The 57,671-nt window shown below is 73.0% G+C and carries 50 protein-coding genes, 1 tRNA gene and 1 riboswitch (1 of these 52 cut by a window edge); of the genes, 32 read left to right on the forward strand and 19 right to left on the reverse strand.

Annotated elements, in window-relative coordinates; all coding sequences use genetic code 11:
- Positions 1-177: 177 nt before the first annotated feature.
- The 5 genes from ACFVU7_RS28845 to ACFVU7_RS28865 all read right to left on the reverse strand — a co-directional run bounded on the left by ACFVU7_RS28845 (position 178) and on the right by ACFVU7_RS28865 (position 6,633).
- Positions 178-741 carry an EF-hand domain-containing protein gene (locus ACFVU7_RS28845; RefSeq protein WP_049649817.1) on the reverse strand — a complete coding sequence of 188 codons (564 nt, stop codon included), beginning with the start codon at positions 739-741 and terminating at the stop codon, positions 178-180.
- Between the two features lie 136 nt (positions 742-877).
- Positions 878-2,593, reverse strand: a complete 1,716-nt coding sequence (locus ACFVU7_RS28850) for a dipeptide ABC transporter ATP-binding protein (RefSeq protein ID WP_388047948.1) — start codon at positions 2,591-2,593, stop codon at positions 878-880.
- 14 nt (positions 2,594-2,607) lie between these two features.
- On the reverse strand, positions 2,608-3,600 hold the full coding sequence (locus ACFVU7_RS28855) for an ABC transporter permease (RefSeq protein WP_388047950.1): 993 nt from the start codon (positions 3,598-3,600) through the stop codon (positions 2,608-2,610).
- Between the two features lie 178 nt (positions 3,601-3,778).
- Complete coding sequence (locus ACFVU7_RS28860) at positions 3,779-5,536, reverse strand: ABC transporter substrate-binding protein (protein ID WP_388047952.1); 1,758 nt, start codon at positions 5,534-5,536, stop codon at positions 3,779-3,781.
- A 116-nt stretch (positions 5,537-5,652) separates the two neighbouring features.
- Positions 5,653-6,633 (reverse strand): ABC transporter permease, encoded by a 981-nt coding sequence (locus ACFVU7_RS28865; protein WP_049649813.1) that lies wholly within the window; start codon positions 6,631-6,633, stop codon positions 5,653-5,655.
- A 304-nt stretch (positions 6,634-6,937) separates the two neighbouring features.
- Positions 6,938-7,034: riboswitch (ZMP/ZTP riboswitch) on the forward strand.
- A gap of 19 nt (positions 7,035-7,053) precedes the next feature.
- On the opposite strand from ACFVU7_RS28865, the gene ACFVU7_RS28870 reads away from it, so the two are divergent.
- The gene (locus ACFVU7_RS28870) at positions 7,054-8,511 is read left to right on the forward strand and encodes a glycine hydroxymethyltransferase (RefSeq protein ID WP_380665050.1); all 1,458 of its coding nucleotides are present in this window, start codon (positions 7,054-7,056) and stop codon (positions 8,509-8,511) included.
- A gap of 127 nt (positions 8,512-8,638) precedes the next feature.
- Here ACFVU7_RS28870 and ACFVU7_RS28875 read toward each other — a convergent pair whose 3' ends face one another.
- The 4 genes from ACFVU7_RS28875 to ACFVU7_RS28890 all read right to left on the reverse strand — a co-directional run bounded on the left by ACFVU7_RS28875 (position 8,639) and on the right by ACFVU7_RS28890 (position 13,048).
- Entirely contained in the window at positions 8,639-10,066 is a 1,428-nt protein-coding gene (locus tag ACFVU7_RS28875) for an aldehyde dehydrogenase family protein (protein WP_388047954.1), read from the reverse strand.
- 107 nt (positions 10,067-10,173) lie between these two features.
- On the reverse strand, positions 10,174-10,638 hold the full coding sequence (locus ACFVU7_RS28880; RefSeq protein WP_375876313.1) for a DUF6624 domain-containing protein: 465 nt from the start codon (positions 10,636-10,638) through the stop codon (positions 10,174-10,176).
- Between the two features lie 371 nt (positions 10,639-11,009).
- Positions 11,010-12,647: an APC family permease gene (locus ACFVU7_RS28885; RefSeq protein ID WP_388047956.1), complete on the reverse strand. Its 1,638-nt coding sequence runs from the start codon at positions 12,645-12,647 to the stop codon at positions 11,010-11,012.
- Between the two features lie 316 nt (positions 12,648-12,963).
- Positions 12,964-13,048 (reverse strand) — tRNA-Leu (locus ACFVU7_RS28890).
- Between the two features lie 393 nt (positions 13,049-13,441).
- Between ACFVU7_RS28890 and ACFVU7_RS28895 the strand changes: the two genes are divergently transcribed.
- Positions 13,442-13,960 carry an ATP-binding protein gene (locus tag ACFVU7_RS28895; protein WP_369808266.1) on the forward strand — a complete coding sequence of 173 codons (519 nt, stop codon included), beginning with the start codon at positions 13,442-13,444 and terminating at the stop codon, positions 13,958-13,960.
- A gap of 84 nt (positions 13,961-14,044) precedes the next feature.
- On the opposite strand, the gene idi is transcribed toward ACFVU7_RS28895, so the two are convergent.
- Positions 14,045-14,698 carry an isopentenyl-diphosphate Delta-isomerase gene (gene idi, locus ACFVU7_RS28900; protein ID WP_079272473.1) on the reverse strand — a complete coding sequence of 218 codons (654 nt, stop codon included), beginning with the start codon at positions 14,696-14,698 and terminating at the stop codon, positions 14,045-14,047.
- 589 nt (positions 14,699-15,287) lie between these two features.
- Here idi and ACFVU7_RS28905 point away from each other — a divergent pair.
- The 15 genes from ACFVU7_RS28905 to ACFVU7_RS28975 all read left to right on the forward strand — a co-directional run bounded on the left by ACFVU7_RS28905 (position 15,288) and on the right by ACFVU7_RS28975 (position 32,948).
- The gene (locus ACFVU7_RS28905; RefSeq protein WP_049649809.1) at positions 15,288-16,043 is read left to right on the forward strand and encodes a sugar phosphate nucleotidyltransferase; all 756 of its coding nucleotides are present in this window, start codon (positions 15,288-15,290) and stop codon (positions 16,041-16,043) included.
- Positions 16,031-17,092, forward strand: coding sequence for an iron-containing alcohol dehydrogenase family protein (locus ACFVU7_RS28910; protein WP_049649808.1), 1,062 nt, complete (start codon positions 16,031-16,033; stop codon positions 17,090-17,092). Before ACFVU7_RS28905 ends, ACFVU7_RS28910 begins: the two co-directional genes overlap by 13 nt.
- 91 nt (positions 17,093-17,183) lie before the next feature.
- Entirely contained in the window at positions 17,184-17,921 is a 738-nt protein-coding gene (locus ACFVU7_RS28915; protein WP_388047989.1) for a CDP-alcohol phosphatidyltransferase family protein, read from the forward strand.
- Entirely contained in the window at positions 17,918-18,817 is a 900-nt protein-coding gene (locus ACFVU7_RS28920) for a glycosyltransferase family 2 protein (protein WP_049649807.1), read from the forward strand. The genes ACFVU7_RS28915 and ACFVU7_RS28920 overlap by 4 nt, the downstream gene beginning before the upstream one ends.
- Positions 18,818-18,972: 155 nt before the next feature.
- The gene (locus ACFVU7_RS28925; RefSeq protein ID WP_049649806.1) at positions 18,973-19,914 is read left to right on the forward strand and encodes an ABC transporter permease; all 942 of its coding nucleotides are present in this window, start codon (positions 18,973-18,975) and stop codon (positions 19,912-19,914) included.
- Entirely contained in the window at positions 19,907-20,716 is an 810-nt protein-coding gene (locus ACFVU7_RS28930; RefSeq protein ID WP_234348229.1) for an ABC transporter ATP-binding protein, read from the forward strand. The genes ACFVU7_RS28925 and ACFVU7_RS28930 overlap by 8 nt, the downstream gene beginning before the upstream one ends.
- Before the next feature lie 272 nt (positions 20,717-20,988).
- Positions 20,989-21,954, forward strand: a complete 966-nt coding sequence (gene hpnC / locus ACFVU7_RS28935; protein WP_117492544.1) for a squalene synthase HpnC — start codon at positions 20,989-20,991, stop codon at positions 21,952-21,954.
- 41 nt (positions 21,955-21,995) lie between these two features.
- Complete coding sequence (gene hpnD / locus ACFVU7_RS28940; protein ID WP_375876312.1) at positions 21,996-22,853, forward strand: presqualene diphosphate synthase HpnD; 858 nt, start codon at positions 21,996-21,998, stop codon at positions 22,851-22,853.
- A gap of 127 nt (positions 22,854-22,980) precedes the next feature.
- Positions 22,981-24,414: a hydroxysqualene dehydroxylase HpnE gene (gene hpnE / locus ACFVU7_RS28945; RefSeq protein ID WP_074004364.1), complete on the forward strand. Its 1,434-nt coding sequence runs from the start codon at positions 22,981-22,983 to the stop codon at positions 24,412-24,414.
- 209 nt (positions 24,415-24,623) lie between these two features.
- On the forward strand, positions 24,624-25,712 hold the full coding sequence (locus ACFVU7_RS28950) for a polyprenyl synthetase family protein (protein WP_388047990.1): 1,089 nt from the start codon (positions 24,624-24,626) through the stop codon (positions 25,710-25,712).
- 64 nt (positions 25,713-25,776) lie between these two features.
- Positions 25,777-27,801: a squalene--hopene cyclase gene (gene shc, locus ACFVU7_RS28955; protein WP_049659813.1), complete on the forward strand. Its 2,025-nt coding sequence runs from the start codon at positions 25,777-25,779 to the stop codon at positions 27,799-27,801.
- Positions 27,798-28,478 carry a hypothetical protein gene (locus tag ACFVU7_RS28960; RefSeq protein ID WP_074004365.1) on the forward strand — a complete coding sequence of 227 codons (681 nt, stop codon included), beginning with the start codon at positions 27,798-27,800 and terminating at the stop codon, positions 28,476-28,478. The genes shc and ACFVU7_RS28960 overlap by 4 nt, the downstream gene beginning before the upstream one ends.
- Positions 28,479-28,480: 2 nt before the next feature.
- Entirely contained in the window at positions 28,481-29,509 is a 1,029-nt protein-coding gene (hpnH, locus tag ACFVU7_RS28965; protein WP_049649487.1) for an adenosyl-hopene transferase HpnH, read from the forward strand.
- A gap of 138 nt (positions 29,510-29,647) precedes the next feature.
- The gene (dxs, locus tag ACFVU7_RS28970) at positions 29,648-31,558 is read left to right on the forward strand and encodes a 1-deoxy-D-xylulose-5-phosphate synthase (protein WP_049649488.1); all 1,911 of its coding nucleotides are present in this window, start codon (positions 29,648-29,650) and stop codon (positions 31,556-31,558) included.
- Positions 31,548-32,948, forward strand: coding sequence for an aspartate aminotransferase family protein (locus ACFVU7_RS28975; RefSeq protein ID WP_388047958.1), 1,401 nt, complete (start codon positions 31,548-31,550; stop codon positions 32,946-32,948). Before dxs ends, ACFVU7_RS28975 begins: the two co-directional genes overlap by 11 nt.
- 110 nt (positions 32,949-33,058) lie before the next feature.
- Here the strand turns inward: ACFVU7_RS28975 and ACFVU7_RS28980 are convergent, their stop codons facing one another.
- Positions 33,059-33,331 (reverse strand): DUF6343 family protein, encoded by a 273-nt coding sequence (locus tag ACFVU7_RS28980; RefSeq protein WP_388047960.1) that lies wholly within the window; start codon positions 33,329-33,331, stop codon positions 33,059-33,061.
- Positions 33,332-33,407: 76 nt separating this feature from the next.
- Between ACFVU7_RS28980 and ACFVU7_RS28985 the strand changes: the two genes are divergently transcribed.
- Positions 33,408-33,671 carry an I78 family peptidase inhibitor gene (locus ACFVU7_RS28985; protein WP_388047962.1) on the forward strand — a complete coding sequence of 88 codons (264 nt, stop codon included), beginning with the start codon at positions 33,408-33,410 and terminating at the stop codon, positions 33,669-33,671.
- A 42-nt stretch (positions 33,672-33,713) separates the two neighbouring features.
- On the opposite strand, the gene ACFVU7_RS28990 is transcribed toward ACFVU7_RS28985, so the two are convergent.
- Complete coding sequence (locus tag ACFVU7_RS28990; RefSeq protein ID WP_380777726.1) at positions 33,714-34,523, reverse strand: phosphatase PAP2 family protein; 810 nt, start codon at positions 34,521-34,523, stop codon at positions 33,714-33,716.
- 231 nt (positions 34,524-34,754) lie between these two features.
- Entirely contained in the window at positions 34,755-35,522 is a 768-nt protein-coding gene (gene fabG, locus ACFVU7_RS28995; protein WP_049649491.1) for a 3-oxoacyl-ACP reductase FabG, read from the reverse strand.
- Between the two features lie 445 nt (positions 35,523-35,967).
- Between fabG and ACFVU7_RS29000 the strand changes: the two genes are divergently transcribed.
- Positions 35,968-36,792, forward strand: a complete 825-nt coding sequence (locus ACFVU7_RS29000) for a MarR family winged helix-turn-helix transcriptional regulator (RefSeq protein WP_053111942.1) — start codon at positions 35,968-35,970, stop codon at positions 36,790-36,792.
- 193 nt (positions 36,793-36,985) lie between these two features.
- On the opposite strand, the gene ACFVU7_RS29005 is transcribed toward ACFVU7_RS29000, so the two are convergent.
- The gene (locus tag ACFVU7_RS29005; protein WP_387819941.1) at positions 36,986-37,852 is read right to left on the reverse strand and encodes an aldo/keto reductase; all 867 of its coding nucleotides are present in this window, start codon (positions 37,850-37,852) and stop codon (positions 36,986-36,988) included.
- Between the two features lie 602 nt (positions 37,853-38,454).
- On the opposite strand from ACFVU7_RS29005, the gene ACFVU7_RS29010 reads away from it, so the two are divergent.
- From ACFVU7_RS29010 to ACFVU7_RS29065, 12 genes are all read left to right on the forward strand, one after another.
- Positions 38,455-40,230, forward strand: coding sequence for an ABC transporter transmembrane domain-containing protein (locus ACFVU7_RS29010; protein ID WP_380777723.1), 1,776 nt, complete (start codon positions 38,455-38,457; stop codon positions 40,228-40,230).
- A 43-nt stretch (positions 40,231-40,273) separates the two neighbouring features.
- Complete coding sequence (locus tag ACFVU7_RS29015) at positions 40,274-42,046, forward strand: ABC transporter ATP-binding protein (protein ID WP_049649494.1); 1,773 nt, start codon at positions 40,274-40,276, stop codon at positions 42,044-42,046.
- Positions 42,047-42,202: 156 nt separating this feature from the next.
- Positions 42,203-42,448 (forward strand): lipopolysaccharide assembly protein LapA domain-containing protein, encoded by a 246-nt coding sequence (locus ACFVU7_RS29020; RefSeq protein WP_049649495.1) that lies wholly within the window; start codon positions 42,203-42,205, stop codon positions 42,446-42,448.
- Positions 42,449-42,495: 47 nt separating this feature from the next.
- Positions 42,496-43,224 (forward strand): amino acid ABC transporter ATP-binding protein, encoded by a 729-nt coding sequence (locus ACFVU7_RS29025; RefSeq protein ID WP_220450147.1) that lies wholly within the window; start codon positions 42,496-42,498, stop codon positions 43,222-43,224.
- Positions 43,225-43,290: 66 nt separating this feature from the next.
- The gene (locus tag ACFVU7_RS29030; RefSeq protein ID WP_387820559.1) at positions 43,291-44,193 is read left to right on the forward strand and encodes a glutamate ABC transporter substrate-binding protein; all 903 of its coding nucleotides are present in this window, start codon (positions 43,291-43,293) and stop codon (positions 44,191-44,193) included.
- A gap of 12 nt (positions 44,194-44,205) precedes the next feature.
- Positions 44,206-44,850, forward strand: a complete 645-nt coding sequence (locus tag ACFVU7_RS29035) for an amino acid ABC transporter permease (RefSeq protein ID WP_074004373.1) — start codon at positions 44,206-44,208, stop codon at positions 44,848-44,850.
- Positions 44,847-45,716, forward strand: a complete 870-nt coding sequence (locus tag ACFVU7_RS29040) for an amino acid ABC transporter permease (protein ID WP_117492528.1) — start codon at positions 44,847-44,849, stop codon at positions 45,714-45,716. The genes ACFVU7_RS29035 and ACFVU7_RS29040 overlap by 4 nt, the downstream gene beginning before the upstream one ends.
- Positions 45,717-45,883: 167 nt before the next feature.
- A complete protein-coding gene (locus tag ACFVU7_RS29045) occupies positions 45,884-46,789 on the forward strand; it encodes a LysR family transcriptional regulator (protein WP_049649505.1) in 906 nt (301 codons plus the stop codon).
- Positions 46,790-46,913: 124 nt separating this feature from the next.
- Positions 46,914-47,495, forward strand: a complete 582-nt coding sequence (locus tag ACFVU7_RS29050) for a cysteine dioxygenase family protein (RefSeq protein WP_074004375.1) — start codon at positions 46,914-46,916, stop codon at positions 47,493-47,495.
- 58 nt (positions 47,496-47,553) lie between these two features.
- The gene (locus ACFVU7_RS29055) at positions 47,554-48,690 is read left to right on the forward strand and encodes a YeiH family protein (protein ID WP_380777729.1); all 1,137 of its coding nucleotides are present in this window, start codon (positions 47,554-47,556) and stop codon (positions 48,688-48,690) included.
- Positions 48,691-48,792: 102 nt separating this feature from the next.
- Positions 48,793-49,503 carry a spermidine synthase gene (locus tag ACFVU7_RS29060; RefSeq protein WP_388047964.1) on the forward strand — a complete coding sequence of 237 codons (711 nt, stop codon included), beginning with the start codon at positions 48,793-48,795 and terminating at the stop codon, positions 49,501-49,503.
- A gap of 155 nt (positions 49,504-49,658) precedes the next feature.
- A complete protein-coding gene (locus ACFVU7_RS29065) occupies positions 49,659-50,684 on the forward strand; it encodes a TetR/AcrR family transcriptional regulator C-terminal domain-containing protein (protein ID WP_388047965.1) in 1,026 nt (341 codons plus the stop codon).
- A 154-nt stretch (positions 50,685-50,838) separates the two neighbouring features.
- Here the strand turns inward: ACFVU7_RS29065 and ACFVU7_RS29070 are convergent, their stop codons facing one another.
- From ACFVU7_RS29070 to ACFVU7_RS29080, 3 genes are all read right to left on the reverse strand, one after another.
- Positions 50,839-52,758 (reverse strand): hypothetical protein, encoded by a 1,920-nt coding sequence (locus ACFVU7_RS29070; RefSeq protein WP_388047967.1) that lies wholly within the window; start codon positions 52,756-52,758, stop codon positions 50,839-50,841.
- Positions 52,759-53,010: 252 nt separating this feature from the next.
- A complete protein-coding gene (locus ACFVU7_RS29075) occupies positions 53,011-53,853 on the reverse strand; it encodes a TetR/AcrR family transcriptional regulator (protein ID WP_387819931.1) in 843 nt (280 codons plus the stop codon).
- Between the two features lie 131 nt (positions 53,854-53,984).
- Positions 53,985-54,494: an NUDIX hydrolase gene (locus tag ACFVU7_RS29080; RefSeq protein ID WP_049649511.1), complete on the reverse strand. Its 510-nt coding sequence runs from the start codon at positions 54,492-54,494 to the stop codon at positions 53,985-53,987.
- Positions 54,495-54,616: 122 nt separating this feature from the next.
- On the opposite strand from ACFVU7_RS29080, the gene ACFVU7_RS29085 reads away from it, so the two are divergent.
- The gene (locus ACFVU7_RS29085) at positions 54,617-55,840 is read left to right on the forward strand and encodes a serine hydrolase domain-containing protein (protein WP_388047969.1); all 1,224 of its coding nucleotides are present in this window, start codon (positions 54,617-54,619) and stop codon (positions 55,838-55,840) included.
- A 79-nt stretch (positions 55,841-55,919) separates the two neighbouring features.
- Here the strand turns inward: ACFVU7_RS29085 and ACFVU7_RS29090 are convergent, their stop codons facing one another.
- Both ACFVU7_RS29090 and ACFVU7_RS29095 read right to left on the reverse strand, forming a co-directional pair.
- Positions 55,920-56,243 carry a hypothetical protein gene (locus ACFVU7_RS29090; RefSeq protein ID WP_049649513.1) on the reverse strand — a complete coding sequence of 108 codons (324 nt, stop codon included), beginning with the start codon at positions 56,241-56,243 and terminating at the stop codon, positions 55,920-55,922.
- Positions 56,244-56,474: 231 nt separating this feature from the next.
- A protein-coding gene (locus ACFVU7_RS29095; RefSeq protein ID WP_049649514.1) for an aldehyde dehydrogenase family protein crosses the window boundary here: on the reverse strand, positions 56,475-57,671 show its 3' portion. The gene runs 327 nt beyond the window's last position; the window shows 1,197 of its 1,524 coding nt (coding positions 328-1,524); its start codon lies off the right edge, out of view; its stop codon occupies positions 56,475-56,477.

Below are 57,671 nucleotides of genomic sequence, written 5' to 3' on the forward strand. Positions count from 1 at the left end.
AGCGGATTGTGGTTTCTGCTCCCCGGCTTGCACCCCTCCTCCGAACCTCCCGCCCCCCCCCCCGTGTCGGTCCCCCCCCGCCCCAATGGGGCCTGGCGCCCCCCCCCCCCACCCCGCCCCCGGTGCCCCCCCCCCGCGTTTCCGGCTCGCGGGGGCGGACCACCGAGGACGTACGGCTCAGAAGGCGTACGGCGGTTTGCCCGTCCACCAGTTGCCGGGCGCGTCCGGGTCGCGGCTGGTCCAGAACTCGACGATCGCGTTGGTGAACTCGGCCGCGGAGAGCACGCCGTCGCCGTCGGTGTCGAGGTGGCGGAAGGCCTCGTCGGCGTCGTCGCGGGACAGGCCGGCGAAGTGGCCGCGCTGGAAGACGAAGAACTCGCCGGCGTCCACCGTCCCGCTGCGGTCGGCGTCGGCGACGGAGAGGAAGGCCCCGGCGAGCGCGCCGAGGATCTCCTGGGCGGCCTCCGGGTCGTCGGCGAGCGAGCCGGTCGAGGCGACGAACTGCTGCCGGGTGATCGCCTCGGTGCCGGCGGGCAGCCGGGCGAGGTGCAGGTCGTGCCAGGTCGTCAGGTAGGCCCGGACTATCACGGCCTCCGCCTCGGAGCCCTCCTGGTGGCCGAGCGAGCGGGCCACGGAGAGGCCCATCAGGACGTGGTCCCGCTCGGTGAGCAGCCCGTCGCCGTCGGCGTCGAGGTGATCGAAGCCGTGATTGATCTTTGCGATGAGCAGGTCGTCCGACAAAAGTGCCCCCTCGATTGGTGATTCCTTGCCCGGGTCTCCTACGTCACATCGCCTGCACGCTAGCGCCTCGAACCGGACCGGCGCAGCCGAACGACCTGCCGCTTCACCCGCCGGGCCTCGATGATCATCGGTCACCTCAGTGCACCGCCGCCAGCAGTTCCCTCGTGTACTCGGTGTGCGGCGCCGCGAACAACTGGTCCCGGTCGGTGGACTCGACCAGCCGTCCCCGGTGCATCACCGCCACCCGATCGCAGAAGTGCCGGACCACCGCGAGGTCGTGGGAGACGAACAGGAAGGCGACACCGAGCCGTTCGCGCAGCTCCATCAGCAGGTTGAGCACCTGGGCCTGCACCGACACGTCGAGCGCGGAGACCGGCTCGTCGGCGATGATCAGGCGCGGCTGCGGGGCCAGCGCGCGGGCGATGCCGATCCGCTGGCGCTGCCCGCCGGAGAACTCGTGCGGGTAGCGGTCCAGGTGCCGGGCCTCCAGGCCGACCTGCTCCAGCAACTCGGCGGAACGCTCCCGCCGTTCGGCCCGGTCCAGCGGGGTGTGCAGGCGCAGCGGGGTGTCCAGGGTCTGGGCGACGGTCCGGCGCGGGTTGAGCGAGGCGTACGGGTCCTGGAAGACCAGCTGGATCTCCCGGCTGAGCCGCTTCCGCAGCTCCCGGTCCGGCCGGGTGACGTCCTGGCCGCCGTACAGCACCCTGCCGCCGGTGGGGCGTTGCAGCCCGGCCAGGACCCGTGAGGTGGTGGACTTGCCGGAGCCGGACTCGCCGACCAGCCCGAGCGTCTCGCCGGGCGCGATCCGCAGGCCGACACCCTCGACCGCCCGGACCGGTTCGGCCCGCAGGCCGGGGAAGCGCCGGCGTCCGGGGAAGCGCACGGACAGGTCGTCCACCTCGACCAGCCACCGCTCGGGGCGCTCGACGGTCCGCGGCCGGAACGTCCGCGACGGGGCCGGCTCGTCGACCGTCGGCAGGGCGGTGCCCGGCACCGAGTCCAGCCGGAGCGCCGCGCCCACCAGCGCCCGGGTGTACGGCTCGCGCGGTGCGGCCAGCAGTTCGGCGGTCGGCGCGGACTCGACCTCGACCCCGCCGCGCAGCACCAGCGTGCGGTCCGTCGTCCCGGCGACCACGCCCAGGTCGTGGCTGACCAGCAGCACCGCCGTCCCGTGCTCGCGCTGCAACTCGCCGAGCAGGTCGAGGACCTGCCGCTGGACGCGGGCGTCCAGGGCGGTGGTCGGCTCGTCCGCGATGAGCAGCCGGGGGTCGTTCATCAGCGCCATCGCGATCATCACGCGCTGGCGCATGCCGCCGGAGAACTGGTGCGGGTAGTCGCGCGTCCGGGCCGTCGGGATGCCGACCCGGTCGAGCATCTCGGCCGCCCGCCGGCCCGCCTCGGCCCGGCCCGTGCCCGGGTGGTGCAGCCGGTACATCTCGGCGAGCTGGGCGCCCACGCCGTGGAAGGGGCTGAGCGAGGTGAGCGCGTCCTGGAAGACCAGCGCCGCCTTTCCGCCCCGCACCCCGCGCAGCGCGGACTCCTCGGTGCCGACGACCTCCTGCCCGTCGAGCCGGATCGAGCCGGTGACGGTGGTGGTGCGCGGGTCGTGCAGGCCGAGGACGGCGAGCCCGACGGTCGACTTGCCGGAGCCCGACTCGCCGACCAGGCCCAGGACTTCACCCGGGGCGAGGTCGAAGGAGAGGCCCTGGACGGCGGTCACCGGCGCACCGCCGCGCGGGTCGGCGAAGGAGACGGTCAGATCGCGGACGCTCAGCACCGGCTCGACGGTCTCCGCCGCCGTGCTCTCCACCTCTGCGGTCCGCACGCCGGCCCCCGGAACAGTGGAATTCATCGAAGGGCTCCCCATCAGTTCAGCCGGACACGCGGGTCGAGCCAGGCGACCGCGAGGTCGGCCAGCGCGACGAACAGCACCATGAAGCAGGCGGCCAGCAGCACCGCGCCGACCACGGCGGGCAGGTCCTGCCCGGCGACGGCCTCGGCGGCGAACCGCCCGACCCCGTTCAGCCCGAACACCGTCTCGGTGATCACGGCTCCGCCGAGCAGCACCCCGGCCTCCAGCCCGATCAGCTGCACCAGCGGTCCGGCGGCGCCGCGCGAGGTGTACTTGAGGTGGGCGCGCAGCCGTCCCAGGCCCTTGCCGCGGGCCGTGCGGACGTACTCCTCGTTCATCGTCTCCAGCAGCTGCGAGCGCGAAAGCCGGGCGAACACCGCGGAGTTGACGAAGCCGAGGACGAACCAGGGGAGCAGCATCCCGCCCGCCCAGGCGGTCAGGTCGTCGGCCGGCGGGGTGTAGGAGGGCAGCGGCAGCAGCCCGGTGGAGTAGACCAGCAGCCACTGCGCGACGTACCCGAGGAAGTAGATCTGCAGGCTGGCGCCGACCAGGGTGAAGCCGGACAGCAGCCGGTCGGTCCGCCGCCCGTGCCGCAGCGCGGAGACGAAGCCGGTGCCGAGGCCGAACACCAGCAGGACGGCGAGCGCCCCGGCGGTCAGCGAGAGGGTGACCGGCAGGTGGTCGGCGAGGGCCTCGCTGACCGGCTGGTGCAGCCGGTAGGAGTAGCCGAGGCAGGGGGCGTCGCAGTGGATGGTCGAGCCGTCCACGTCGCCGATGTCCCGCCCGGCGACGACCCCGGCCAGGTAGTCGGTGTACTGGGTGAGCAGCGGCTGGTCCAGGCCCATGCTCTGGCGCACCGCCGCGACCTGCCCGCTGTCGCAGCGCGGGCCGCAGGCGGCGCGGGCCGGGTCGGCGGGCGCGGCGTAGAAGAGGGCGAAGGCGGCGGCGGAGACCGCGACCAGGACCGCGAGGGCCTGGGCGGTCCGCCGCAGGACGAAGGAGAGCATGGCCGATCCGGGGTCGACGTGACGGGGGAGGCGTGCGAAACGGACGTGTGCGGGACTGAGGCGGAACCGGGGGCCGGAGCCAAAGAGACAGGACCGGGGGCCGGAACCGGAACCGGAGGCGGAACCGGGGCCCGCCCCCGCCACCGCGCACGGGCGGCGGGAGCGGGCCCCGGTCGGCTCAGGACTTCAGGTACAGCCAGGCCAGCGAGACGGTCCCGTAGATCGGGTGGATGAACGCCCCGCCGACGTTGCTGCCGCGCAGCTGGTTGACCGTCGGGTAGGCGAACGGCAGCACCGGCACGTCCTTCATCACGGTCTGCTCCAGCGCGTACAGCTCCTTGGCCTTGGCGCGCGGCTCGCCGATCTGGTTGATCCGGTCGATCTCCTTGTCGACCTCCGGGTTGCGGTAGAGCGCGGAGTTGATGTCGCTGCCGGCCCGGCCGTCGAAGGAGAACGGGATCAGGGTGGACGGGGTCGGCCAGTCGACCGAGCTGGTCTCCTCGAACAGGTCGTACGGGGCGCCGTCGCGGTGCACCTCGTCGAGGAAGGCCTTGGGGTCGATCGGCTTGGGCACGACGGTGATGCCCGCCTTGCCGAAGCCCTCGACCAGCACCTGGGCGACGCGCTGCCCGGTCGGGGTGTTCCGGTACGCGTAGGTCAGGCTGCCGGGCGCCTGCTTGGCCTTGGCGAGCTGGGCCTTGGCGGCCTCCGGGTCGCCCTCGGGCTTGACCGGGTAGAGGTCGTACTTCTGCCAGTCGATCAGCGCGGGCGAGCTGAGCGTGGTGGCCAGTTCGCCGGTCCGGGCGCCGCCCTGGACCTGGCGGGCCTGCTGGCGCGGGTAGGCCAGGTGCAGCGCCTTGCGGACCTCGACGTCCGACACCCGCTGGTTGTTGATCATCAGCTGGGTGACGAAGGCGCCCTGCCGGCCGGAGACCACCAGCTCCTTGGCCTTCGGGTCGGTGTCGGTGGTCTGGTACAGCTCGGCGGAGAGGGTGTCGGCCGCGGTGGTGGCGTTGGCGCCGCCGTCCCGCCCGGAGAGGATCTCCTGGTTGAGGTTGAGCGCCTCCTTGCCGTACGTGAAGACGAACTTCTCCGGGTACTGGCTGCGGATCGGGTCCGTCTCGGGCTTCCAGGCCGGGTTGCGCTCCAGCACCATGCGGGTGTTCTGGACGTGCTCGACGATCTTGTACGGGCCGGTCGCGAACGGCAGGCGGTCGTAGTCCGTCCCGGTGTCCTTGTCCCGGCGCACCGGGGAGGAGGAGGACTGCGCGGCCATGTACGGGACGTCGGCCTGCGGCTGCGGGAAGTGGAAGACGAGGGTGCGCTCGTCCGGCGTCTCGATCGCGTCGAGGTCGCCGGCCTGCGGGCCCGCGTACTTGGCGCGCGCCGCCTCGTAGCTGGCCTCGCCGGTGAGCCACTGCGGCCAGTACGGCGGGCCGACCTCGTAGCCCTTGCCGAAGGTGCGCTCGATGCCGTACTTGACGTCCTGGGCGGTGATCGGCTGCCCGTCCTCCCAGGCGACGCCCTGCTTGAGCCTGTACGTCCAGGTGCGCCCGCCGTCGGCCGGGGTGCCGGTGTCGGTGGCCAGGTCGCCGACCAGCTTGGCCTTGCCGTCCACGACCTGGTACTGGGTCAGCTGGCGGCCCCAGAGCAGCGAGGCGTTGTAGGCGGCACCCGCGTAGACCTTCTGCGGGTCGAGGTGGCGGAACTCGACGCTGTTGTACACGTTCACGGTGCCGCCCGCACGGGCGCCCGGGGCGGCCGGGGCGGGGCCGGCGCTCTCCTGCTCGCTGCCGAGCACGGCGGTCAGCGGGGAGGTCTCCTTGGCGGAGGCCCCGGCGCCGCCGGAGCCGGTGGTGCTGCCCGCGCCGGCCGAGCAGGAGGTCGCCAGCAGGGCGGTGGCGATGACGGCGAGGGACGGTCTGGTCCAGCGCATGGCGAATCTCTCCTTGCCCCGGCGGTCGTGCCGGGGCGGGCTCGGGTGATGGTGGGGAGGGGGGAAGGGTCTTGGGAGCGGCGAGAAGAAGGGGCCTCGGGAGGGCCGGAGGGGCCTCAGCGGGCGGTGCCGGCGCGCGGGTCCAGCGCGTCCCGGACGGCGTCGCCGAGCAGGTTGAAGGCGATGACGAACAGCAGCAGCGCCACACCGGGGAACACCATGTAGGTGGGGTCGGCCTGGAAGACCTCGGAGCCGCGCGCGATCATCCGCCCCCAGTCCGGGACCGGCTCGGTGACGCCGACGCCGAGGAAGGACAGCGCGGCCTCGGAGGCGACGAAGGTCGGCACCGCCATGGTGGCGTGCACCAGCAGCTGCGAGCGCACATTCGGCAGGAGTTCGTGGACGACGACATGGAATCGGCTCGCGCCCTGGGCCCGTGCGGACTGCACGAAATCCCTTTCCCGGAGCGAGCGGACGGTGGCCCGCAGGGAAAGCGCGAGCGGAATCCAGCCGAACGCCGAGAAAACCAGGATCAGCACCAGGAACTGCATCCACTCCGGTTCCGCGGTGCCCGGGTCGACCAGCCGCGACTGGATCACCGGGCTGAGCGCGAGCAGCAGGAGCAGGGTGGGAAAGGCCAGCAGCACATTGGCGAGGAATCCGAACAACCGGTCGGTGATCCCGCCGAGGTAGCCGACCGCGACGCCGACCAGCACGCCCAGCGTGGTGGTCACCACGGCGGCCGCGAAGGCGATCAGCAGCGAGGTGCGGATGCCGTACAGCAGCTGGGTGAACACGTCCCGGCCGAGGCCGGGCTCCAGGCCGAACCAGAAGTCCCCGGAGATGCCGCCGTTCGGCAGCATCGGCAGGCCGCTGTCGCTGAGCAGGCCCGGAGCGTTCTGGCCGTAGTGGTCGACCGGGTTCTTCCCGTACAGCGCGGCGACCAGTGGGGCGCCGAGGGCGAGCAGCAGGAACAGCACCACCACCGCCAGGGCGGAGGCGCCGACCCGGTCCCGCAGGATCCGGCGGAGCGGGCCGGGGTCGGCGGCGGGCACGGGCCCGGCCGCGGTGCCTGGGACGGTGTCGACCACTGCCATGAGGCGTAACCCCCGAATTCTCCGCCGCCCCATGGGTGAGGGTGCGCTGGTGTGTATTTCCGGTACGGCCTCCGGGGGTTTCCCGGCGGCTGTTCGAGCGCCATTTGATCGGATGCGTCCGAGGTTCCGCAAATCACCTTTGGCGGACGTTCGGGTCATTCCTTTCGAACTGTTTCGGGAAATGTGGCGGCTTCATTTCGCTGAAACACTCGCGTTGCAAAAGAACGGACATACCATGCTGAAACGGACTGCCCGTTCCGCATTCTGAGACCTCCGCCACAGTCCCTCCGGTGTTGGTACGATCCCGGTGGGCCGCAACTGGCGCGTAGGGATGGAATCAACCATCGGGAAGCGGCCCCGTGAATCCTCACGTGAACTTGCCGAGCGCCTGGGCCCCCGCATCCCCACCAGGAGACCGCCATGGCCCAGCAGCCCCACACCGCCGCCTCCGCCGCGGCCGACACCGCCTTCCGCAGCGCCCTCGATGTGGTCGCCGGCGTCGAACCGCGGATCGCCGCCGCGATCGGACAGGAGCTGGCGGACCAGCGCGGCTCGCTCAAGCTCATCGCCAGCGAGAACTACGCCTCCCCGGCCGTCCTGCTCACCATGGGCAACTGGCTCAGCGACAAGTACGCCGAGGGCACCGTCGGCCGCCGCTTCTACGCGGGCTGCCGCAACGTCGACACCGTCGAGGGCATCGCCGCCGAGCACGCCCGCGAGCTGTTCGGCGCCGACCACGCCTACGTCCAGCCGCACTCCGGCATCGACGCCAACCTCACCGCGTTCTGGGCCGTCCTCTCCCAGCGGGTCGAGAGCCCGGCGCTGGAGCGCGCCGCGGTGCGCAACGTCAACGACCTCACCGAGGAGGACTGGGCGCGGCTGCGCCAGGAGCTCGGCAACCAGCGGATGCTCGGCATGTCCCTGGACACCGGCGGCCACCTCACCCACGGCTTCCGGCCCAACATCTCGGGCAAGATGTTCGAGCAGCGCAGCTACGGCACCGACCCGGCCACCGGCCTGATCGACTACGACGCGCTGCGCGAGACCGCCCGCGAGTTCCGCCCGCTGATCATCGTGGCCGGCTACTCCGCCTACCCGCGGCTGGTGGACTTCCGCCGGATGCGCGAGATCGCGGACGAGGTCGGCGCGACCCTCATGGTCGACATGGCGCACTTCGCCGGCCTGGTCGCGGGCAAGGTGCTGACCGGCGACCACGACCCGGTCCCGCACGCCCACATCGTCACCACCACCACCCACAAGTCCCTGCGCGGCCCGCGCGGCGGCATGGTGCTGTGCCAGTCCGAACTGGCCGAGCATGTCGACCGCGGCTGCCCGCTGGTGCTCGGCGGCCCGCTCTCCCACGTGATGGCCGCCAAGGCGGTCGCCCTCGCCGAGGCCCGCCGCCCCGAGTTCCAGGCCTACGCCCGCGCCGTCGTCGCCAATGCCCAGGCGCTCGCCGAGGGCCTGCTGCGCCGCGGCGGAAAGCTGGTCACCGGCGGCACCGACAACCACCTGGTCCTCGCCGACGTCTCCGGCTACGGCCTGACCGGCCGCCAGGCCGAGGCGGCGCTGCTCGACTCGGGCATCGTCACCAACCGCAACTCCGTCCCGCAGGACCCGAACGGCGCCTGGTACACCTCGGGCGTCCGCCTCGGCACCCCGGCCCTCACCACCCGCGGCCTCGGCACCGCCGAGATGGACGAGATCGCCGACCTGATCCACACCGTCCTGCGCGCCACCGCCCCCGCCACCACGGCCAAGGGCTCCCCGTCCAAGGCCGCGTACACCCTGGACGCAGCCCTCCGCGACGCCACCGCCAAGCGCGCCGCCGACCTGCTCGCCCCGTACCCGCTCTACCCGGGCGTCGACCTGGCCTGACGGCGAACGGCGAACAGATGACAGATTTCGAAATCTGTCATCTGTCATCTGTTCGCTGAAAGTTGTCAGCCGTCAGCCGTCAGCCGTTCGTCGGCCCCGCCCCGCGCCGCCCCGTGCACCGGGTCCGCTAGTACTGCAGGGACTTGTACTGCAGGAACTCCTCCAGCCCGTGCCGGCCCAGCTCCCGGCCGAGGCCGGAGCTCTTGTAGCCGCCGAAGGGCGCGAGCGGGTTGAAGCGGCCGCCGTTGAGGTCCACCTGGCCGGTGTCGAGGCGGCGGGCGAAGGCGGCGGCGGTGTCGGTGTCGCGGGCCCAGACGCCGCCGGCCAGACCGTACGGGGTGCCGTTGGCGAGTTCGGCGGCATGGTCCTCGTCGCGGTAGCGGAGGATCGCCAGGACCGGGCCGAAGACCTCCTCCTGGGCCACCGTCATCTCCGGGGTCACGTCGGCGAGCACGGTCGGGCGGACGTAGTAGCCGGTGGCGGGTTCGGTGACCGGCTCGGAGCCGCCGACGACCAGCCGGGCGCCCTCGGCCAGCGCGCCGTCGATGTAGCCGCGCACCTGGGCCAGCTGCCTGGCGTTGACCAGCGGGCCGATCCGGGTCTGCGGGTCGGTCGGGTCGCCCGGCCGGTACTGGGCGGCGACCTCCTCGGCCCGGGCGACCGCCTCCTCGTACTGGTCCTCGTGCACCAGCAGGCGGGTCAGCGCGTTGCAGGTCTGGCCCGAGTTGGCGAAGACGTTGGCGACGTTCGCCTTGACCGCCCGGGCCAGGTCGGCGCCGGGCAGCACCACGTTGGCCGACTTGCCGCCCAGCTCCAGGGAGACCCGCTTCAGCCCCCGGCCGGCCGTCTCGGCGACCTGCCGGCCGACGGCGGTGGAACCGGTGAACGAGACCAGGTCCACGTCCCGGTGCCCGACGAGCGCCGCGCCCGCCACCGCCCCGGTGCCGGTCACCAGGTTGAAGACGCCCGCCGGGAACCCGGCCGCGTGCACCAGCCGGGCGAACAGCCGGGCCACCAGCGGGGTGTCCTCGGCCGGCTTGAGGACCACCGGGCAGCCGGCCGCCAGGGCCGGGACGGTCTTGGCGACGATCTGGTGCAGCGGGTAGTTCCACGGCGTGATCGCCGCGACCACCCCGGCCGGCTCGGCGTGCACCACCGAGTTGCCGATCCGCTCCTCGAAGGGGTGCTCGGCGAGCAGGGTCAGGTAGGAGGTCGCCACGGCGAGCGGCAGCCCGGCGTGCACGGCGCCGGCGAAGCCGACCGGGGAGCCCAGCTCGGCGACGACCGTCTCGGTGATCTCGTTCTGTGCGGCGGCGATCCCGTCCCGCAGGCGGGTCAGCAGCGCCAGCCGCTCCTCGGGGGTGGTCGTGCCCCAGGCGCGGGCCGCCCGGCGGGCCGCCGTCACCGCCGTGTCGATGTCGGTCGTGCCGCCGGCCGGCACGGTGGCCAGCACCTGTTCGGTCGCCGGGTTCAGTACGGTGATCGACCCGGTGTCCCCGGAGGGCCGCCACTCGCCGTCGATGTACTGGTCGCTGTACTCCGCGTACTGCCGCACCGATCGTCCTCTCGTCCGCCCTTCAACTAGCAGCGCTAGCCGAAGGTCAGTCAATGCGGCCCGGGCGGCCGCGCGCAAGAGTCAATCCCGACCGGCGGACCTGACGGTTACTTCGGAGCGAACCGCGCGGTGTACTCGTCGAACGGCTCGATGCCCACCTCCGCGCGCCGCTCGTCCAGCCGCTCCGGCTCCTCGCACGGCCACGGCACCGGACGGCCGTCCGCCACCGCGCCGATCTGCGTCCCGTAGCGCTGCTCCCGGCCCTCGTTGACCGCCAGCCGGTCCTGGAGGAAGGCCAGGTCGCGGGCGCTCGCCTCACCCCGGGCGACGGCCTCGCCCATCAGTGCCGCCGCCCGCCGCTGGACGTCGAGCTGCCGGTCCGCGTGCTGCGCCACCAGCCACGCCGCCCGGGCGGCCTCGGGGCCGACGGCGCGCTCGGTCGGCCAGCCGTGCGCCGCCATGATCTCCGCGAGCCGGTCCCCGTGCCGGGCGGTCAGCCGCCGCCAGGCCGCCTGCTCGGCCAGGTCGGGGCTGTTCGCCAGCCGGGCGGCCGCGCCGTCCTCGGCCATCATCCCGACCAGCTCCCGCGCGAGGGCCGGATCCTGACCGTACCGCTGTGCTTCCGTCACGTCGACGACGCTCCCTGTAGCCGGGCCCTCCTGCCGAGGACCGCCCGCCACCACGCTAGGCGCGGAGAACGCGACGAAGATCATCCCCGAAGACGGTGACCCGGGGGTGCCGCCCACGGCAGAATGGATGCACACCGGGAACGAGGCGCACCGCGCACGCGGGAACGAAGCGCACCGCGCAGACGGGAACGAGGCGCACCGCGCACGCGCCAACGGAGCGCTCCACGCACACGGCGACGGAACGCACACTCCCGCGAGAGACGCCGAAGGGCCGGTCGGAGGAATCCGACCGGCCCTTCACCGTGTGACGAGGATCAGACCCGGGACGGCTCCGCCGCCTCGGTGCCCTCGGCCGCCAGCATCTCCTCGCGGACCGCGGCCAGCGAGGGGTTGGCCCAGGCGCTGGCGACGCCCCAGTAGTAGAACGCCAGCCCGATCGCGGCGACGATCAGCAGGTCCCAGCCCTCCGGCAGGTAGCCGTGCCCGCCGAAGTCGGCGCTGCCCGCCCAGGAGACGCCGGCCATCACGAACAGGTACGCGACCATCCAGGCGCCCGCCTTCAGGTGCGGCTTCAGCACGGCGAACGGCTTGCGCAGCTCGTACCAGGCCCAGATCGGCAGACCGGCGGCCATCAGCAGGATGACCTTGCCGGTGAGCGGCCAGCGGGCCCAGTAGAGCACCAGCGAGCCGAAGATCATCGCGATCGGGGCGATCACCGGCATGGCGCGCAGCCGGACCGGCCGCGGCAGTTCGGGGGCCAGGCGGCGCAGCGCCATCACGGCGACCGGGCCGGTGATGTACGAGATCACGGTGGCCACCGAGACGATCTCGGCCAGCGAGCCCCAGCCGCGGAAGACCGCGAGGAACATGAACGCGACCACCAGGTTCAGCACCAGCGCCGGGCGCGGGATGCCGGTCTTGGCGTCGACCCTGCCGAAGATCTTCGGCAGGTGGCCGTTCTCCTGCACGCCGTGGATCATGCGCGAGGTGGTGGCGGCGTAGATCATGCCGGTGCCGGAGGGGGAGATGAAGGCGTCCGCGTAGAGCGTGATCGCGAGCCAGTTGAGGCCCCAGGCGATGGCCAGGTCGGCCAGCGGCGAGGTGTAGGAGAGGTTGCTCCAGCCGTTCGCCAGGTCGCCGCCCGGGATGGCGCCGAGGAAGGCGATCTGGAGCGCGACGTAGATCACCAGGGCGATCAGGATCGAGCCGATGACGGCCTTCGGCAGCGACTTGCCGGGGTTCTTGGCCTCGCCGGCCAGGTTCAGCGGGGACTGGAAGCCGTTGAAGGCCCAGACGATGCCGGAGACCGCGACGGCGGTGAACACCGAGCTCCAGCCGTTCGGCGCGAAGCCGCCGTGGTCGGTGAAGTGCGCCGAGTCGAAGTGCGCGAAGAGCAGCGCACCGGCGGTCACCGTCGGGACGACGACCTTGAAGACGGTGATCGCGGTGTTGGTCTTGGCGAACAGCGTGATCGCGAACCAGTTGAGGGCGAAGTAGACGAGCAGCAGCACGCTGGCCAGCGCCACGCCGCTGAGGGTCAGCTCCTTGCCGTCGTACAACCCCTGCGCCCAGCCGAAGTGCCAGGAGCTCATGTACTGCACGGAGGCGGTGGCCTCACCCGGGATGACCGAGACGATGGCGATCCAGTTGGCCCAGGCCGCCAGGTAGCCGGCCAGCGAGCCGTGCGAATACTGGCCGTACCGGACCATGCCGCCGGCCTTGGGGAACATCGAGCCCAGCTCGCTGTAGGTGAGCGCGATGGTCAGCGCCACCGCGGCACCGATCACCCAGGCGAGGATCGAGGCGGGTCCGGCGAGCTTGGCGGCCCGCTCGGCACCGAACAGCCACCCGGAGCCGATGATCGACCCCAGCCCGACCGCGGTCAGGCTGATCGTTCCGAGCGATCGGCGGTAGTTCTGGTGTGATGCCGTCGACGATTCGGGCTCACTCAACGTATCGGTCCTCTCGCTCGTGGTTCATCGGGTGGTGTCGGTGTTTTTGCGATTTTGCGTCGGTATTTCGGACAAACGGAGAGCAGCCTAAGGTCCAAAAAGGGGCGAAAACCTCAGAGGAAGCTCAAACCATCCGATTGTTGCCATCTCGTGTCCGGCGTCCGGGCCGATGCGGACCGGCGAGGAGACGGACGCCACAGCGCCAGGGAGGGCGGTGGCCAGGGACGGCGACCGGGGCCGGCCCGGGGGAAAGGGGCGGCCCGAAAAACGAAATTCCCCGTGGAAGCCTTTCGGCCTCCACGGGGAATTTCGGCTGTGTCCGAGGGGGGACTTGAACCCCCACGCCCGATAAAGGGCACTAGCACCTCAAGCTAGCGCGTCTGCCATTCCGCCACCCGGACTGGGTGTGTGCTTCGGGGGCTTTTTCCTCGCCCCCTCGGCGACAGAGAGAACATTACCAGGGTTCTGGAGTGCTTCTCACCTGCGCTTCCTCGGGGCCGCGCCGACCGACATCCTGGTCGGGCCGCTCCGGGGTCGCGGGGCCGCGGCGCACCGCCCGCACAGGTTGGTACGGCCTGTGAACGCGCTCGAATCCGGCCCGAACCGGTGGGGTCCGCGAAGGAACCGGTCGACTCCCGCACCGCCCGCGGTCGGTTGCGGCCGGAAGCGGTCCGACACGGGCAACTTGTCGACGGTGCCGCACCCGCCGCGACGGCTCTCCTAGCCTCTGTGGACCGAGGGCGCCATGAAGCGGATCGCCTGATTCCCGGGTCGCGGACGAAGGGCGGCTGGACGTGGAGCAGATCAGCGGAGCGGCGAAGGCCGAACCGAGACGCGGCAGGCGGGGGGAGGGCCCGGTCGGGGCCACGGCCTCCGCGGGCCCCACCGAGGGCGTGTGGCGCTTCCCGGTGCCCGCCACCGAGGCCTCGGTGCCGCTCACCCGGCACGCGGTGCGCGACCGCCTGCTGGCCCAGGGCATGACCGGGGTGCGCTACCAGGAGCTGGTGGACGACCTGTTGCTGATCGTCTCGGAGCTGGTGAGCAACGCGGTGACGCACGCCGCCGAGCTGTCGCCCGAGGTGGTCACCGAGCTGTCGCTGCGCCGGGCCTGGGTGCGGGTGTCGGTCGAGGACGGGGACCCGTACCGGCCGAAGGCGCTGGAGAACGACACCGGACGCACCGGCGGGCGCGGCCTGCTGCTGGTGAAGAGCGTCACCCTGCAGGCCGGTGGGGTGTGCGACGTCGAAGACACGGGGGAGGGCGGCAAGGTCATCTGGGCCTCGCTGCCCGTTCCCCCGGGGCCCGACCACTGACCGGCCGGGCCGGACGCCGGACCGACGGCCGACACCTCCGGACCGCCGGTCGGGACGGCCGGACCACCGGCCGGGGCGGGCGGACTACCAGTCCCGCCCGGCGATCTCCCGGATGCCCGGCAGCGCGGCCTCGAAGACCGTCTCGAACCAGACCGAGAACGGCCGCTCCGCCCGCAGCTCGCGCAGCTCCTGCGCGGTCACGAAGGCGAAGTCGTCCACCTCCTCCGGGGCGGGCTCGACCGGCGCGGTGACCAGTCCCACGAACAGGTGGTTCCACTCCCGCTCGATCAGCCCGGACGCCTCGTCCGGCAGGTCGTAGCGGACGGTGCCCGCCTCGCACAGCAGCGCCGGTGCGACACCCAGCTCCTCGGCGGTGCGCCGGGCGGCGGCGACGAACGGCGGCTCGTCCGGGTACGGATGGCCGCAGCAGGTGTTCGACCAGACGCCGGGGGAGTGGTACTTGCCGAGGGCCCGGCGCTGGAGCAGCAGCCGGCCCTGGCGGTCGAACAGGAAGACCGAGAAGGCCCGGTGCAGCCGGCCCGGCTGCTGGTGGGCCCAGAGCTTCTCGCCGGTGCCGATCGTGACGCCCGCGTCGTCGACCAGTTCCAGCAGGATCTCGGTTCCGACGGGGGCGGACCCGGTGGCCCGGGGGTCGACCGTCACATCGGTCTCCACGTCGAGACCGGTGTCGATCTCGGCCGCGAAGTGCGTGGGATCGGTCGGAAGACTCTGGGGCATGGGGCCTCTTTCGGGAGCGGGAGCAACGGGAGCATCGGGTGTCTCCGACACACCGGGCGGAGTGCGGCGGACACAGCGGGGGCACCGGCGCCGGCGTCGGCATCCAGTCTGCCGTATGGGTGGCGGTCGGCAGGGGTCCCACGCACAACCGGGCGGATCATGACCCGGAGGAGTCGGAAACCGTCCAGAGAAGGGTCCGGGATGCCCTCGTAAGAGTCACAGAATTCGCAGAACCGTTCGGCGCGCGTTCGGAGCCCGTTCGACCGGTCCGGCGCCTCCTCACGGCCTCCCCGCACCGTCCCGCAGGCGGGGCCCGGGCGGATCCGGTGCGGCCCCCGGGCGGCCCGACGGCCGTTCGACGGGCCCTCGGCGGCCGCCCGTCCGCCGCCCCGCTGCCGCCCCCGGGCAGGGCGGGCGCGTTCTGGCCGGTGGCCCCGGTCGCCTACCATCACATACGACACGGTGCCCGGATCTGTGCCGGCACCGGCGCGCCGCCGCCCGGCCCGGTCGAACACCGGACCGGGGGTCCCGGTGGCGCCGCCGCCCCCGGCACGGCCCCGCGCACAGCACGACGGATCAGGAGACCCGCATGATCGGCCTCGTTCTGGCAGCCGGCGCCGGCCGCCGGCTGCGCCCGTACACCGACACCCTGCCCAAGGCGCTGGTGCCGGTCGACGGGGAACGGACCGTCCTGGACCTCACGCTCGGCAACTTCGCCGAGGTCGGTCTGCGCGATGCCGCGATCGTCGTCGGCTACCGCAAGGAGGCGGTGTACGACCGCAAGGACGCCCTGGAGAGCAAGTACGGCGTCAAGCTCCACCTCGTCGAGAACGACAAGGCCGAGGAGTGGAACAACGCCTACTCGCTCTGGTGCGCCCGCGACCTGTTCGCCGAGGGCCTGCTGCTCGCCAACGGCGACACCGTCCACCCGGCCTCCGTCCAGCGCACCATGCTGGAGGGCAACCGGCGCCTGACCGACGCCGGCGCCGCCCCCGGCATCCTGCTCGCCCTCGACACGGTGAAGAAGCTCGCCGACGAGGAGATGAAGGTCGTCGTCGACCCGGCCACCGGCATGCGCCGGATCACCAAGCTGATGGAGCCGGCCGAGGCGAGCGGCGAGTACATCGGCCTCACGGTGATCAACCCGTCCGCCGCCGCCGACCTGACCGACGCGCTGCGCGCCACCTACGAGCGCGACCCGCAGCTGTACTACGAGGACGGCTACCAGGAGATGGTGAACCGCGGCCTGCGGATCGACGTCCAGCCGATCGGCGAGGTCTCCTGGGTCGAGGTCGACAACCACGACGACCTGGCGAAGGCGCGGGAGATCGCGTGCCGGTACTGACCCGACTGGTCCCGTCGCCGCTGTTCGTCGAGATCCGCCCGGGCGCGCTGGACGCGCTCGGCGGCATCCTCGCGGACCAGCGGCTGTCGGCCTCGGGGCGGATCGCGGTCGCGATCAGCAACGGCTCCGGCTCGGCCATGCGCCGCCGCCTGGAGCCGGCCCTGCCCGGCGCCGACTGGTACAACGTGGACGACGGCAGCCTGGACAGCGCGGTGCGGCTGGCCGAGGCGATGCGCGGCGGCCACTACGACGCGATGGTCGGCCTCGGCGGCGGCAAGATCATCGACGCCGCCAAGTACGCCGCGGCCCGGGTCGGCCTGCCGCTGGTCGCGGTCGCCACCAACCTGGCCCACGACGGCATCTGCTCGCCGGTCTCCACCCTGGACAACGACGCCGGCCGCGGCTCCTACGGGGTGCCCAGCCCGATCGGCATCGTGGTCGACCTGGACGTGATCCGGCAGGCCCCGCAGCGCTTCGTGGCGGCCGGTGTGGGCGACGTCGTCTCCAACATCTCCGCGTGCGCGGACTGGGAGCTGTCGCACGCGGTGACCGGCGAGCCGGTGGACGGTCTGGCCGTGGCGATGGCCCGCTCGGCGGGCGAGAACCTGCTGCGGCACCCGGGGAGCACCCAGGACCAGGACCTCCTGACGGCGCTCGCCGAGGCCCTGGTACTGTCCGGCATCGCGATGAACATCGCGGGCAGCACCCGGCCCTCGTCGGGTGCCTGCCACGAGATCTCGCATGCCCTGGACGTGCTGTATCCCAAGCGGTCCGCCCAGCACGGCGAGCAGGTCGGCCTCGGCGCCGCCTTCGCCAGCTTCCTGCGGGGCGAGCGCGAGCTGACCGGTCTGATCGTGGAGCGCCTGGCGAGCCACGGACTGCCGGTGACCGCGGCTCAGATCGGCTTCACCGAGGCGGAGTTCACCGAAGCGGTGCACTACGCTCCGAACACCCGACCGGGGCGCTTCACCATCCTCGAACACCTCGACCTCTCCCCTTCCGCAATCAGGGACGCGTACGCCGACTATGTCCAAGCCGTCAACAGCTGACCCCTCCACCGCGGGCGCCGAACGGCCCCCGGTGGACCTGACCCGCCGGCCCTCGATCGAGGAACTGCGCGCGGTGATCCACCCGGAGGGCATGCTCCAGCGCCGCAGTGCCGAGCACTGGGCCGGTCGCCTGTACATGCGGAAGATCTCGCTGCGGATCACCCGGGTGCTCTCCACCGTGACGGCGATCACGCCCAACGGTCTGACGTACCTGATGATGGTCACCGGCATCCTGGCCGGTGCCGCGCTGGTCCTGCCGGGCATCGCGGGCGCCGTCCTGGGCGCCCTGCTGATCCAGGTCTACCTGCTGCTGGACTGCGTGGACGGCGAGGTGGCCCGCTGGCGGCGGCAGACCTCGCTCACCGGCGTCTACCTGGACCGGGTCGGCCACTACATGTCCGAGGCGGCGCTGCTGACCGGCCTCGGCCTGCGCGCCACCGACCTGCTGCACCGCGAGGGCACCGGGTCGCACTGGGAGTGGGCCTTCCTCGGCACCCTGGCCGCGCTCGGCGCGATCCTGATCAAGTCCGAGACCGACCTGGTGGACGTGGCCCGCGCCCGCAGCGGCCTGACGGCCGTCGAGGACAATGCCTCGGTGCCGCGTTCGGCCTCCGTCGCCAAGGCCCGCCGGGCGGCCTCCTTCCTGAAGTTCCACCGCCTGGTCGGCGCGGTCGAGGCCTCGCTGCTCATCCTGGCCGCCGGCGTCGCCGACGCCGTGCACGGCGGACTGCTCTTCACCCGGCTCGCGGTGGTCGTCCTGGCCGCGATCGCGATGCTCCAGACCGTGCTGCACCTGCTGAGCATCGTCCTCTCCAGCAGGCTGCGATGAGCGCGCCGGGCACGGCGGAGGACTTCCGCCTCGGTGCCGTGATCATCACCATGGGCAACCGGCCCGCCGAGCTCAACGCCCTGATCGAGGCCGTCCGCGCCCAGGAGGGCCCGGCGGTCGAGCTGGCCGTGGTCGGCCAGGGCGTGGAGCTGCCCCCGCTTCCGGAGGGCGTGCGCACCGTCGAGCTGCCGGAGAACCTGGGCATCCCGGGCGGGCGCAACGTCGGCATCGAGCTGTTCGGCCGGGACGGCGCGGAGGTCGACGCCGTCCTCTTCCTGGACGACGACGGCAACCTGCCGCGCACCGACTCGGCCCGCCTGCTGCGCGAGGCCTTCACCGCCGACCCGGAGCTGGGCATCGTCTCCTTCCGGATCGCCGACCCGGACACCGGTGTCACCCAGCGCCGCCACGTCCCCCGGCTGCGCGCCAGTGACCCGCTGCGCTCGTCCCGGGTGACGACCTTCCTGGGCGGCGCGAGCGCGGTGCGCTGCAAGGTGTTCGAGCAGGCCGGGCAGCTGCCCGCCGAGTTCTTCTACGCCCACGAGGAGACCGACCTCGCGTGGCGCGCGCTGGACGCCGGGTGGGCCATCGACTACCGGGCGGACGTGGTGCTGCACCACCCCACGACCTCGCCCGCCCGCCACGCGAGCTACTTCCACAACGTGGCCCGCAACCGGGTCTGGCTCGCGAGGCGGAACCTTCCGGCCCTCTTGGTGCCTCTCTATCTGGGAACCTGGTTCCTGCTGACCCTGGCCCGCCGCCCCTCCCCGGAGGCGCTGAAGGCCTGGTGGGGCGGGTTCCGGGCGGGCTGGCGCGAACCCTGCGGTGCGCGGCGGCCCATGCGGTGGCGTACCGTCTGGCGACTGACCAGGCTGGGCCGACCTCCGATCATCTGATCACATCTGATGGCATCCGCATCGGATGATCGATCGCTGCGGCCGGTGCCCACACACCGGCCGGCTCCCCCGAGATCCCAGTGGATCCCCATCGGCGCACGACCGGCGGACCCCGCCGACCGGCCGCCCCGACCGATCCCGCGTGAAGGACGAATGTGTCGACAGTGAGTGAACCCGTCAGCCTCTCGGCCCCCAGGGGGGCGGACGCGGGCCTGACCCCCAAGCAGCTTGCGGACAAGTACGGTCTGGCGGTGAGCGGCGCCCGTCCCGGCCTGTTCGCCTACTCCAAGCAGCTCTGGGCCCGGCGCCACTTCATCTGGGCCTTCGCCACCGCCCGCCTGGTGGCCCAGTACACCAACGCCAAGCTCGGCCAGCTGTGGCAGGTGGTGACCCCGCTGCTCAACTGCGCGGTGTTCTACCTGGTCTTCGGCGTGATCCTGGCGAGCAAGCAGGGCTTCCCGGACAACACCTACATCGCCTGGCTGTGCATCGGCGTCTTCGTCTTCCAGTTCACCCAGAACGCGGTGCAGGCCGGCACCCGGGCGATCTCCGACAACCTCGGGCTGATCCGGGCGCTGCACTTCCCCCGGGCCAGCCTCCCGATCGCCTTCACCGTGATCCAGCTCCAGCAGCTGCTCATCTCGATGGTCGTCCTGGTCGTCACCGTGCTCGCCGCCGGCATCACCCCGGGCCGGACCTGGCTGCTGATCATCCCGGCGCTGCTCCTGCAGACGCTCTTCAACACCGGCATCTCCCTGGTGATGGCCCGGCTCGGCTCCCGGACCAGCGACATCTCCCAGCTGATCCCGTTCGTGATGCGCGCCTGGATGTTCCTGTCCGGTGTGATGTTCAGCATCCAGGACAAGATCACGCACTGGCCGCACTACATCCAGACGCTGATGTCGCTGAACCCGGCGTCGATCTACATGGACCTGCTGCGGCACGCCTTCGCGCCGGTCATCTACAACCCGCACCAGCCGGTGCACCAGACCCTCCCGCCGCACCAGTGGGCGTACGGCCTGGCCTGGGGCGTGGGCATGTTCGTCGTCGGATACGTCTTCTTCTGGAAGGCCGAGGAGGAGTACGGCCGTGGCTGACATCGACCTGAGCAACAACGACACCGTCACGGACGCGGACGTCGCCCGCGAGCCCACCGTCGTCGTCGACGACGTGCACATCGTCTACAAGGTGCACGGCGCCGGCTCCGGTAAGGGCAGCGCCACCTCGGCGCTGAGCCGCATCATCAGCCGCAAGCGCGCCTCCGGCGTGCGCGAGGTGCACGCGGTCAAGGGCATCAGCTTCACTGCGTACAAGGGCGAGGCGATCGGGCTGATCGGCTCCAACGGCTCCGGCAAGTCGACCATGCTGGCCGCCATCGCCGGCCTGCTGCCGACCGAGAAGGGCGGCATCTACACCAACGGCCAGCCCTCGCTGCTGGGCGTCAACGCCGCGCTGATGAACGAGCTCACCGGTGAGCGCAACGTCGTCCTCGGCTGCCTGGCCATGGGCATGACCCCGGCCCAGGTGAGGGCCCGCTACCAGGACATCGTCGAGTTCTCCGGCATCAACGACAAGGGCGACTTCATCTCCCTGCCGATGCGCACCTACTCCTCCGGCATGGGCGCCCGGCTGCGCTTCTCGATCGCGGCCGCGAAGACCCACGACGTGCTGCTGATCGACGAGGCCCTCGCCACCGGCGACCAGGCCTTCCAGCAGCGCAGCAAGCGGCGGATCGACGAGCTGCGCAAGTCCGCCGGTACGGTCTTCCTGGTCAGCCACGACAACAACTCGATCCGCGAGGTCTGCGAGCGGACCATATGGATCGAGGCCGGCGAGCTGGTCATGGACGGACCCACCGAGGAGGTCGTGAGCCGCTACGAGCGCGGCGAGCGACCGTAGTCCCCGTCACACTCCCGCGGGGCCGGTTCCGGAGCTTCCGGAGCCGGCCCCGCGCCTTTCCCGCCGCCCGGCGCGGAGGCGAGCGCCCAGTGCCCCGGCGGGGCGCTCTTCTCCGGCGCGCCCGGGCGTGTCAGCCTGGTGGTCGCGGGGGCGGTGTGCCGTGCGTGACGCCCGCGCTCGGACGCGTGTCCGAGTCGGACCGGTCGTGCCAAGCGGTGTAGAACGGGGGAGTGACAGCAGTGTCGGCTTCGGCCCAGCCCAGAGATACGCCGGTGAACGGTTCCGCAGGACAGACCCTGGACAAGGCGGGCGCGGAGAACTTCCCCGTCGCCCCGTTCTTCCTGCCCGCGGCCTGGCGCGACGACCTGATGGCGGTGTACGGCTTCGCCCGCCTGGTCGACGACGCCGGCGACGGCGACCTGGCCGACCCGGCCGCCACCGCCCGGCTGCTCGGGGTCGAGCAGACGCCCCCCGCCACCCCTTCGGACCAGTCCGGCCCGCCGGCTCCGCAGGAGACCGCCTTCCGGCTCGCCCTGCTCGACGGACTGGAGCAGGACCTCGACCGGGTCTTCGAGACGGCCCTGCGCACCGCCGGCGGCTCCGGAGCGGCCGGCGCGGACCGCCCCCGCCACCCGCTGATGAGCGCGCTCGTCCCGCTGGTCGACCGGCACGGCCTCACCCCCGAACCGTTCCGCCGTCTGATCGAGGCCAACCGGGTGGACCAGACCACCTCCCGCTACGCCACCTTCGACGACCTGATCGGCTACTGCACCCTCTCCGCCGACCCGGTCGGCCGCCTTGTGCTGGCCATCGCGGGCGTCTCCACCCCCGAGCGGACCGAACTCTCCGACGCCGTCTGCAGCGGCCTCCAGGTGGTCGAGCACATCCAGGACGTGGCCGAGGACCTGGCCCACGGCCGGATCTACCTGCCCGCGGAGGACCTGGCCCGCTTCGGCGTCACCGAGGCCGACCTGGCCGCGCCCTCCGCCGACGGCGCGGTGCGCGAGCTGATCGCCTTCGAGGTCGAGCGGGCCCGCACCCTGCTCGACCGCGGCGCACCATTGGTAGGTACGGTTCGGGGGAGGCTTCGACTGCTCCTGGCGGGATTCACCGCAGGCGGCTATGCGGCCCTGGCGGCCGTCGAGGACGCCGGGTACGACGTGCTCGCCCAGCAGGCGAAGCCGGACAAGCGCCGCCTCGCAGCGAAGGCGGCGGCCATCTTCGCGAAGGGAAGGTGAACGCCCGCGTGGCGGCATCACCACTGGCGTCGGCCCAGGTCATGGCGGCGTACCGGTACTGCGAGGCAGTCACCGGACTGCAGGCGCGCAACTTCAGCTACGGCATCCGGTTGCTGCCAGAACCCAAGCGGTTGGCCATGTCGGCCCTGTACGCCCTGGCCCGCCGGGTGGACGACATCGGCGACGGCGACCTCCCGGACGACCGCAAGGCCGAGGCGCTGGTGCGCACCCGGGAGCTGGTGGACGAGGTCCGCTCCGGGGTGGTCGCCGACGACGACACCGACCCGATCAAGGTCGCCCTGGCCGACGCGGCCCGGCGCTTCCCGATCCCGCTCGGCGGTTTCGACGAGCTGATCGACGGCGTCGAGATGGACCTCAAGGGCGCCGAGTACCAGACGTACGACGAGCTGAAGGTCTACTGCCGCTGCGTGGCCGGCGCGATCGGCCGGCTCTCGCTGGGCGTCTACGGCTGCGACGACCCGGAGCTCGGGGCGCGCTACGCGGACACCCTGGGCCTGGCGCTGCAGCTCACCAACATCCTGCGCGACCTGCGCGAGGACGCCCTGACCGGCCGCACCTACCTGCCCGCCGAGGACCTGGTCCGGTTCGGCTGCGAGCAGGGCTTCGCCCTGCCCGAGCCGCCGGTCGGCGCGGACTTCACCGGCCTGGTGGCCTTCGAGGCCGCCCGTGCCCAGGCCGCCTTCGAGGAGGGCCTGCGGCTGCTGCCGATGCTCGACCGCCGCAGCCGCGCCTGCACCGCCGCGATGGCCGGGATCTACCACCGGCTGCTCGGCCGGATCGCCGCCGAACCGGAGTCGGTCCTGCGCGGCCGGGTCTCGCTGCCGGGCTGGGAGAAGGCGTACGTGGCGCTTTCCGGGCTCGCCGGGGGGCGTTCTTGATTCTCGCAACAGTTCTGTCACGCTGTGTCAGCTGGGAATCACGTGCGGGTAGTTCCATGTTGAACAAACGAGGATCTTCTTCAGGGACCGCCCGCGGGCGGTCCACCGACTGCGAGGGGGAGGGCCGATGACCGGGCGAGCCGATGCCGCGCGCCCGGCCGCCGTGGTGGTCGGCGGCGGCCTCGCCGGGATCACCGCCGCGCTGCGCCTCGCCGAGGCGGGCCACCGGGTCACCCTCGCGGAGGGGCGGCCCCGGCTCGGCGGCCTGGCCTTCTCCTTCCAACGCGGCGAGCTCACCGTCGACAACGGCCAGCACGTCTACCTGCGCTGCTGCACCGCCTACCGCGGCCTGCTGGAGCGCCTCGGCGCCTCCCGGCTGGTCCACCTCCAGGACCGCCTCGACATCCCGGTGCTCTCCGTCACCGGGCCGCCGGAGGCCCCGGTGCGCACCCTGGGCCGACTGCGCCGGGCCGGCCTGCCCGTCCCGCTGCACCTGGCCGGCAGCCTGGCCCGCTACCCGCACCTGTCCCCGGCCGACCGCGCCCGGGTGGTCCGCGGCGCGCTCGCCCTGCGGGGCCTGGACCTCGCGGACCCGGCCCTGGACGAGGTCTCCTTCGGCGACTGGCTGCGCCGCAACGGGCAGAACGCCGCCACCCAGGCCGCCCTGTGGGACCTGGTCGGCGTCGCCACCCTGAACGCCCGGGCCGACCAGGTCTCGCTGGCGCTCGCCGGGATGGTGTTCAAGACCGGCCTGCTCTCCGACCCGGGCGCCTCGGACATCGGCACCGCCGCCGTCCCGCTCGGCGTGATCCACCACGACCGGGCGCTCACCGAGCTGGAGCGGGCCGGCGTCCGGGTGCTGCTGCGGTCCCGGGTGGCCGAGCTGAAGCCGGCCGCGCCGCAGCACGCCGTCCGGCTGGAGGGCGGGGAGCTGCTCACCGCCGACACCGTCGTGCTGGCCGGCGCCCAGGACAGCGCGGCCGCGCTGCTGCCGCCGAACGCGGTCCCCGGGCAGGAGCGGCTGGCCGGCTTCGGCACCGCGCCGATCCTCAACGTGCACGTGGTCTACGACCGCAAGGTGCTGCGCCGGCCGTTCTTCGCCGCGCTCGGCTCCCCGGTGCAGTGGGTCTTCGACCGCACCGCGCACTCCGGCCTGGCCGCCACCCCGACGGGCCGGGCCCACCCGGGCGCCCAGTACCTGGCGCTGTCGCAGTCCGCCGCGCAGGACGAGATCGACCTGCCGGTGGCCGAGCTGCGCGGCCGCTACCTGCCCGAGCTGGGCCGGCTGCTGCCGGCCGCGGCCCAGGCCGAGGTGCTGGACTTCTTCGTCACCCGGGAGCGCACCGCGACCTTCGACCCGGCGCCGGGCAACGGGGCGCTGCGCCCCTCGGCCCGCACCGAGGTCCCCGGCCTGCTGCTGGCCGGCTCGTGGACGGCCACCGGCTGGCCCGCGACCATGGAGGGCGCCGTGCGCAGCGGCCACGCCGCGGCCGACGCCGCGCTCGCCGCGGCCGGCACCCGGACGCCGGTGGACCGCGGCGACGGGAGGTGGCCCAGGTGACGGCGGGCCCCGCCGCCGGAGAGCCCGCCAGAGCCGACGGGCGTACCGTCGAGCGCACCGGCGCATCCACCGGGAGCGGCCCGGCCGGCCGTACCGGCACCACCGGCGCTGCTGGAACCACCGGCACCGGCACTCGATTCGACACCAGCCGCACCGACAGCGCCCGGCCGCCCCGTGCGGCCCGGCACCACGAGGAAGAGGGAACGCACGTGGAGTCACGCACCGGCTACGCCGTCGGAGGCACGGCGCACGCCGAACCGGTCTCGGTGCCGGAGCTGCTCGCCCGCAGCCGTACGCTCTGCACCCCGCCGCTACGGGCCGCCGTCGCCCGACTGGCCGCACCCATGGACACCGTCGCCGCCTACCACTTCGGCTGGATCGACCGGGACGGCACCCCGGTGACGGGGGACGGCGGCAAGGCCGTGCGCCCGGCGCTGGCGCTGCTGTCCGCCCGGGCCACCGGCGCGGCGGCCGAGGTCGGCGTGCCCGGTGGGGTCGCGGTTGAACTGGTGCACAACTTCTCCCTCCTCCATGATGATCTGATGGACGGTGACGAGACCCGACGGCACCGGGCCACCGCCTGGACGGTCTTCGGGCCGGCCCAGGCGATCCTGGTCGGCGACGCCCTGGCGACGCTCGGCACCGAGGTGCTGCTCGACGCCGCCGTGACCGGCGGGGCGAGCGCCACCGACGCCGCGCGCGCCGTCCGGCTGCTCACCACGGCGACCCGCCGGCTGATCGACGGCCAGGCCATGGACGTCGCCTTCGAACAGCGCGACAGCGTCACGGTCGCCGAGTGTCTGGAGATGGAGGGCGGCAAGACGGCGGCACTGCTGGCCGCCGCCTCGGCGATCGGCGCCGTCCTGGCCGGCGCCGACGACAAGGTCTCCGACTCGCTCCAGCGCTACGGCCACCACCTGGGCCTCGCCTTCCAGGCGGTGGACGACCTGCTCGGCATCTGGGGCGCCACCGAGGTCACCGGCAAGCCGCACTGGGGGGACCTGCGCCAGCGCAAGAAGTCCCTTCCGGTCGCCGCCGCCCTGGCCGAGGGCGGAGCGGCCTCGCGCCGGCTCGCCGAAGAGCTGGCCGACCCGAAGGGACGCGGGGAGGAGAGCGAGCCCGAGCTCGCCGCCCGCGCCGCGCTGATCGAGGAGGCCGGCGGCCGCGGCTGGACCCGGGAGGAGGCCCGCCGCCAGCACACGACTGCCCTCGCCGCCCTGGACGAGGTGCCCATGACCGACGAGGTGCGGGAGCACTTCGTCGCACTCGCCGAATTCGTGGTGGTACGAGAGAGGTGACGTTACGTTGACAGCAACCGCGGACGGCCGGCTCGACCCTGAGTACGATTCCGAGCCGGTCGCGGTGGGCGACCGCCCCCCGGCCCTGCTGGGCACGGGGCGGTGGCAGCCCGAGGACACCGACCAGCCGCGGCCGGCCGGTGAGACGGACCACGGACCGGCCGACGCGCGGGAGGCCCTGGCCCGCGCCACCACCCACCTGCTCTCCCTGCAGTCGTCCGAGGGCTGGTGGAAGGGCGACCTGGAGACCAACGTCACCATGGACGCCGAGGACTTACTGCTCCGCCAGTTCCTGGGAATCCGCACCGAGGAGCAGACCCGCGCCACCGCCGAATGGATCCGGTCCCAGCAGCGCGAGGACGGCACCTGGTCCACCTTCCACGGCGGGCCGCCCGAGCTGTCCACCACCGTCGAGGCGTACGTCGCCCTCAAACTGGCCGGGGACGACCCGGAAGCCCCGCACATGCTGGCCGCCGCGCGCTACGTCCGCTCCGCCGGGGGCATCGCGGCCGCCCGGGTGTTCACCCGGATCTGGCTCGCCCTGTTCGGCTGGTGGCCCTGGGAACGGCTGCCCGAGATGCCGCCCGAGATCATCTTCCTGCCCAGGTGGCTGCCGCTGAACATCTACGCCTTCGGCTGCTGGGCCCGCCAGACCATCGTCCCGCTGACGGTCGTCTCCTCCCACCGCCCGGTCCGTCCGGCGCCCTTCCCGCTCACCGAGCTGCACACCGACCCGAACGACCCGTACCCCCACCGGCCGCTCGCCCCCGCCACCACCTGGGACGGCCTGTTCGAACGCCTCGACAAGGCGCTGCACGCCTACCACCGCCGGGCCTTCCGCCCGCTGCGCCGACTGGCCCTCTCGCAGGCCTGCCGCTGGATCGTCGAACGCCAGGAGGCCGACGGCTGCTGGGGCGGCATCCAGCCCCCCGCCGTCTACTCGCTGATCGCCCTGCACCTGGAGGGCTACGAGCTGGAGCACCCGGTGATGAAGGCCGGACTCTCCTCCTTCGACCGCTTCACCGTGCACACCGAGGACGGCAAGCGCTGGCTGGAGGCCTGCCAGTCCCCGGTCTGGGACACCTGCCTGGCCACCATCGCCCTGGTCGACGCCGGGGTGCCGGCCGACCACCCGGCGCTGGTCTCCGCCGTCGACTGGATGCTCGGCGAGGAGATCCGCAAGCCCGGCGACTGGACCGTGAAGCGGCCCGGGCTCGCCCCCGGCGGCTGGGCCTTCGAGTTCGAGAACGACACCTACCCCGACATCGACGACACCGCCGAGGTGGTGCTCGCGCTGCGCCGGGTCGCCCACCCCGACCCGGCCAAGGTCGACGGGGCGGTGGACCGGGGCGTGCTGTGGAACCTCGGCATGCAGTCCAAGAACGGCGCCTGGGGCGCCTTCGACGTGGACAACACCAGCACGCTGCCCAACAAGCTGCCGTTCTGCGACTTCGGCGAGGTGGTCGACCCGCCGTCCGCCGACGTCACCGCGCACGTGGTGGAGATGCTCGCCGAGACCGGCCGCTCCCGCGACCCCCGGACCAGGCGCGGCATCGAGTGGCTGCTGCGCAACCAGGAGGCGGACGGCTCCTGGTTCGGCCGCTGGGGCACCAACTACATCTACGGCACCGGTTCGGTGCTGCCCGCCCTGGTGGCGGCCGGCGTCCCCGACGAGCACCCGGCGATCCGCCGGGCGGTGCGCTGGCTGGAGGACCGGCAGAACGCCGACGGCGGCTGGGGCGAGGACATGCGCTCCTACGACGACCCGGCGCGCTGGGCCGGGCGCGGCGACTCCACCGCCTCGCAGACCGCGTGGGCGCTGATGGCGCTGCTCGCGGCCGGCGAGGGGCCCAAGGACCGGGCCAACCCGGCGGTGGAGCGCGGCGCGGAGTGGCTGGTGCGCACCCAGCTGCCCGAGGGCACCTGGGACGAGCCGCAGTTCACCGGCACCGGCTTCCCGTGGGACTTCTCCATCAACTACCACCTGTACCGGCTGGTCTTCCCGGTCACCGCGCTCGGCCGCTACCTCAACGGTGCCCCGGGCACGATCCGGGCCGACGGAACCCCGGCGATCGGGACGGCGCGGTGACCACCGCGCCCCTGCTGGTGCTCTGCGCCCTGGGCCCCGAGGTCTGGGCCCTGCGCGGCGGCGACTGGCGCGGTGCGACCGGGGGGTCCCCGGTGCTGGTGCGCACCGGGGTCGGCCGGCGCCGCGCCGGGCTGGCCGTCCGGCGCCTGCTCGGCTCCGCGCCCAGCGGCTACGGCGCCGTGGTGGTGGCCGGCTTCGGCGCCGCGCTCGGCCCGGGCGTCCTGCCCGGCGACGTGGTCGCCGCCGACGGCGTGCGCGACGCCGAGGGCCACCTGTACCCGCTCGACTCCGGCGCGGAGCTGACCCGGGCGCTGAAGGAGCGCGGCCTGACCGTGCACACCGGCGTGCACCACACCGCCGACCACGTGGTGCGCGGCATCGAACGGCGGGCGCTGCACCTCCAGGGCGCGCTCGCCGTCGACATGGAGGCCGCCGCCGTCCTGGCCGCGCTGCGCGAGGTCCGGCCCGTGCTGCCGGCGGCCGTCCTGCGGGTGGTGGTGGACACGCCCGAGCACGAGCTGCTGCGGCCCGGCACCCTCCCGGCCGGGGTGCGCGCCTGGCGGACCCTGCGGGCGACGGTACCCGCCCTCGTCGACTGGTACCGGCAGGAGCGCGCGCCCGGCTCCGTAGACCTGAACCACCCCACATCCTCGACGCTCCCCCAGGAGGCGAGCTAGCCATGGCCATGCCGTTGCGCCAGACCGTGCGGGTCGGCACCTACCTCATGCAGCAGAAGCTGCTCAAGCGCCGGGACAAGTTCCCGCTGATCGTGGAGCTGGAACCGCTCTTCGCCTGCAACCTCGCCTGTGAGGGCTGCGGCAAGATCCAGCACCCGGCGGGCGTCCTGAAGCAGCGGATGCCCGTCGCCCAGGCGGTCGGCGCGGTCCTGGAGTCGGGTGCCCCGATGGTCTCGATCGCCGGCGGCGAGCCGCTGATGCACCCGCAGATCGACGAGATCGTCCGGCAGCTGGTCGAGCGCCGCAAGTACGTGTTCCTCTGCACCAACGCGCTGCTGATGCGCAAGAAGATGGACAAGTTCACGCCCTCGCCGTACTTCACCTTCGCGGTGCACATCGACGGCATGCGCGAGCGGCACGACGAGTCGGTGGCCAAGGAGGGCACCTTCGACGAGGCCGTGGCCGCGATCAAGGAGGCCAAGCGGCGCGGCTTCCGGGTCACCACCAACAGCACCTTCTTCAACACCGACACCCCGCAGACCGTCATCGAGGTGCTGGACTACCTCAACGACGAGCTCAAGGTGGACGAGATGATGATCTCGCCCGCCTACGCCTACGAGAAGGCCCCCGACCAGGAGCACTTCCTCGGCGTCGAGCAGACCAGGGCGCTCTTCCGCGCGGCCTTCGCCGACGGCAACCGCAAGCGCTGGCGCCTCAACCACAGCCCGCTCTTCCTGGACTTCCTGGAGGGCAAGGCCGACTTCGAGTGCACCCCCTGGGGCATCCCCAACTACTCGCTGTTCGGCTGGCAGCGGCCCTGCTACCTGATGGCCGACGGCTACGTGCCGACCTACCGCGAGCTGGTCGAGAAGACCGACTGGAGCAAGTACGGCCGCGGCAAGGACCCGCGCTGCGAGAACTGCATGGCCCACTGCGGCTACGAGCCGACCGCCGTCCTCGCGACGATGGGCTCGCTGCAGCAGTCGCTGCGCGCCATCACCGAGACCGTCAACGGCAACAAGGGCCGCTGAGCGGGGAGCCGACCTCCGGGTCGGCACCCCGGCCCCGGGCCCCGCGCCCGGGGCCGGCTCCGCCCCCGCAGCCAGGCCGGCCCGCGCCCGGGCCGGGTGGAGGCACCACCGCACCGATCCGAGTCGTGAGGTGAACCCATGTCACTGCTCTCCCGCGTCACGTCCCCGGCCGAGCTGCGCAAGCTCCCGGCCGTCGAACTGCCCCTGCTCGCCGACGAGATCCGCGACTTCCTGATCGAGGCCGTCACCCGCACCGGCGGCCACCTCGGGCCCAACCTCGGCGTGGTGGAGCTGACCATCGCGCTGCACCGGGTCTTCGACTCGCCGTACGACCGGATCGTCTTCGACACCGGCCACCAGAGCTACGTCCACAAACTGCTCACCGGCCGCCAGGACTTCAGCCGGCTGCGGATGCGCGGCGGACTCTCCGGGTACCCCGCGCGGGGCGAGTCCGAGCACGACCTGGTCGAGAACTCGCACGCCTCCACCGCGCTCTCCTACGCCGACGGCCTGGCCAAGGCGGCCCGACTGCTCGGCCAGCACGACCGGCACACCGTCGCGGTGATCGGCGACGGCGCCCTCACCGGCGGCCTCGCCTGGGAGGCGCTCAACAACATCGCGGAGGCGCGCGACCGGCCGCTGGTCATCGTCGTCAACGACAACGAGCGCTCCTACGCCAGGACCATCGGCGGCCTCGCCAACCACCTGGCCACCCTGCGCACCACCCAGGGCTACGAGCGCTTCCTCGCCCTGGGCAAGGAGGCCCTGCAGCGCACCCCGCTGGTCGGCCAGCCGATCTTCGACGCGCTGCACGGCGCCAAGAAGGGGTTCAAGGACGCCTTCGCCCCGCAGGGCATGTTCGAGGACCTCGGCCTCAAGTACCTCGGGCCGATCGACGGCCACGACCTGGGCGCGGTCGAACAGGCGCTGCGCCAGGCCCGCAACTTCGGCGGACCGGTCATCGTGCACTGCCTGACCGTCAAGGGCCGCGGCTACCGGCCGGCCGAGCAGGACGAGGCCGACCGCTTCCACGCCGTCAACCCGATCGACCCGTACACCTGCCTGCCGATCTCGCCCAGCGGAGGCGTCTCCTGGACCTCGGTGTTCGGGGACGAGCTGCTCACCCTCGGAGCCGAGCGGCCGGACCTCGTGGCGATCACCGCGGCCATGCTCCAGCCGGTGGGCCTGGCCCCGTTCGCCAAGGCCTACCCGGAGCGGACCTTCGACGTCGGGATCGCCGAGCAGCACGCCGTCACCAGCGCGGCGGGGCTGGCCACCGGCGGACTGCACCCGGTGGTCGCGGTCTACGCGACGTTCCTCAACCGGGCCTTCGACCAGGTGCTGATGGACGTCGCCCTGCACCGGCTGGGCGTCACCTTCGTGCTCGACCGCTCCGGGGTGACCGGGCCGGACGGCGCCTCGCACAACGGCATGTGGGACATGTCGATCCTCCAGGTCGTCCCCGGCCTGCGGCTCGCCGCGCCGCGCGACGCGGAACAGCTGCGCGCCCAGCTGCGCGAGGCCGTCGAGGTCGGCGACGCCCCGACCGTCGTCCGCTTCCCGAAGGGGAACGTCGGGCCCGCGGTGCCGGCCGTCGAGCGGACCGGCGGGGTGGACGTGCTGCTGCGCACCGGGCGGGCGCCGGAGATCCTGCTGGTCGCCGTCGGCACCACCGCCTCCGCCTGCCTGGACGCGGCCCGGCTGCTGCTCGCCGAGGGCTTCACCGCGACCGTGGTCGACCCGCGCTGGGTCAAGCCGGTCGACCCGGTGCTGCCCGAACTCGCCGCCGCCCACCGGCTGGTGGTCACCGTCGAGGACAACGGCCGTACCGGAGGCGTCGGTTCGGCCGTCGCCCAGGCGCTGCGCGACGCCGACGTGGACGTGCCGGTGCGGGTGCTCGGCCTGCCCCAGGAGTTCCTCGGCCACGCCTCGCGTGGGGAGATCCTGGAGGAGGCGGGGCTGACCGGGACCGGGGTCGCCGCCCAGACCGCCGTCTTCGCCAAGAACCTGCTACCGACCCGAGGAGCGAACCCGCGCCATGCCGGCTGAACCAGACCGCCCCGCCTTCGACCTCGCCGCGCTGATCGCCGAACGCGGCGGCGAGCGCTACGAGTTGCACGGCCGCTACCTCAACCCGCAGCTGCCGCGGATGCTGCGCACCATCGGCTTCGACAGGTACTACGAGCGCGCCCGGGGCCAGTACTTCTACGACGCCGAGGGCAACGAGTACCTCGACATGCTGGCCGGCTTCGGCATCTTCGCGCTCGGCCGCCACCACCCGGTGGTGCGCTCGGCGGTCCAGCAGGTGATGGACCTCGACCTGCCGGACCTGGTCCGCTTCGACTGCTCACCGCTGCCCGGGCTGCTGGCCGAGCGGCTGCTGTCGTACGCGCCCGGACTGGACCGGGTGTTCTTCGGCAACAGCGGCACCGAAGCGGTGGAGACGGCGCTCAAGTTCGCCCGGTACGCCACCGGACGGAAGCGGATCCTGTACGCCGACCACGCCTTCCACGGGCTGACCACCGGCTCGCTCTCCGTCAACGGGGAGAGCGGCTTCCGCAAGGGCTTCGACCCGCTGCTGCCGGACACCGCCGTCCCGCTCGGCGATCTCGGCGCGCTGGCCAAGGAGTTGAAGCGCGGCGACGTCGCGGGGCTGATCGTCGAGCCGATCCAGGGCAAGGGCGTCCAGGCGCCGCCGCCCGGCTGGCTGCGGGCCGCCCAGGCGCTGCTCCACGAGCACCGGGCGCTGCTGATCTGCGACGAGGTGCAGACCGGCATCGGCCGCACCGGCGAGTTCTTCGCCTACCAGCACGAGGAAGGCGTGCTGCCGGACCTGGTCTGCGCCGCCAAGGCGCTGTCCGGCGGGTACGTGCCGGTCGGGGCGACGCTCGGCAAGGGCTGGATCTTCGAGAAGGTGTACTCCTCGATGGACCGGGTGCTGGTGCACTCGGCCAGCTTCGGGTCCAACGCCCAGGCCATGGCGGCCGGGCTGGCGACCCTGGAGGTGATGGACGACGAGCAGGTGGTGGAGAACGCCCGCAAGGTGGGCGACTACTTCCGTGGACGGCTGACCGCGCTGGTCGACCAGTACGAGCTGCTCGCCGAGGTGCGCGGGCGCGGGCTGATGATCGGGATCGAGTTCGGCCGGCCCAAGTCGCTGAAGCTGCGCACCGGTTGGACCGCGCTCCAGGCGGCGCGCAAGGGGCTGTTCGCGCAGATGGTGGTCGTGCCGCTGCTGCAGCGGCACCGCATCCTGACCCAGGTGTCGGGGGACCACCTGGAAGTGATCAAGCTGATCCCCCCGCTGATCATCACCGAGCGTGACGTGGACCGGTTCGTGGACGCCTTCACCGAGATCATGGACGAGGCCCACCGGGGGAGCGGACTGATGTGGGACTTCGGGCGGACGTTGGTGAAGCAGGCGGTCGGCGGGCGCTGAGGCTGCCGGGGCCACTGGGGTCGGGATCGTGGGTGGCACGGTGTGGGAAGTCGACGGCACGGAGTGGGAAGTCGGCCGGGTCGACTTCCCACTCCGTGGGAGACACCGCGTCAGAGCTCGGTCCGGCGGCGCCGGATGACAACCACGAGGTCGACGGCGGCGAACAGGGTGAGCAGGCCGCAGGCCACGGCGAAGCCGGTGAGGGTGCCCCGGCCGGGCGCACCGTAGGCGGGCGAGAAGGCCGCCCAGACGGCGAAGCCCGCCGTGGCCAGCGCGAACAAGGGGGTGAAGGTGAGCGAGAGCAGGTAGCGGAGCTTGAGGTCGCTGCGGGCGGTGGCCGGCTCGGTGCCGCTGCGCCACCGGCGCGGGGTGGTGGTGCGCATGCCGTTCACCTCCGGACCGCGTGGGTCGGGCTACGATTCCAGCGTACGTCCGAGGAGGCGAGCCGGGGGAGGCGCGATGTCGGGTTCGGACGCGGTGGGGACGGGGTCCGGTGCGGCGGGTTCGGGTTCGGGTTCGGGCTCCGGTGCGGGGGCGGCGGGCCAGGACGGCGAGGGGTACGCGGGGCTGCGGATCGAGCGGGCCCGGGAGTTGGCCCGGCGGCACGGCTGGGCGTCGGTCCGGGTGCTGGAGCCGGGGGACCTGATGACCATGGAGTACCGGCAGGGGCGGCTCAACCTCGCGGTGCGCAACGGTGTGGTCGAGCGCAGCTGGGAGGGGTAGGACCGCGGTGACCCGTCGGCTCTGGTTCGGGCGGGCCCGGGTTCAGCAGAGCAGGTGCCGGCGGCCGAAGCGCCGGTGGAGCCGCTGTTCGGCGGCGGCGACCAGGGGTTCCAGCAGCGGCAGCGAGAGCAGGACGAGCAGTCCGGCGGCCCAGCCGGCCAGGACGTCGGTGACCCAGTGGGTGCCCAGGTAGACCGTGGTCAGACCGATCGAGCAGGCGGTGGCGGCGGCGATCACCGCGCCGGTCCGCCGCCAGCGGACGGCGAGGTAGGCGAGCACGCCCCAGGTGACCACCGCGTTGGCGGTGTGGCCGGAGGGGAAGATGGTGCCACCGGAGAAGAGCTCGGGCGAGCCGACGTACTGCGCGTAGTGCGGGCCGAGCCGGCCGGTGACGATCTTGACCGCGCCGACGGTGACGTTGAGCAACAACAGCGCGATGCCCATGACCAGCAGCGGGCGCAGTCGGCCGAGGCGGTGGGCCCGCCAGCCGAGCCAGACGAAGGCGGCGATCGCCGACGGCCCGCGCTGCCCGGCGACCACCCAGGTGTCGAGCAGCGGCTCCAGTCGGGGCCACCGCTCGTAGGGGCGCAGCAGCCGGACCGACCAGTCGAGGTCGACCAGCGCGGTGTTGAGCAGGACACCGGCCAGCACCAGCAGGTAGCCGGCCAGGGTGACGGCGAGGAGGGCGGCCTGCCGTCGGCTCATCGGCGGCCAGCCGGGCTCGCCGGGGTCGGGGCCGAGCGGGGCGAGGTGGCGCGCGGGGGTGGTGGGACGGTCCAGGCGGCCGGTCTCGGCGGTGCGGCGCTCCGGCCCCTGGCGCGGAAGGGGAACGGGGGTACTTCTGGATTGCACGGGGTGACCTTACCCATCCGGACAGGGCTATTCCGGTGGTAATTGTCATTTTCCCGGGAAATCGACAATTGGGCCGACCAGGGGTGGTCCGAGGGGTGATTTCCGCTATTTCAGGATCGAAAGCCAGTGTGGTCGTCGAATGGTTCTGCAAAAGCCCCGGTAAAGCAAACGGAGTGGGAGGCCGGTGCGCCCGGCTTCCCACTCCGTGGTAACCCTGTGTAGGTTCCGTGCTCAGTCGAGGGGGCCGCCCGCGACGTAGATCACCTGGCCGGAGACGAAGCCGGCGCCCTCGCTCGCGAGGAACGCGATGGTGTGGGCGACGTCCTCGGGCTGACCGACCCGCTGGACCGGGATCTGAGAGGCTGCGGCCCGCTTGAAGTCTTCGAAGTCCATGCCGACCCGGGCCGCGGTGGCTGCTGTCATGTCCGTGGCGATGAAGCCCGGGGCGACCGCGTTGGCCGTGATGCCGAACTTGCCCAGCTCGATGGCCAAAGTCTTGGTGAAGCCCTGGAGGCCGGCCTTGGCGGCCGAGTAGTTGGCCTGGCCGCGGTTGCCCTGGGCCGAGGACGAGGACAGGTTGACGATGCGGCCGAAACCGGCGTCGACCATGTGCTTCTGCACCGCGCGGGTCATCAGGAAGGCGCCGCGGAGGTGAACGTTGATGACCGTGTCCCAGTCGGACTCGGACATCTTGAAGAGCAGGTTGTCGCGGAGCACACCCGCGTTGTTCACCAGGACGACGGGGGCGCCGAGCTCGGCGGCCACCCGGTCGACGGCGGCCTGGACCTGCTCGGCGTCCGAGACGTCGGCGCCGACGGCGAGCGCCCTGCCGCCGGCGGCGGTGATCCGGTCGACGGTCTCCTTGCCGGCCGCTTCGTCCAGGTCCAGGACGGCGACCGCGTAGCCGTCGGCGGCCAGCCGGACGGCGGTGGCGGCGCCCAGGCCGCGGGCGGCGCCGGTCACGACGGCGACCCGGGGGGCGGTGCTCTGCTCGGTCATGCTCGCTCTCGTCTCTCTCGGGAGTGCCTCCCGGGGAGAGCCCCCGGAGAGGGTGGCCACACCCTACCGGCGGGTAGGGGGAGCGGCCAGGGTGGAGAGACGCAGGTGACGGTGGGTAAGGACCGACCGGTCGGCTTTCTGCTGAGAACGGGTTACTGCAAGCTGTTCGCAGCGAGTAAATATGCCAATGTTGCCGAACCTGCGTCTACTATCCGCCCCTGCCTGCCAGCAAGGGCCCGCCGTTTGTATAGTGTCCGCCAGCAGCCACCGGCTGCACGGCTGGAGCGCCCTCCCTCATAGCTGGACGCCCACTCGCCGTTACTGCCCCACCCGGGTGTCCCACACACACCGGGTGTGACATCGGGACGGATACATGGTGCTGGGGGAGATCCCGACAACCCGCGTGTCTACGCGACTGCAGCAGTCGCCAGGACACCTGATTCGCGTGGCACAGCAGGTCCACACCCGCTTGTGGTCCGAACACGTCGGAGCCGATCTCACGGCTCCGCAGTTCGCCGTGCTGCTGGTCCTGGCCCTGGAACCGGGTGCGGACCAGCGGACGGTCGGCGAGCGGGCCTCGCTCGACAAGGCCACGATGGCCGAGATGGTCGCGCGGCTGGTCCGTCGTGGCCTGGTGCTGCGCAGGCGCGACCCGGCCGACGGCCGGCGCAAGCTGCTGGCCCTCTCGCAGGGCGGCGCCCAGGCGGTGCGCGAGGCCACCGGTGGTGTGGTCCGCGTTCAGCGCGTCCTGTTCGAACCGCTCACGGCGGAGGAACAGGTCGAGATCGTCCGGGTGATGGCCAAGATAGCCAGGCTGGAGCCCGCGGCGGTCGCCGTCATCACCGACGCGCGGCCGATACTGGACGCCCAGCGGGCGATCGGCTACCTGATCAGGGTGAGCCAGCAGGTGCACACCAAGCTCTGGTCGGAGCACGTGGGCGCCGAGCTGACGGCTCCGCAGTACGCGGTGCTGGACGCGTTGGAGCTGGAACCGGGCGCCGACCAGCGCACGGTCGGCGAGCTGGCCTCGCTGGACAAGGCCACGATGGCCGAGATGGTCAGCCGGCTGGTGCGCCGCGGTCTGGTGCAGCGTCGGCGCGACCCCTCGGACGGACGGCGCAACCTGCTCTCGCTCTCACCGGCGGGACAGGACCTGCTGCACCGCTCGGCCGCTGGGGTGGCCGAGGTCCAGCGGCTGCTGCTGGCACCGCTGGAGGAGGGTGAGCACGAGGCCGCGCTCGCGCTCATCGCCAAGGCGGGCAGGCTGTAGGTCAAAAGTTCGCCACCGTAGCCAAAACGATTCGCCAAAACGCTGAGGGTCCATGGCCATGGGCTTTGGCGCATCGGGGCACACCGAAGGCCGCCCGCTCCTGTAGAGGTGCGGGCGGTCTTCGTGCGACCGGTGGTCAGCCGGTCGGGTGCTCAGACGGTTCGGGGGCCCGGGAGCCGGGACCCCGGGCGCGTCAGTTCCAGTCGAACTCCTGCGGGTCCGGGCCGATCCGCTTGCCGGTGGCCACGGCGGCGATCGCCGCGAGGTCCTCGGCGTCCAGCTCGAAGCCGGCGACGTCCAGGTTCTCCCGGATCCGGGACGGGGTGACCGACTTCGGGATGGCGATCACACCGCTCTGGAGGTGCCAGCGCAGCACCACCTGGGCGACCGTGCGGCCGTGCTTCTCGGCGATCTTCACCAGTGCGGGCTCGGCGAGCAGCTCCTTGCCCTGGCCCAGCGGGCTCCACGCCTCGGTGGCGATGCCGTGCTCGGTGTGGAACGCGCGCAGCTCCGTCTGCGGGAAGTACGGGTGCAGCTCGACCTGGTTCAGGGCCGGGGCGACGGAGGCCTCGTCCAGCAGGCGCGTCAGCTGCTCGGTGCCGAAGTTGGAGACGCCGATCGACTTGACCTTGCCGTCCGCCTTCAGCTGCTCGAAGGCCTTCCAGATGTTCAGGTAGCTGTCGCCGTGCATCGGGCGCGGCCAGTGGATCAGGTACAGGTCGAGCTGGTCGAGGCCGAGCTTGGCCAGCGAGGCGTCGAACTCGCGCAGCACCGCGTCGCGGCCCTGCTCGCCGGACCAGTCGCGGGTGCCCGAGTTCCACAGCTTGGTGGTGACGTAGAGGTCCTCGCGGGCCACGCCGCCCGCCAGCGCCTCGGTGATCGCCGCGCCGGTGCCGGCCTCGTTCTCGTAGATGGCCGCGGTGTCGATGGAGCGGTAGCCCGCCTCGATCGCGGCGCGGACGGCGGGGGTGGCCTCGGCGTCCGGGACCTGCCACACGCCGAAGCCGAGCTGCGGGATCTGCGCGCCGTCGTTGAGGGTGACGGTGGGGATGCTGCTCACGGGAAGAGGTGCCCTCCTGATTGTCCTGCTGTTCCAGTGGGGGCAACTGGTGTCCCGGTGTGATTGTTCCCGCCGAACGGGCGAATCTTGGGTGAAGCTTTGCGGGGGTTTGGCCTGGGCGGCGGCCGGCCGGTGACGGGGCGGAACCGCCCTGGTGGGGGACGTGCGGGGGGCTCGCGGGAGGCCTGCCGGGAGCCCGCGGGGGCGCACAGGGGGAGTGCGGGCCCGGCGCGTGGCGGGCGGGGCGTGGCGCGCGCGGTCGGCGGAGGAAAAACCTGTTGCGCGGATCACATCGAGGTTGGCAGGCTCGCGGCCATGACCTCCTGACTTCCGGGCCCTTCGTGCCCATTCCATGTCCGTCCGGTGTCCGCTCCGGACGCAGCGTCGATGTCGCGCCGGGCGCCGTGCCGCAGCGCCGCGCATCCTCCGCCCGCCGGCCCGGGCCGCCTGCCGCGTTCGGTCGCCGTGCGTGCTGTGCGCACGGCGCTGAGGCGTTCCGTGCGCCCCGGTCCCCCTGCTTCCCGGCTCCCCTTGCTTCCTGGCTCCCTCGCACCCCTGTGCGCCCGTGCCCTGCACCCGCGCACCGCTCGTATCGGAGTGTCATGCTGCTCACCCCCCTGCCGCTGGCCGATCCCGGCCGTCCCGACCTCTCCTCACCCCTGGCCTTCCTGCGCTGGCTGCAGCGCAGCCAGCGGCGCGGGCAGCTGCTCGCCACCCTCTGGGCGCTGATCGAGATGGGGGGCCAGGCCGCCCTGCCGATACCGCTCGGGCTCGGCGTGCAGGCCGCCGTGGACGGCGACGCCGGCGGGATCTGGCGGGCCGCCGGGCTCCTGCTGCTGCTGGGCGCGGGCGCCTCGGTCGGCACCGTGCTGTTGCACCGCCAGGCGGTCTGGAACTGGATCCACGCGGCCACCCACGTACGGCAGTTGGTGGCCCGGCAGGCCTCGCACCTCGGGGCCGGGCTGTCCCGCCGGATCGCCACCGGCGAGGTCGTCGCGGTCGGCAGCGGGGACGTCGAGCGGATCGGCTGGTACGTCGAGCTGGTCGCCCGGGTCCGGTCCGCGGTGATCGTCTGGCTGGCCGTCAGCGTGGTGGTCCTGACGGTCGATCCGGTGCTCGGGGCCGGGGTGCTGCTCGGCGTCCCGGTGCTGGCGGCCTCCGTCTGGCCGCTGATCGGGCCGTTCGAGCGGCGCTACGAGCAGCAGCGCGCCCTCGGCGGCAAGGCCACCGAGCTGGCGGCCGACACCGTCGCGGGGCTGCGGGTGCTGCGCGGCATCGGCGGCGAGGAGCTGTTCCTGGAGCGGTACCGGGCCGCGTCCCAGAAGGTCCGGGCGGCGGCCGTCCGGTCGTCCCGGATCTGGTCGCTGATGCAGGCCCAACAGGTGCTGCTGCCCGGCCTGTTCGTGGTCGGCGTCACCTGGTACGGCGCCCGGCTGGTGGCCTCCGGCGAGCTCGCCGTCGGCACCCTGATCGCGGTGTACGGCGCGACGGCCTTCCTGGCCGCTCCGCTGCGCATCCTGGGTGAGGCGGCGCACGCCTGGAGCGTGGCCCGGGTCTCCGCCGGGCGGGCCGTCCGGGTGCTCTCGCTGGACCGGACCACCGGTACGGCCGAGGCCGCGCTGGCCAGGCCGGACAAGGCCGACCTGCACGACCCGGCGAGCGGCCTGACGGCACGGGCCGGCGAGCTGACCGCGGTGGTCTGTGGGGACCCGGACTACGCCGGGGCGCTGGCCGAGCGGCTCGGCGGCCACGTCCCGTTGGCCGAGGGCGAACGGGCACAGGCCTCGGCGCGGCTCGGCGGCACGGAGCTGGACGCGGTGCCGTTGGCCGAGGCCAGGGCGGCGGTGCTGGTCCACGACAAGGAGCCGGTGCTGCTCTCCGGCACGCTGGCCGAGCTGTTCGACATCCCGTCCTCGGGGCGGGTCCCGGCGGCCGAGGCCCTCGCGGCGGCCCGGTCCGACGACGTGCTGGAGGCCCTGGTGGAGGGCTCGCCGGAGTGCGGGGGAGACCCGATGCGCGCCCGGATCACCGAGCGCGGACGCTCGCTCTCCGGCGGGCAGCGCCAGCGGCTCGCGCTGGCCCGCGCCCTGCTGGCGGACCCTCCGGTGCTGGTGCTGGACGAGCCCACCAGCGCGGTGGACGCGCACACCGAGTCGCGGATCGCCTCCGGGCTGCGGGACACCCGAGCCGGCCGCACCACCGTGGTGTTCGCGACCAGCCCGCTGCTGCTCGACCAGGCGGACCGGGTGGTGCTGCTGCAGGAGGGCCGGGTCGTCGCGGCCGGGCGGCACCGTGAGCTGATGCGGACCGAGCCGGCCTACCGGGCCGTGGTCACCCGCGACGAGGAAGCGGCCCGCCCGGTGGGTGGGGCCGTATGAGGACCATCGTCAACTTCCCTGCCACGCACGCGAGGAGTACGTCATGAAGCCCCCCGTCCAGGAGGAACAGGGGCCGGCCACCACCCTGCCGGTCGGCTCCCCGGCCGCCGTGCGCGGGTACCTGCTGCTGCTCGCGCGGCGGCACCGCCGCGGGTTCTCCGCGGTGGTGACACTGCACTCGACGGCCACGGTGGCCGGGCTGGTCGGGCCCTGGGTGCTCGGCCGCCTGGTCGAGTCGCTGGCCACCGGTACGGCCGGGTCCACCATCACGGTGGCGGTCGCCTGGTACCTGCTGGCCCTGGTGGCGCAGGCGGCGTTCACCGGCTGGTCGCGGATGCGCGGCGCGGTGCTCGGCGAGAAGGTGCTGGCCGACCTGCGCGAGGACTTCCTGGTCCGCTCGGTGGCCCTGCCGACCGGGGTGCTGGAGCGGGCCGGCACCGGGGACCTGGTCTCCCGGGGCACCACCGACATCGACCGGCTGGACAAGTCGGTGCGCGAGGCGGTGCCCGAACTCGCCGTCGCCGTGGTGTCGTTGCTCCTGGTGCTCGGTGCGCTGCTGGTCACCTCGCCGCTGCTCGCACTGACCTCGCTGGTCGGCCTGCCGCTGCTGCTGGTCAGCTCCCGCTGGTACTTCCGGCGCGCGCCGCAGTCCTACCGCAGCGAGTCGGCCGGGTACGCGGCGGTGAGCAACGTGCTGGCCGAGACGGTCGACGCCGGGCGGACGGTCGAGGCCCTGCGGCTGGGCGACCAGCGGGTCCGGCTGACCGACCGCAAGCTGCGCGAGTGGCTGGCCTGGGAGCGGTACACCCTGTGGCTGCGCTCGGTCTGGTTCCCGACCATCGACGCGGTCTACACGTCGGCGGTGCTCGCCACCCTGGTGCTCGGCGGGCTGTTCACCCTCCGGGGCTGGATCACCGTGGGCCAGTTGACCACCGGCGTGCTCTACGCGCAGATGCTGACCGGCCCGGTGGACCTGATCCTGCGCTGGTACGACGAGCTCCAGATCGGCCAGGCCTCGTTGGCCCGGCTGGTCGGCGTGCGCGAGGTGCCGGAGCACGAGGGGGACGAGTCCGCCCGGCCGGACGGCCGTCGGGTCGAGGCGAAGGACGTCCGGTTCGGCTACCGGGAGGGCGCCGACGTCCTGCACGGCATCAGCCTGGACGTCGCCCCGGGCAGCCGGGTCGCGCTGGTCGGGCCGTCGGGCGCGGGCAAGTCCACGCTCGGCCGGCTGCTGGCGGGGATCTACGCCCCCGGCCGCGGCAGCGTGACCCTCGGCGGTGCGGCGCTGGCGCGGATGCCGGCCGAGCGGGTGCGCGCGCAGGTCGCCCTGGTGAACCAGGAGCACCACGTCTTCGTCGGCACCCTGCGGGACAACCTGCGGCTGGCCGCTCCCGACGCGGACGACACCGAGCTGCGGGCCGCGCTGGACGCGGTGGAGGCCGGGGCCTGGGTGGACGCCCTGTCGGAGGGCCTGGACACCGAGGTCGGCTCCGGCGGCACCTCGCTGACCCCGCCGCAGGCCCAGCAGCTGGCGCTGGCCCGGCTGGTGCTGGCCGATCCGCACACCCTGGTGCTGGACGAGGCCACCTCCCTGCTGGACCCGCGGGCCGCCCGGCACCTGGAACGCTCGCTCTCCAGGGTGCTGGAGGGCCGGACGGTCATCGCCATCGCCCACCGGCTGCACACCGCGCACGACGCGGACGTGATCGCGGTGGTCGAGGGCGGGCGGATCAGCGAGTACGGCAGCCACCCGGACCTGGTCGCGGCGGGCGGTCCGTACGCGGCGCTCTGGCGGTCCTGGCGGGACGAGCGGTAGTGCGGCGGCCCGGGGCGGGACGAGCGGGGAGCGGGCCGTCCCGGTAGGAGGGGGCTTCAAACCCGTACGGGGCCGGATTGCCCCGTACGGGTTACTCCCTGGCCCGGAGGGGCGCGTAACCGGGCAAATCGGCCGCCCGGCCCGCAGACTGCTCCGGTGACCAAGATTTCAGACGGCTCGTCCCGCTCCCCGCGCGGTGAGATCGGCGGGATTCCCACGCGCTACATCGGGATCGGCGCCATCGTCGTCCTCGCCGTGTGGTTCCTGTTCGCCAACCTCGACAAGGTCAAGATCCAGTTCTGGGTCTTCACCGTCACCGCGCCGCTCTGGATCGCGCTGCTGGCCACGCTGATCGCGGGCGTCGCGCTGGGCTGGCTGCTGAAGGGACGGCGCAGCAGGTGACCACAGCCCCCGGGCCGGCTCCGGCCGGCGCATCGGCCTTCACCCCGCTGATCGAGATGCGCGGGGTCAACAAGCACTTCGGGGACCTGCACGTGCTGCAGGACATCGAGCTGACGGTGGGACGCGGCGAGGTCGTCGTCGTCATCGGCCCGTCCGGCTCCGGCAAGTCCACCCTCTGCCGGGCCATCAACCGGCTGGAGCCGATCGAGAACGGCACCATCCTGATCGACGGCCAGCCGCTGCCCGAGGAGGGCAAGGGGCTGGCCAGGCTGCGCGCCGAGGTCGGCATGGTGTTCCAGTCCTTCAACCTGTTCGCGCACAAGACCGTGCTGCAGAACGTCTCGCTCGCGCAGATCAAGGTCCGCGGCCGGCCCAGGGCGGAGGCGGACGACAAGTCCCGCGCGCTGCTGGAGAGGGTGGGCCTCGCCGATCAGGCGGCCAAGTACCCGGCGCAGCTCTCCGGCGGGCAGCAGCAGCGGGTCGCGATCGCCCGCGCGCTGGCGATGGACCCCAAGGCGCTGCTGTTCGACGAGCCCACCTCGGCGCTCGACCCCGAGATGATCAACGAGGTGCTGGACGTCATGCGCCAGCTCGCGAGCGAGGGCATGACGATGATCGTGGTCACCCACGAGATGGGCTTCGCCCGGGCCTCCGCGAACCGGGTCGTGTTCATGGCCGACGGCCGGATCGTCGAGGACCGCGCCCCGGAGGACTTCTTCAGCGCTCCTGAGAGCGATCGTGCCCGGGACTTCCTGTCCAAGATCCTGAAGCACTGAGGCGGCGCCGTGAACCGTGAGACGACGCCGGCGGCGAGGCCCGCGGGAAGATCTGTGGGAAGGCCCGTGGCGCGGGCGGGGCGGCGCGTGCTCGCCGCCGCCCTGCTGTTCACCGCGCTGGTGGCGGGCTGCGGCAAGCCCGGCACCCCGCCGCCCAAGGGCCCCCAGCCCAGCGCCCTGCCCAGCTACCAGGTGCAGGACGCCTCCGCGATCACCGGCTCGCCGACCCTGGACGCCGCCCGCGGCCGGGGCCACCTGATGGTCGGCGCCAAGGAGGACCAGCCGTACCTGGGCCAGAAGAACCCGGCCACCGGCGTGTACTCCGGCTTCGACATCGAGATCGCCAAGATGGTCGGCGCCTCGTTGGGCTTCCCGCCGGACCGGATCCAGTTCAAGACGATCGCCTCGGCCAACCGCGAGACCGCCCTGCAGAACGGCCAGGTGGACTACTACGTCGGCACCTACACCATCAACGACAACCGGAAGAAGCTGGTCGGCTTCGCCGGCCCGTACTTCATCGCCGGGCAGTCGCTGCTGGTGCGCAAGAACAACACCACCATCCACGGCCCGCAGGACCTGGACGGCAAGAAGGTCTGCTCGGCGGCCGGCTCGACGCCGTACCAGCGCATCCAGTCGCAGTACCCGAAGGCCAAGCTGATCGGCTACGACACCTACTCGGCCTGCGTGGACAACCTGATCACCAACCAGGTCGACGCGGTGACCACGGACAACGCGATCCTGCTCGGCTACGCGGCCAAGGTGCCGGACGAGCTCAAGGTGGTCGGCCCGCTGTTCTCGACCGAGCCGTACGGCATCGGGGTGCCGAAGAACGACACCGTGCTGCGCGGCGCGATCAACGACGCTCTGGAGCACCACATGCAGAACGGCGACTGGAGGAGGGCGTTCGAGGCGACCCTCGGCCTCTCCGGGGAGCCGGCGCCGAACCCGCCGCAGATCGACCGGTACTGAGAGGGCCGCGCCGTGAAAACGCTGACCGACAACTGGTCGACCTACTGGGACGGGTTCCTCGGCACGCTCTCGCTGTTCGCGGTGAGCGCCGTGCTGTCGCTGGTGCTGGGCGTGCTGATCGCGGGCTTCCGGGTCTCGCCGGTGAAACCGCTGCGGGTGTTCGGGACGCTGTGGGTGACGGTGCTGCGCAACACGCCGCTGACCCTGCTGTTCTTCATCGTGGTGCTGGGCCTGCCCCGGTTCGACATCACCCTGCCCTTCTACACCTTCGCGGTGCTCGCGCTGGGCTGCTACACCTCGGCCTTCGTCTGCGAGTCGATGCGGTCGGGCATCAACACGGTGCCGACCGGGCAGGGCGAGGCGGCCCGCAGCCTCGGCATGAACTTCGGGCAGACGATGAGCCTGGTGGTGCTGCCGCAGGCGTACCGCTCGGTGGTGGCGCCGCTCGGCAGTGTGATGATCGCGCTGGCGAAGAACACGGCGATCGCCGGCTCGTTCAGCGTCACCGAGCTGCTGGGCACCTACCGGACCATCAACGAGCTGGGCTACAGCATCATCTGGACCTTCGTCTGGATCGCCGTCGGCTACCTGATCATCACCCTGGCCATCAGCGCCGTCTTCAACCTGCTGGAACGACGAGTGGCGGTGTCCCGATGACGGTCGAATCCTCGGCGCTGTACGACATCCCCGGCCCGAAGGCGCTCTCCCGGCACCGGCTGTACGGCGGGATCGCGCTGCTGCTGATCGCGGCGCTGATCGGCTGGGTGGTCTACATGCTCTTCCACACCCACCAGTTCACGTACGCCAAGTGGCAGCCCTTCGAGTACCGGGGCGTGCAGGACCTGCTGCTGCGCGGGCTCGGCAACACCTTGCAGGCCTTCGGCTGGACGGTGCTGTTCGCGCTGCCGTTCGGCGCGCTGTTCGCGGCCGGGCGGCTCTCCGACCACCGGGTGGTGCGCTGGCTCGCCACGCTGGTGGTGGAGTTCTTCCGGGCCATGCCGGTGCTGGTGATGATCTTCTTCGTCTTCGTCGCGCTCAAGGTGCAGCCGCTCTGGGCGCTGGTGGCCGGGCTGGTGCTCTACAACGGCTCGGTGCTGGCCGAGGTGTTCCGGGCCGGCGTGCTCGCGGTGCCCAAGGGGCAGCGGGAGGCGGCGTTCGCGCTGGGGATGCGCAAGACCCAGGTGATGACGTACGTCCTGGTGCCGCAGGCCAACCGGGCGATGCTGCCGGCCATCATCAGTCAGCTGGTGGTCGCGCTCAAGGACACCTCGCTGGGCTTCCTGATCACCTTCGAGGAGTTCCTGCACGCGGGCAAGCTGATCGCCACCAACCTGGACTACGACCTGCCGTTCATCCCGGTGGTGATGGTGATCGCGCCGATCTACATCGGCATGTGTCTGCTGCTCTCCTGGCTCGCCCGCTTCGTGGAGCGGCGCAGCCGGCGCAGTCCGAGCGCGCGGGGCGGGGCACCGGTGGCCAAGGCAGGGGTGCCGGTGGGGCTGCCTCCGTCGGCGCAGCTGTGAGAAGGCCGGTTCGGGGCTGAACCATAGGTACGGGTGGGGTTGGGGTCGGTACCTCCAAATTCCTCTTATGATTCTCGGGCGCCCGGGCGCGGCCCGTGGACGACCGGAGCGCGGCCGGAACGGGGCTGCCGACGGTGGACGAGAGGGCGGGAGGGACCATGGAGCCGGTGTTCGATTCGCGGCACATCAGGACGTTCCACGAGGTCGTCCGGGCCGGCTCCTACTCGGCCGCCGCCCGCGAACTGGGCTACACCCAGCCCGCCATCACCCAGCAGATGAAGGCGCTCGAACGCACCGTCGGCGTCCCGCTCTTCACCCGGGCCGGGCGCGGACTGCGGCTCACCGAGGCCGGCGAGGCGCTCTCCCGGCACGCCGAGCTGATCCTCGGCAGCATGTCCGCCGCCCAGCAGCAGCTCGCCGCGCTGGCCCGGCTGCGCGCCGGTCGGGTGCGGGTCTGCGCCTTCCCCAGCGCCAACGCCACCCTGATACCCCAGGCGATGGCCCGGCTGCTGGCCGAGCACCCCGGTGTGCGGGTCGAGCTGCTGGAGGCCGAGCCGCCGGACTCCGTCCAGCGGCTGCTGCGCGGGGAGTGCGACATCGCGCTGGCGTTCCGGTACCCCGGCGCGGCCGCCGAGGTGCCGGAGGGCGTGGACGAGATCCCGCTGATGGAGGACCTGCTCACGGTGCTGCTGCCGGTCGGGCACCCGCTCGGCCGCCGGCACGCCGTACGGCTGGCCGACCTCGGCGGCGAACGCTGGATCGCCGGATGTCCGCGCTGCCGGGCCAACCTGCTGCACGTCTGTGCGGAGGAGGGCTTCGCACCGGACATCGTCTTCTCCACCGACGACAACCTCGCGGTGCAGTCGCTCGTCGCCGCCGGGGTCGGGATCGCGCTGATGCCGGCGCTGGTGCTCTCCTTCATGTGCCACCGCAAGGTCACCGGACGGGCCGTCGAGCCGCACCTGCGGCGGCAGGTGAGCGCGTACGTGCTGCGCGAGCACCGGCGGATCCCGGCCACCGGGCTGGTGCTGGACCACCTGCGGCAGGCGGCGGCGAGCCGGGTCGGGTGCTGACCCGTCGGCGGGCCACATGACCGACGAGCATGGACTGCCACCCGGCGACCTATAAGCGTTGATGGGGAGATTGCTTACAAACCCTCCTTGGACGTGATGGGTCCATAGGTTCGAACCTGCTGGGATGACACCCTCAGCCACGGTCGGCAGCGACCGGCTCACCGAGCGGATGACCGCGCTGATCAGTGAGATCCGCGCCGTCGTGGACCGCGGGCTCCCGCCGGAGCTCACCGCCTACCTGGTCGGCGAGCGCCTCGCCCCGCACCTGCACGCCGACCCGGACGGGCCCGACGCGCTGCTCACCCCCGCCCAGCGCGAGGGCGACCCGCAGCGCTACCGCCAGCACGTCCTGCACGCCGAGGGGGACGGCAGCTTCTCCGTCGTCGCCCTGGTCTGGCTGCCCGGGCAGCAGACCCCGATCCACGACCACGTCTCCTGGTGCGTGGCCGGCGTCCACCAGGGCCAGGAGAGCGAGACCCGCTACCGGCTGGTCTCCGACGGCCCCACCTCCCGGCTGGTCGAGACCGAGCACGTGGCCGGCCCGGCCGGCACCGTGGCCGCCTTCGCCCCGCCCGGCGACATCCACTTGGTGCGCAACTCCTGTAGCAGCACGGCGATCTCCATCCACGTCTACGGCGCGGACGTCTCGCGGCTCGGCACCAGCATCCGGCGGGTCTACCGGCTGCCCGCCGACCGGCAGCAGTGAGGGCGGCGTGGCACTGACCCTCAGGCACCGCACCGCCGGCACCCGCTCACTGCCCCCGATGCGCGGGGACGCTCCCGGGCTGCTGCTCGCGGCCCTCGGAGTGGCCGCCGCGCTGGGCATCCACGCGCTGGTGCCGGCCGTGCCCGAACTCACCGCCGCCGTCCTGCTCGGCATGCTGGTGGCCCACCTGCCCGGGCTGCGCCCGGTGGTCCGCGGGATCGCCCGGCCGGGGCTGTCCACGGCCGGGAAGCGGCTGATGCGGCTCGGGATCGTCCTGCTCGGGCTCAAGCTCAGCCTGGACGACGTGCTCGGCCTCGGCTGGGCCACCGTCGCCATGGTGCTCGCGGTGGTCGCGGCCACCTTCGCGGGCACGCTCTGGCTGGGCCGGCGGCTCGGCCTGCCCGGGGACCAGCCGCTGCTGGTCGCCACCGGGTACTCGATCTGCGGGGCCTCGGCGATCGGCGCGGTCAGCCAGGCGGCGGGCAGCGAGGAGGAGGACGTCGCGGCCTCGGTGGCGCTGGTGACCCTCTGCGGGACGCTGGCGATCGCCGTGCTGCCGCTGCTCCAGCACCCGCTCGGGCTCGGCGAGCTGGAGTTCGGGCGCTGGGTCGGGGCGAGCGTGCACGACGTCGGGCAGGTCGTCGCCACCGCGCAGACCGGCGGGGCCGGGGCGCTGCGCGAAGCGGTGCTGGTCAAGCTGATGCGTGTGGTGCTGCTGGCGCCGCTGGTCGCGGGGGTGGCCGTGGCGGTGCGGCGGAACCTGCGGGCGGCGCGGGTGGCGGCCTTGGCGGAGGTTCCGGTCGGGGCGCCGGTGGGCGCTCCGGTGGGGGCCTCAGCGGCGGGCGGGGCGGGTGAGGAGGGCGCGGCGTCGGGCGATAAGTCGAGTGCGAAGTCGGGTGAGAAGCCGGCTGAGAAGTCGGTGAAGACCGGCAGCCGTCCGCCGATCGTGCCGCTGTTCGTGGCCGGGTTCCTCGCGATGATCGTCCTGCGGACCACCGGGGTGCTGCCCGAGCGGGCGCTCGACCTGGCCGCGGACGCCCAGGGGCTGCTGCTGGCCGCCGCGCTGTTCGGCCTGGGCAGTGCGGTGCACCTGCCGACCATGGCCCGCACCGGCGGGCGGATCGCCCTGCTCGGACTCGGGTCCTGGGTGGTCGTCGCGGGCGTCTCCTACGTGGGGGTGCTGGTCACGACCTGACGGACCCGGGTGCGGACTCGGCTATTGTCGGGCAGGTGCCCGCCCCGTCCGTACGGGGGCGGCACCGCAGCCGAGTTCGCCCGAGTCCACCAAGGGGGACGGATGACCACCGCACTGCCCGAACGCGACGGCCACGAGGCCGTCGTCACCCTCGACCGGCGGGAGGGTCCGTACGGCGAGGTGGTGCTCCGGCAACGCGGTCGGGACTTCGAGATCATCGCCAACGGCTGCTTCCTGATGGACACCGCCGACGGGCGCTCGGAGCGGCTGCTGATCCAGGCGGCGCTGGACGAGCTGGACCGCCCGGGTGGCCCGGTCGAGCGGCCGTCGGTGCTGATCGGGGGCCTCGGGGTCGGCTTCTCGCTGGCGTACGCGGCGGCCGAGCCGCGCTGGGGACGGATCGCCATCGTCGAGCGGGAGACCGCGATCATCGACTGGCACCGGACCGGCCCGCTCGGCGCCTTCTCCGACGGTGCGCTGGAGGACGCGCGGGTCGAGGTGCTCCACACCGACCTGCTGGAGTACCTCGCGGCGGCGGACGGCGAGCGCTACGACGCGCTGTGCCTGGACATCGACAACGGGCCGGACTGGACCGTCACCGAGTCCAACGACGGGCTGTACGGCGCGGACGGGCTCGCGGTGCTGTGGCACCGGCTGCGGACGGGCGGGGTGCTGGCGGTGTGGAGCGCGCAGCCTTCGCCGGCCTTCGAGGAGGCGCTGCGGGCGGTGGGGTTCTCGGACGTGGTGACGCACGAGATCCCGGTCGCCCGGGGGGTGCCGGACGTGGTGCACCTGGCCCGGCGGGCGGGCTGAGGGCGCGCCGAGGGCCGGCTGAGGGCGGACGCGGATCGGGCCGGGTGCGGCCGGATCGCGGGTGAACCCGGCTGTGGCGGCCGATGGTTGGCGCCTGGTGCGTCAACTGCTGTCGGCATCACGGCTGTTGAACGGCAGGTTGATGGTGGGATCGGGTGGCTGAGAGCGGGAGTCCCTCGGAGCGGATCGCGGCCGAGCTCCGACGTCGCATCGCGGCAGGGGAGTTGGCGCCGGGGGCGCGGGTGCCGTCGACCCGGCGGATCACCCAGGAGTGGGGCGTCGCGATGGCCACGGCGACCAAGGTGCTGAACCGCCTCCGGGAGGAAGGGCTCGTACGGGCCGTTCCCGGGGTGGGCACGGTGGTGGCCGGGAAGGCGGCTCCGGAGGAGGTCCGGGCCCGGGAGCCGCGGCGGGAACCGGCGCGGGAAGCGCGGCCGGTGGCGGAGCCGGCCACGGCGCCGACCGCGGCGCGGCGGGTGAGAGCGGGCGGCGAGGGTGAGCTCACCCGGGAGCGGATCGTCGCGACGGCCGTCCGGGTGGCCGACGAGGAGGGGCTGGCGGCGCTGTCGATGCGCCGGGTCGCGACCGATCTGGGCGTCGCGACGATGTCGCTCTACCGTCATGTGCCCGGCAAGGACGAGCTGTTGCGGCTCATGACGGACGTGGCGTTCGGGGAACAGCCGCTGCCCGAGCCGCCGGCGGAGGACTGGCGGGAGGGGCTGGAGACGGTCGCCCGGCTGCAGTGGCGGATCTACCGGCGTCACCCGTGGCTGGCCTCCACGATGTCCTTCACCCGGCCCGTGCTGGCGCCGGACGCCGCACTGCACACCGAGCGGTCGATGGCCGCCCTGGCGGGGCGGGGTCTGAGCGGCGAGGAGATGGCCCAGGCGGCCGTCGCCCTGGCGGCGTTCGTGTGCGGGCTGGCCGTCCACTTCGAGCGGGAGGCGCAGGCCGAGCAGGACAGCGGGCTGTCCGCGGAGGAGTGGATGGACCGGGTGGAGGGTGAGGAGCACGCCCGGCTGATGGCGGATCCGGAGCGGTTCCCGATGTTCGACGCGATGAGCCGGGGGCCGGAGATCGACCTGGGCCTGGAGGCGCTGTTCGAGTTCGGGATGGCGCGGATGCTGGACGGGGTCGGTCTGATGATCGAGCGGCGGGGGCCGGGGGCGGCGAACAGCTGACAGATGACAGGTAACAGGTAACAGATTTCAGATTTCGTTCGCTGAAATCTGTCAGCTGTCATCTGTCGGTTGTTACCTGTCAGCCGTCAGCTGTCCGTTGACGGCCGTCACCCGTTCGCGGTGACGGCGCGCAGCGGCTTCCCCCGCCTCCGGCTCAGCCGAACGGGCGGTTCTGCGGCTCGGCGTCCGCCTCCTCCGCCGGCTCCGGTTCGGGAGCCGACAGGTCCGGGAGGCCCCCGATGGCGAAGGGGTTGAAGTCCGGCGGCGGGACCATCACCGGCGTGCCCTTGCCCGGAGCCGGCTCCTCCGCGTCCCCGCCCTGCCCCGGACTCCGCTCCGCCGCGGCCGCGGCGGGCGGTGCCTGGGCCGGGATGACGGGCGGGGTCGAGGGCGGCGGCGGGACGGCCGGGCCCTGGGAGGGGAGAGTCGTGCCGAACGGGTCGGCCTTCTGCTCGGCCGCGACCGTGGTGCCGAACGGATCGGCGACCGGAGCCGCCCCGGCAGGCTGGGTGGCGGGCGCGTCGCCCGATACGTCCGGGACGCCCCCCATGGCGAAGGGGTTGAAGTCCGGCGGCGGGACCATCACCGGGGTGCCCTTCGGTCCGCCCTCGGCGTCCGGTGCCGCCTGGTCCCCACCGGCGGCGGGGACCTCCGGGGTCTCCGCGACCGGCGCGAAGGGGTTGAAGTCCGCGGGAGGCACCCGTACCGGTGTGCCGCGCAGGTGCACCGGCCTCTCCTCCGGCGCCTCCGCCGACGCCTCCTCGATGGTGGCGGCAGGCGACGGGGTCGGGGCGGGAGCGGGCGCCGGGGTCGGAACGCTGCTCACCGCGGCGGCCGGGACGGCGGTCGCGGCGCCCGGGACCGGTACGCCGTCCCAGCCGAACTGGATGCTCTTCAGCAGCTCCGCGAACGCCTCCGTGTACAGCTCCCAGTCCTCCGGCCGTGCCGTGGACAGCTGGGCGCACAGCACCGTCCCGCCATCCGGCAGCGGCACGAAGGCCTGGACGGCCGAGGTGACCACCCAGCGCCGCTGTCCGTCGGCGGCCAGCGGTCCGGGTACCGGGACGGTCCGGCCCTCGACCAGGACGGCGGCCGGTCCGGCCGGCAGCAGCACGGTCCACACCTCGGCGTGCCGCCGGACGGTGGCCAGCTCGGTGGCGAGCGCGGTGATCGGCAGCGGGTGCCGGGCGAGCGAGACGACCAGGGCGGCGTCCGAGGCGCGGTCGTCCAGCTCCAGGGCGCAGACGCCGGCGTACACGACGCCCGCGTCGCGGATCAGGTCGGCCAGGGTGGCGGAGATCACCGCGAAGTCGCGCCGCGGCTCCGGACCGGTCGCGCTGAACAGCTCCTCGGCGACCTCGGCCAGGTGCCGGGCCAGCTCATCGGCGGCCGCCACGGTGGCCGGGGCGCTCCCACCGCTCGCACTGCCGCCGCTCGCACTCCCACCGCTCGCACTGCCGCCGGTCCGGTCCGCGCCGTCGGGCAGCGGGGGCACCGTACGGGCGGAGACGCCGGGCGGGCCGCCCGGGGAGGTCAGCGAGTGGAAGCCGGGCGGTACGACCAGCCGGACCTCGGCGCCCGCGCCGGTGGGCAGTTCGACCGGCTGGCGGGTCTGCTGCCCGGCCGCCAGCGCGGCCAGCGCGGGGGCGAACGGCGGACGCAGCTTGGCGTCGGCGAACTCGCCGGTGACCGGGAGCTGGAACAGCGCGGCCGAGGTGGTGCCCCGGTCGGCGATGGCACCGCGCACCGCGCCGCCGCCGTACCGGGCCTGGAGCGCGGTGACCACCCGGTCGGTGAGCCGCGCGCCGGTGCCCGGCCGTCCGGTGCCCGCGGTGGTCACCGTGCCGAGCCGGTCGAGGGCGGTGTGCACCGGGCCGTTGGGGGCCAGCGGCAGGGCGAACAGCGCTTCGGCGGCGGGGTGTTCGGCCGTCCGCAGGGCGCTCAGCGAGGCCACGGGGTGGCGCGAGGTGTGTTGGTCGAAGAGGGCGTCGGTGAGGGTGCCGAGGGTCGCGCAGACCTGCTCCGCTGCCGCGAAGGGATTGGCCTCCACGCTGAACTGGACGTCCTGGGTCACCTGGTGAGCCCCCCGCTCTGCTCCGTCTGCTGTCGGTGGTTCGGGTGGGACCGGCCCCGGCGCGGCGGCGCGCCGTCAGATCCCTGCTCATTCCTATCAGAGCCCACTGTCCTGACCGAACCGCAGGATCACCCGATGATCACTTGGGCGGTCGGCGCGCGGTGACGAGTCCGGCGCCGACCCCGGTTACCGCTCCGCCGGGCACGGTTACCGCTCCGCCGGCCCCGGTCGTCGATCCGCCGACCGCGCGGGTCACTCGGCGGCGGCCCCGGTGGCCTGCGCGGACCCGTCGTCGGGGGTGCCGGCCGCGAGCGCGGTGACCGCCTCGACGATCCCCGGCACGGCGAACAGCCCCGCGAGGTCCCGCACCAGGCGCCCGGTCGGGCCGTTGGGGCGCTCGTCGGCGAAGAAGGAGGCCAGTTCGGCGGCGAGCGCCGGCTCGCGGGCGGCGGTGAGGGTGAGCGCCGCGACGAACTCCTGCACCAGGTGCAGCTGGAGCTCCGCCAGCGGCACCGAGCGCTCGGACAGCCACTCCAGCGAGGTGATCTCGGCGTTGGCGATCCAGGCCCGGACGGTCAGCCGCAGCCCGACGCTCGGCGCGGGGATCGCCAGGTGGGCCAGGATCTGCTCCTGCGCCGCCCGGCGCACGTCGTCGATGACCGCCGAGGTGCCCGCGCTGGCCGCCACCGACCCGCCGCGCAGCAGGGCGGCGAAGCCCGGCCCGTGGCTCTGCACGAAGTCCAGGTAGCGGCCCATCACCCGGTGCAGCCGCTCCGACAGCGGCCCCTCCATGGGCTCCTCGAACCGCGCCGACAGCTCCTGCCCGGCCCGCCGCAGCGACTCCTCGTACAGCGCCTGCTTGCCGGGGAAGTAGTGGTAGACCAGCGGCCGGGAGGCGCCCGCGGCGGCGGCGATGTCGTCGATCGACACCTCTTCCGGCGGTCGGCGGCTGAACAGCTCCAGCGCCACGGCGATCAGCTGCTCCCGCCGCTCGTCCACGCTCAGCCGCCGACGCGGCCGCCCGCCCGCCGCCCCGGCGGATGCGGAGGTCCGTGCTGCGTGGTCGGCCGTCGGAGACGGCGTACGGGAGGCCATGCGCGCCACCCTAGTTCGTCGCGGGCCCTCCGGTGGAGCCTGGGGCGCGCCGCCCGTCGGCCCGCACGCCGTCTCCGAAGCCCGCACGCCGCCCCGCACCCCGAACCGTCGGCTCCGAGGCCTCGGCGGCGCTAGGCGGACCGGAGCTCCAGGTAGCGGCGGTAGGCCTCCAGGCCGTCGGGGACGAAGGTGTCGCGGGTGAGGCGGTCGGCGAGTTCGGCGGGGGTGAGCCAGGCGTGCCAGGCGACCTCGGACTCCTGGGGGGAGACCGGGCCGTCCCACTCCGCCTCGTACATGTCGCACCACCAGGAGAGCCGGTCCTGTTCGAAGAGGAACTTGAACAGGGGCCGCGGGGTGACGCCGTGGACGCCGAGTTCCTCCTCGGCCTCGCGGACGGCGGCCTCGGCGTAGGTCTCGCCGGAGCCGACCACGCCGCCGACGAACATGTCGTACGCGCCGGGGGCGAACAGCTTGGTGTCGGTGCGGCGGTGGACGAAGATCCGTCCGGCCGGGTCGCGGACCAGGATGAAGACGCAGCGGTGGGTGAGCCCGCGCCGGTACACCTCGCCGCGCAGGGCGGTCCCGATCACGCGGTCGTGCTCGTCGACGATGTCCAGCAGTTCCTCGGCAGGGTTGGTCATGGGGGACAGGTTAGGGTTTCGGGGCTCGGTTCGAACGAATTCGATCGAAGAAGGATCGAAGGAGATCGAAAGCGAGCGCACATGGCATGAGAAGCAGCGGAACTGGTCGAGGACGGCACGCGGTGGTGGAGATCTGGGGCGAGACGGCCGAGGGGTTCGAGCCCGTACGGGAGGCCTTCGCACGGAACTTCGCCGACTACGGCGAGCTCGGCGCGGCCTTCGCGCTGTACGTGCGCGGCCGCAAGGTGGTCGACCTGTGGGGCGGCGACGCCCGGCCGGAGGTCGGCGGCCGGCCGGCGCCCGCGGTGCCGTGGACGGCGGACACCGCCCAGGTGCTGCGCTCGGTCACCAAGGGCCTCACCGCGACCGCCGCGCTGCTGCTGGTCGAGCGCGGCCTGCTCGACCTGGACGCCCCGGCGGCCTCGTACTGGCCGGAGTTCGCGGCGGCCGGCAAGGGCCGGGTCCCGGTGCGCCAGCTGCTCTCGCACCAGGCCGGGGTGCCCGCGCTGGACGTGCCGCTGCGGCTGGAGGACGTGCTCACCTGGGAGCGCGCGGCCGCCGCCGTCGCCGCGCAGGAGCCCGCCTGGGAACCCGGCACCGCGCACGGCTACCACCCGTACACCTTCGGCTGGCTGGTCGGCGAGGTGGTGCGCCGGGTGAGCGGCCGGACCATAGGCCAGTACTTCGCCGAGGAGGTCGCCCGGCCGCTCGGGCTGGACCTGTGGATCGGGCTGCCGGCCGGCGCCGCGCCCCGGGTCGGCAAGCTGGTCGACCTGCCGGCCCCGGAGGCGGCGCGGACCGGTCCGAGCGGGCTGCGGCTGCGGCCCAAGCAGTCCGTCCGGGACGCCTACCAGGACCCGGCCTCGCTGACCGCCCGTTCCTTCGCCTCGGTGCGCCCCGGCGTGGACCTCAACGACCCGGCGGTGCAGGCCGCCGAGATCCCCGGGGCCGGCGGCATCGGCACCGCCCGGTCGCTGGCCCGGTTCTACGCGGCACTGATCGGCACGGCCGACCGTGCGGACGGCTCCGGCGCGCTGCTGCCGCCGCTGCTCGGCTCCGAGGTGCTGGCGCGCGCGGTCGGGCCGGCGGTGAGCGGGCCGGACCGGGTGCTGATCGTCAACTCCACCTTCGGCCTGGGCTTCTGGCGGCACGGCCCGACCGCGCCGATGGCCTCCCCGGCGAGCTTCGGCCACCCGGGCCGGGGCGGCTCGCTCGGCTTCGCCGACCCCGACCTGGGGCTGGGCTTCGGCTACGTCACCAACGGCATGCAGCCGGGTGTCACCGGGGACGTCCGCTCGCGGAACCTGATCCGCGCGGTGCGGGGGTGCCTGGGGCTGGACCGGTAGCCCCGGGGTCAGCCTGTAGCCCCGAGGCCCGGCCGGTAGTCCCAGGCCTGGCTGGTGGCCCCGGGTCAGGCCGGTCGCTTCAGGCCTGGCCGGTCTCGAAGCGGCGGATCTTCCCGCCGTCGACGGTGAAGCGCCACGCGGTGCGCATCGTGCCCCAGGTCTCGTTGGTGAACTCGGCGACCAGCGCGTGGCCGCCGTGCGATTCGGTCTGGACGGCCATCCGGCCGTTCGGGCCGAAGATCTCCCGGTCGACCCAGTCCGCCAGGTCGCGCTCGGACCCGTCGTCGGACATGGTCGCGTCCGCGGCGAGCAGCGCGAAGAAGGCCTCGCGGTCGCCCGCGTTGACCGCGGTGACGAAGGCGCGGACGGCGGGGTCGCTGAGTTTCGTGGGGGCGATGGTCACGCGGGACTCCCGGATCGGGGGTTGGGGTACGGGGAGTCCTGTCTACGGCTTTCGCGCGGGCCGTCCGGGCATGTCGGCGGCGCGTCGGTGAAATGGGCGCATTCATGTGCTTTGATCCCCGGAACAGGCGAATCGCCCCGGAGCCCGCCACGGGGAGTGGCGAGGAGCGGGAGGCCCCGGTGGGCCTCCCGCTCCGCTTTGCCGCTCCGCTCCCTGGAGGAAGCCGACTTCCTAGAAGAAGCCGACCGCGTCGGGGGAGTAGCTGACCAGCAGGTTCTTGGTCTGCTGGTAGTGCTCCAGCAGCGCCTTGTGGTTCTCCCGCCCGATGCCGGAGTTCTTGTAGCCGCCGAAGGCCGCGTGGGCCGGGTAGGCGTGGTAGCAGTTCGTCCAGACCCGGCCCGCCTGGATGGCGCGGCCGGCCCGGTGGGCGGTGTTGAGGCTGCGGGTCCAGACGCCCGCGCCGAGCCCGTACTGGGTGTCGTTGGCGAGGGCGACGGCGTGGTCGAAGCCGTCGAAGCGGGTGACCGAGACGACCGGTCCGAAGATCTCCTCCTGGAAGACCCGCATCGAGTTGTCGCCCTCGAAGACCGTCGGCGTGACGTAGTACCCGCCGGCCAGCGCACCGCCGAGGTCGGCCCGCTCGCCGCCCGCCAGGAGCTTGGCGCCCTCCTCCTGGCCGATCTCGAAGTAGGAGAGGATCTTCTTCAGCTGTTCGACACTGGCCTGGGCGCCGACCTGGGTCTCGGTGTCCAGCGGGTCGCCCTGGCGCATCGCCCGGACCCGCTCCAGGCCGTCGGCGAGCAGCCGCTCGTAGATCGCGGAGTCGATCAGCGCGCGGCTGGGGCAGGTGCAGACCTCGCCCTGGTTGAGGGCGAACATCGCGAAGCCCTCGACGGCCTTGTCGTAGAAGGCGTCCGAGGCGGCGGCGACGTCCGCGAAGAACACGTTCGGGCTCTTGCCGCCGAGCTCCAGCGTGACCGGGATCAGGTTGTCGGCGGCCGAGCGGGCGATCAGCCGGCCGGTGGTGGTCTCGCCGGTGAAGGCGACCTTGCGGACCCGGGGACTGGCGGCGAGCGGGGCGCCGGCCTCCTCGCCGAAGCCGGTGACGATGTTGAGCACGCCGGGCGGCAGCAGGTCGGCGGTCAGCTCGGCGAGCAGCAGCACCGAGGCCGGGGTCTGCTCGGCGGGCTTGAGCACCACCGCGTTGCCGGCCGCGAGCGCCGGGGCGAGCTTCCAGATCGCCATCAGGATCGGGAAGTTCCACGGGATGATCTGGCCGACCACGCCCAGCGGCTCGTGGAAGTGGTACGCCACGGTGTCCTCGTCCAGCTGGGAGAGGCTGCCCTCCTGGGCCCGCAGCGCACCGGCGAAGTAGCGCAGGTGGTCGACGGCGAGCGGGAGGTCGGCGGCCAGCGTCTCGCGCACCGG

The organism is Kitasatospora sp. NPDC058046 (assembly GCF_042885595.1).
Taxonomy (GTDB): domain Bacteria; phylum Actinomycetota; class Actinomycetes; order Streptomycetales; family Streptomycetaceae; genus Kitasatospora.

Bases quoted from the DNA above. Each gene is read 5' to 3' on its own strand.
- hpnD (WP_375876312.1), top strand. From the start codon at position 21,996: ATGGCGGCGTACCGGTACTGCGAGGCAGTCACCGGACTGCAGGCGCGC.
- ACFVU7_RS28975 (WP_388047958.1), top strand. From the start codon at position 31,548: ATGCCGGCTGAACCAGACCGCCCCGCCTTCGACCTCGCCGCGCTGATC.
- ACFVU7_RS29060 (WP_388047964.1), top strand. From the start codon at position 48,793: ATGACCACCGCACTGCCCGAACGCGACGGCCACGAGGCCGTCGTCACC.
- ACFVU7_RS29075 (WP_387819931.1), bottom strand. From the start codon at position 53,853: ATGGCCTCCCGTACGCCGTCTCCGACGGCCGACCACGCAGCACGGACC.
- dxs (WP_049649488.1), top strand. From the start codon at position 29,648: ATGTCACTGCTCTCCCGCGTCACGTCCCCGGCCGAGCTGCGCAAGCTC.
- fabG (WP_049649491.1), bottom strand. From the start codon at position 35,522: ATGACCGAGCAGAGCACCGCCCCCCGGGTCGCCGTCGTGACCGGCGCC.
- ACFVU7_RS29080 (WP_049649511.1), bottom strand. From the start codon at position 54,494: ATGACCAACCCTGCCGAGGAACTGCTGGACATCGTCGACGAGCACGAC.
- ACFVU7_RS28980 (WP_388047960.1), bottom strand. From the start codon at position 33,331: ATGCGCACCACCACCCCGCGCCGGTGGCGCAGCGGCACCGAGCCGGCC.
- ACFVU7_RS28870 (WP_380665050.1), top strand. From the start codon at position 7,054: ATGGCCCAGCAGCCCCACACCGCCGCCTCCGCCGCGGCCGACACCGCC.
- ACFVU7_RS28850 (WP_388047948.1), bottom strand. From the start codon at position 2,593: ATGAATTCCACTGTTCCGGGGGCCGGCGTGCGGACCGCAGAGGTGGAG.
- ACFVU7_RS29040 (WP_117492528.1), top strand. From the start codon at position 44,847: ATGACGGTCGAATCCTCGGCGCTGTACGACATCCCCGGCCCGAAGGCG.
- ACFVU7_RS29010 (WP_380777723.1), top strand. From the start codon at position 38,455: ATGCTGCTCACCCCCCTGCCGCTGGCCGATCCCGGCCGTCCCGACCTC.
- ACFVU7_RS29015 (WP_049649494.1), top strand. From the start codon at position 40,274: ATGAAGCCCCCCGTCCAGGAGGAACAGGGGCCGGCCACCACCCTGCCG.
- idi (WP_079272473.1), bottom strand. From the start codon at position 14,698: ATGCCCCAGAGTCTTCCGACCGATCCCACGCACTTCGCGGCCGAGATC.
- ACFVU7_RS28905 (WP_049649809.1), top strand. From the start codon at position 15,288: ATGATCGGCCTCGTTCTGGCAGCCGGCGCCGGCCGCCGGCTGCGCCCG.
- ACFVU7_RS28880 (WP_375876313.1), bottom strand. From the start codon at position 10,638: ATGATGGCCGAGGACGGCGCGGCCGCCCGGCTGGCGAACAGCCCCGAC.
- ACFVU7_RS29050 (WP_074004375.1), top strand. From the start codon at position 46,914: ATGACACCCTCAGCCACGGTCGGCAGCGACCGGCTCACCGAGCGGATG.
- ACFVU7_RS28855 (WP_388047950.1), bottom strand. From the start codon at position 3,600: ATGCTCTCCTTCGTCCTGCGGCGGACCGCCCAGGCCCTCGCGGTCCTG.
- ACFVU7_RS28860 (WP_388047952.1), bottom strand. From the start codon at position 5,536: ATGCGCTGGACCAGACCGTCCCTCGCCGTCATCGCCACCGCCCTGCTG.
- ACFVU7_RS28920 (WP_049649807.1), top strand. From the start codon at position 17,918: ATGAGCGCGCCGGGCACGGCGGAGGACTTCCGCCTCGGTGCCGTGATC.
- hpnH (WP_049649487.1), top strand. From the start codon at position 28,481: ATGGCCATGCCGTTGCGCCAGACCGTGCGGGTCGGCACCTACCTCATG.
- ACFVU7_RS28985 (WP_388047962.1), top strand. From the start codon at position 33,408: ATGTCGGGTTCGGACGCGGTGGGGACGGGGTCCGGTGCGGCGGGTTCG.
- ACFVU7_RS29055 (WP_380777729.1), top strand. From the start codon at position 47,554: ATGCGCGGGGACGCTCCCGGGCTGCTGCTCGCGGCCCTCGGAGTGGCC.
- ACFVU7_RS28915 (WP_388047989.1), top strand. From the start codon at position 17,184: ATGCTCCAGCGCCGCAGTGCCGAGCACTGGGCCGGTCGCCTGTACATG.
- ACFVU7_RS28865 (WP_049649813.1), bottom strand. From the start codon at position 6,633: ATGGCAGTGGTCGACACCGTCCCAGGCACCGCGGCCGGGCCCGTGCCC.
- hpnE (WP_074004364.1), top strand. From the start codon at position 22,981: ATGACCGGGCGAGCCGATGCCGCGCGCCCGGCCGCCGTGGTGGTCGGC.